General features: G+C 69.4%; 49 protein-coding genes (1 of these 49 cut by a window edge). 23 read left to right on the top strand and 26 right to left on the bottom strand.

Annotation, left to right across the window (positions count from 1 at the left end; genetic code table 11):
• Positions 1 to 91: 91 nt before the first annotated feature.
• From CBM2594_RS06355 to CBM2594_RS06370, 4 genes are all read right to left on the bottom strand, one after another.
• Positions 92 to 1168, bottom strand: a complete 1077-nt coding sequence (locus CBM2594_RS06355) for a phosphotransferase (RefSeq protein WP_116356090.1) — start codon at positions 1166 to 1168, stop codon at positions 92 to 94.
• 58 nt (positions 1169 to 1226) lie between these two features.
• Positions 1227 to 1955, bottom strand: a complete 729-nt coding sequence (locus CBM2594_RS06360; protein ID WP_116356091.1) for a histidine phosphatase family protein — start codon at positions 1953 to 1955, stop codon at positions 1227 to 1229.
• A gap of 97 nt (positions 1956 to 2052) precedes the next feature.
• Entirely contained in the window at positions 2053 to 2832 is a 780-nt protein-coding gene (locus CBM2594_RS06365; protein ID WP_116356092.1) for an oxepin-CoA hydrolase, alternative type, read from the bottom strand.
• Positions 2833 to 2868: 36 nt separating this feature from the next.
• Positions 2869 to 4392: a 3-hydroxyacyl-CoA dehydrogenase gene (locus CBM2594_RS06370; protein WP_116356093.1), complete on the bottom strand. Its 1524-nt coding sequence runs from the start codon at positions 4390 to 4392 to the stop codon at positions 2869 to 2871.
• A 187-nt stretch (positions 4393 to 4579) separates the two neighbouring features.
• Between CBM2594_RS06370 and CBM2594_RS06375 the strand changes: the two genes are divergently transcribed.
• Positions 4580 to 5221, top strand: a complete 642-nt coding sequence (locus CBM2594_RS06375) for a glutathione S-transferase (RefSeq protein ID WP_116356094.1) — start codon at positions 4580 to 4582, stop codon at positions 5219 to 5221.
• Positions 5222 to 5347: 126 nt separating this feature from the next.
• Here the strand turns inward: CBM2594_RS06375 and CBM2594_RS06380 are convergent, their stop codons facing one another.
• Both CBM2594_RS06380 and CBM2594_RS06385 read right to left on the bottom strand, forming a co-directional pair.
• Positions 5348 to 6520, bottom strand: a complete 1173-nt coding sequence (locus CBM2594_RS06380) for a pyridoxal phosphate-dependent aminotransferase (RefSeq protein WP_116356095.1) — start codon at positions 6518 to 6520, stop codon at positions 5348 to 5350.
• 93 nt (positions 6521 to 6613) lie between these two features.
• On the bottom strand, positions 6614 to 7147 hold the full coding sequence (locus CBM2594_RS06385; protein WP_116356096.1) for a PIN domain-containing protein: 534 nt from the start codon (positions 7145 to 7147) through the stop codon (positions 6614 to 6616).
• Positions 7148 to 7196: 49 nt separating this feature from the next.
• On the opposite strand from CBM2594_RS06385, the gene yaaA reads away from it, so the two are divergent.
• Both yaaA and CBM2594_RS06395 read left to right on the top strand, forming a co-directional pair.
• Positions 7197 to 7982: a peroxide stress protein YaaA gene (gene yaaA / locus CBM2594_RS06390; protein WP_116357715.1), complete on the top strand. Its 786-nt coding sequence runs from the start codon at positions 7197 to 7199 to the stop codon at positions 7980 to 7982.
• 37 nt (positions 7983 to 8019) lie between these two features.
• On the top strand, positions 8020 to 9153 hold the full coding sequence (locus CBM2594_RS06395; RefSeq protein ID WP_116356097.1) for a M14 family metallopeptidase: 1134 nt from the start codon (positions 8020 to 8022) through the stop codon (positions 9151 to 9153).
• A 77-nt stretch (positions 9154 to 9230) separates the two neighbouring features.
• Here CBM2594_RS06395 and CBM2594_RS06400 read toward each other — a convergent pair whose 3' ends face one another.
• From CBM2594_RS06400 to CBM2594_RS06410, 3 genes are all read right to left on the bottom strand, one after another.
• Positions 9231 to 10046, bottom strand: coding sequence for a BspC domain-containing protein (locus tag CBM2594_RS06400; protein ID WP_373457568.1), 816 nt, complete (start codon positions 10044 to 10046; stop codon positions 9231 to 9233).
• A gap of 242 nt (positions 10047 to 10288) precedes the next feature.
• Positions 10289 to 11176, bottom strand: coding sequence for an N-formylglutamate amidohydrolase (locus CBM2594_RS06405; protein WP_116356098.1), 888 nt, complete (start codon positions 11174 to 11176; stop codon positions 10289 to 10291).
• A 15-nt stretch (positions 11177 to 11191) separates the two neighbouring features.
• Entirely contained in the window at positions 11192 to 12178 is a 987-nt protein-coding gene (locus CBM2594_RS06410) for a tripartite tricarboxylate transporter substrate binding protein BugE (RefSeq protein WP_116356099.1), read from the bottom strand.
• Positions 12179 to 12302: 124 nt separating this feature from the next.
• Between CBM2594_RS06410 and CBM2594_RS06415 the strand changes: the two genes are divergently transcribed.
• On the top strand, positions 12303 to 13211 hold the full coding sequence (locus CBM2594_RS06415) for a LysR substrate-binding domain-containing protein (protein ID WP_116356100.1): 909 nt from the start codon (positions 12303 to 12305) through the stop codon (positions 13209 to 13211).
• 10 nt (positions 13212 to 13221) lie between these two features.
• Here the strand turns inward: CBM2594_RS06415 and CBM2594_RS06420 are convergent, their stop codons facing one another.
• Entirely contained in the window at positions 13222 to 14130 is a 909-nt protein-coding gene (locus tag CBM2594_RS06420; RefSeq protein WP_290367788.1) for a LysR family transcriptional regulator, read from the bottom strand.
• Positions 14131 to 14239: 109 nt separating this feature from the next.
• Here CBM2594_RS06420 and mdlC point away from each other — a divergent pair, with 109 nt between their 5' ends.
• From mdlC to CBM2594_RS06435, 3 genes are read left to right on the top strand one after another with little or no spacing between them, the layout of a single operon-like run.
• Positions 14240 to 15862, top strand: coding sequence for a benzoylformate decarboxylase (gene mdlC, locus CBM2594_RS06425; RefSeq protein ID WP_116356102.1), 1623 nt, complete (start codon positions 14240 to 14242; stop codon positions 15860 to 15862).
• Between the two features lie 49 nt (positions 15863 to 15911).
• On the top strand, positions 15912 to 17363 hold the full coding sequence (locus tag CBM2594_RS06430; RefSeq protein WP_116356103.1) for an aldehyde dehydrogenase: 1452 nt from the start codon (positions 15912 to 15914) through the stop codon (positions 17361 to 17363).
• Between the two features lie 59 nt (positions 17364 to 17422).
• Positions 17423 to 18412, top strand: coding sequence for a Bug family tripartite tricarboxylate transporter substrate binding protein (locus CBM2594_RS06435; protein ID WP_116356104.1), 990 nt, complete (start codon positions 17423 to 17425; stop codon positions 18410 to 18412).
• A 204-nt stretch (positions 18413 to 18616) separates the two neighbouring features.
• On the opposite strand, the gene CBM2594_RS06440 is transcribed toward CBM2594_RS06435, so the two are convergent.
• Genes CBM2594_RS06440 through CBM2594_RS06450 form a run of 3 tightly spaced genes read right to left on the bottom strand, consistent with a single transcriptional unit; the run spans position 18617 to position 21315 of the window.
• The gene (locus tag CBM2594_RS06440) at positions 18617 to 19792 is read right to left on the bottom strand and encodes a vWA domain-containing protein (RefSeq protein WP_116356106.1); all 1176 of its coding nucleotides are present in this window, start codon (positions 19790 to 19792) and stop codon (positions 18617 to 18619) included.
• 28 nt (positions 19793 to 19820) lie between these two features.
• The gene (locus CBM2594_RS06445) at positions 19821 to 20414 is read right to left on the bottom strand and encodes a GNAT family N-acetyltransferase (RefSeq protein ID WP_116356107.1); all 594 of its coding nucleotides are present in this window, start codon (positions 20412 to 20414) and stop codon (positions 19821 to 19823) included.
• A gap of 13 nt (positions 20415 to 20427) precedes the next feature.
• Positions 20428 to 21315, bottom strand: a complete 888-nt coding sequence (locus CBM2594_RS06450; RefSeq protein ID WP_116356108.1) for an AAA family ATPase — start codon at positions 21313 to 21315, stop codon at positions 20428 to 20430.
• 533 nt (positions 21316 to 21848) lie between these two features.
• Between CBM2594_RS06450 and CBM2594_RS06455 the strand changes: the two genes are divergently transcribed.
• Both CBM2594_RS06455 and CBM2594_RS06460 read left to right on the top strand, forming a co-directional pair.
• Positions 21849 to 22196, top strand: a complete 348-nt coding sequence (locus CBM2594_RS06455; RefSeq protein WP_012352394.1) for a c-type cytochrome — start codon at positions 21849 to 21851, stop codon at positions 22194 to 22196.
• A gap of 10 nt (positions 22197 to 22206) precedes the next feature.
• Positions 22207 to 22605 carry a c-type cytochrome gene (locus CBM2594_RS06460; RefSeq protein ID WP_116356109.1) on the top strand — a complete coding sequence of 133 codons (399 nt, stop codon included), beginning with the start codon at positions 22207 to 22209 and terminating at the stop codon, positions 22603 to 22605.
• A 78-nt stretch (positions 22606 to 22683) separates the two neighbouring features.
• Here CBM2594_RS06460 and CBM2594_RS06465 read toward each other — a convergent pair whose 3' ends face one another.
• The gene (locus CBM2594_RS06465; RefSeq protein WP_373457584.1) at positions 22684 to 23634 is read right to left on the bottom strand and encodes an FAD:protein FMN transferase; all 951 of its coding nucleotides are present in this window, start codon (positions 23632 to 23634) and stop codon (positions 22684 to 22686) included.
• A gap of 360 nt (positions 23635 to 23994) precedes the next feature.
• Here CBM2594_RS06465 and nosZ point away from each other — a divergent pair, with 360 nt between their 5' ends.
• Genes nosZ through CBM2594_RS06495 form a run of 6 tightly spaced genes read left to right on the top strand, consistent with a single transcriptional unit; the run spans position 23995 to position 32156 of the window.
• Entirely contained in the window at positions 23995 to 25929 is a 1935-nt protein-coding gene (nosZ, locus tag CBM2594_RS06470) for a TAT-dependent nitrous-oxide reductase (RefSeq protein WP_116356110.1), read from the top strand.
• A gap of 52 nt (positions 25930 to 25981) precedes the next feature.
• Entirely contained in the window at positions 25982 to 28588 is a 2607-nt protein-coding gene (locus tag CBM2594_RS06475) for a 4Fe-4S binding protein (protein WP_116357718.1), read from the top strand.
• The gene (locus tag CBM2594_RS06480; RefSeq protein WP_116356111.1) at positions 28585 to 29871 is read left to right on the top strand and encodes a nitrous oxide reductase family maturation protein NosD; all 1287 of its coding nucleotides are present in this window, start codon (positions 28585 to 28587) and stop codon (positions 29869 to 29871) included. Before CBM2594_RS06475 ends, CBM2594_RS06480 begins: the two co-directional genes overlap by 4 nt.
• Complete coding sequence (locus CBM2594_RS06485; protein ID WP_116356112.1) at positions 29846 to 30784, top strand: ABC transporter ATP-binding protein; 939 nt, start codon at positions 29846 to 29848, stop codon at positions 30782 to 30784. Before CBM2594_RS06480 ends, CBM2594_RS06485 begins: the two co-directional genes overlap by 26 nt.
• A gap of 2 nt (positions 30785 to 30786) precedes the next feature.
• Positions 30787 to 31623, top strand: a complete 837-nt coding sequence (locus CBM2594_RS06490; RefSeq protein WP_116356113.1) for an ABC transporter permease — start codon at positions 30787 to 30789, stop codon at positions 31621 to 31623.
• Positions 31623 to 32156 carry a nitrous oxide reductase accessory protein NosL gene (locus tag CBM2594_RS06495; protein ID WP_116356114.1) on the top strand — a complete coding sequence of 178 codons (534 nt, stop codon included), beginning with the start codon at positions 31623 to 31625 and terminating at the stop codon, positions 32154 to 32156. Before CBM2594_RS06490 ends, CBM2594_RS06495 begins: the two co-directional genes overlap by 1 nt.
• 54 nt (positions 32157 to 32210) lie before the next feature.
• On the opposite strand, the gene aroG is transcribed toward CBM2594_RS06495, so the two are convergent.
• Entirely contained in the window at positions 32211 to 33290 is a 1080-nt protein-coding gene (gene aroG / locus CBM2594_RS06500; protein ID WP_174078568.1) for a 3-deoxy-7-phosphoheptulonate synthase AroG, read from the bottom strand.
• 166 nt (positions 33291 to 33456) lie between these two features.
• Positions 33457 to 33681 carry a hypothetical protein gene (locus tag CBM2594_RS06505; protein ID WP_147310410.1) on the bottom strand — a complete coding sequence of 75 codons (225 nt, stop codon included), beginning with the start codon at positions 33679 to 33681 and terminating at the stop codon, positions 33457 to 33459.
• Positions 33682 to 33802: 121 nt separating this feature from the next.
• Between CBM2594_RS06505 and CBM2594_RS06510 the strand changes: the two genes are divergently transcribed.
• Positions 33803 to 34858: a class I SAM-dependent methyltransferase gene (locus tag CBM2594_RS06510; RefSeq protein ID WP_116356116.1), complete on the top strand. Its 1056-nt coding sequence runs from the start codon at positions 33803 to 33805 to the stop codon at positions 34856 to 34858.
• A gap of 94 nt (positions 34859 to 34952) precedes the next feature.
• On the opposite strand, the gene tldD is transcribed toward CBM2594_RS06510, so the two are convergent.
• The 3 genes from tldD to CBM2594_RS06525 all read right to left on the bottom strand — a co-directional run bounded on the left by tldD (position 34953) and on the right by CBM2594_RS06525 (position 41734).
• Positions 34953 to 36413, bottom strand: a complete 1461-nt coding sequence (gene tldD / locus CBM2594_RS06515; protein WP_116356117.1) for a metalloprotease TldD — start codon at positions 36411 to 36413, stop codon at positions 34953 to 34955.
• Between the two features lie 96 nt (positions 36414 to 36509).
• Entirely contained in the window at positions 36510 to 37346 is an 837-nt protein-coding gene (locus tag CBM2594_RS06520) for a carbon-nitrogen hydrolase family protein (protein ID WP_116356118.1), read from the bottom strand.
• Between the two features lie 17 nt (positions 37347 to 37363).
• Entirely contained in the window at positions 37364 to 41734 is a 4371-nt protein-coding gene (locus CBM2594_RS06525) for a YhdP family protein (RefSeq protein ID WP_198048103.1), read from the bottom strand.
• A gap of 173 nt (positions 41735 to 41907) precedes the next feature.
• On the opposite strand from CBM2594_RS06525, the gene glnE reads away from it, so the two are divergent.
• Both glnE and rrtA read left to right on the top strand, forming a co-directional pair.
• A complete protein-coding gene (gene glnE / locus CBM2594_RS06530) occupies positions 41908 to 44898 on the top strand; it encodes a bifunctional [glutamate--ammonia ligase]-adenylyl-L-tyrosine phosphorylase/[glutamate--ammonia-ligase] adenylyltransferase (protein WP_116356119.1) in 2991 nt (996 codons plus the stop codon).
• Positions 44888 to 45532 (top strand): rhombosortase, encoded by a 645-nt coding sequence (rrtA, locus tag CBM2594_RS06535; protein ID WP_116356120.1) that lies wholly within the window; start codon positions 44888 to 44890, stop codon positions 45530 to 45532. The genes glnE and rrtA overlap by 11 nt, the downstream gene beginning before the upstream one ends.
• A gap of 3 nt (positions 45533 to 45535) precedes the next feature.
• On the opposite strand, the gene mprA is transcribed toward rrtA, so the two are convergent.
• The 4 genes from mprA to CBM2594_RS06555 form a co-directional block, all read right to left on the bottom strand.
• Positions 45536 to 47194: an MprA protease, GlyGly-CTERM protein-sorting domain-containing form gene (gene mprA / locus CBM2594_RS06540; RefSeq protein ID WP_116356121.1), complete on the bottom strand. Its 1659-nt coding sequence runs from the start codon at positions 47192 to 47194 to the stop codon at positions 45536 to 45538.
• A 151-nt stretch (positions 47195 to 47345) separates the two neighbouring features.
• The gene (locus tag CBM2594_RS06545; RefSeq protein ID WP_116356122.1) at positions 47346 to 47795 is read right to left on the bottom strand and encodes a hypothetical protein; all 450 of its coding nucleotides are present in this window, start codon (positions 47793 to 47795) and stop codon (positions 47346 to 47348) included.
• A gap of 69 nt (positions 47796 to 47864) precedes the next feature.
• Positions 47865 to 49616: a DNA repair protein RecN gene (recN, locus tag CBM2594_RS06550; RefSeq protein WP_116356123.1), complete on the bottom strand. Its 1752-nt coding sequence runs from the start codon at positions 49614 to 49616 to the stop codon at positions 47865 to 47867.
• Between the two features lie 87 nt (positions 49617 to 49703).
• Entirely contained in the window at positions 49704 to 50621 is a 918-nt protein-coding gene (locus CBM2594_RS06555) for an NAD kinase (protein WP_116356124.1), read from the bottom strand.
• Between the two features lie 114 nt (positions 50622 to 50735).
• On the opposite strand from CBM2594_RS06555, the gene hrcA reads away from it, so the two are divergent.
• The 3 genes from hrcA (at position 50736) to CBM2594_RS06570 (ending at position 53384) form a co-directional block, all read left to right on the top strand.
• Positions 50736 to 51770: a heat-inducible transcriptional repressor HrcA gene (hrcA, locus tag CBM2594_RS06560; protein WP_116356125.1), complete on the top strand. Its 1035-nt coding sequence runs from the start codon at positions 50736 to 50738 to the stop codon at positions 51768 to 51770.
• Positions 51771 to 51876: 106 nt separating this feature from the next.
• Positions 51877 to 52992, top strand: coding sequence for a ferrochelatase (gene hemH, locus CBM2594_RS06565; RefSeq protein WP_116356126.1), 1116 nt, complete (start codon positions 51877 to 51879; stop codon positions 52990 to 52992).
• Positions 52989 to 53384 (top strand): RNA-binding S4 domain-containing protein, encoded by a 396-nt coding sequence (locus CBM2594_RS06570; RefSeq protein ID WP_116356127.1) that lies wholly within the window; start codon positions 52989 to 52991, stop codon positions 53382 to 53384. Before hemH ends, CBM2594_RS06570 begins: the two co-directional genes overlap by 4 nt.
• Positions 53385 to 53457: 73 nt before the next feature.
• Here CBM2594_RS06570 and CBM2594_RS06575 read toward each other — a convergent pair whose 3' ends face one another.
• Together CBM2594_RS06575 and CBM2594_RS06580 are read right to left on the bottom strand one after the other, a co-directional pair.
• On the bottom strand, positions 53458 to 53631 hold the full coding sequence (locus tag CBM2594_RS06575; protein ID WP_174078557.1) for a hypothetical protein: 174 nt from the start codon (positions 53629 to 53631) through the stop codon (positions 53458 to 53460).
• Positions 53624 to 53908 carry a hypothetical protein gene (locus CBM2594_RS06580; protein WP_147310411.1) on the bottom strand — a complete coding sequence of 95 codons (285 nt, stop codon included), beginning with the start codon at positions 53906 to 53908 and terminating at the stop codon, positions 53624 to 53626. Before CBM2594_RS06580 ends, CBM2594_RS06575 begins: the two co-directional genes overlap by 8 nt.
• Between CBM2594_RS06580 and grpE the strand changes: the two genes are divergently transcribed.
• A complete protein-coding gene (grpE, locus tag CBM2594_RS06585) occupies positions 53907 to 54476 on the top strand; it encodes a nucleotide exchange factor GrpE (protein ID WP_116356129.1) in 570 nt (189 codons plus the stop codon). The genes CBM2594_RS06580 and grpE overlap by 2 nt on opposite strands.
• A gap of 119 nt (positions 54477 to 54595) precedes the next feature.
• A complete protein-coding gene (locus CBM2594_RS06590) occupies positions 54596 to 55027 on the top strand; it encodes a thioredoxin family protein (protein WP_116356130.1) in 432 nt (143 codons plus the stop codon).
• Positions 55028 to 55033: 6 nt separating this feature from the next.
• On the opposite strand, the gene CBM2594_RS06595 is transcribed toward CBM2594_RS06590, so the two are convergent.
• Positions 55034 to 55605, bottom strand: partial view of a phospholipase A gene (locus CBM2594_RS06595; protein ID WP_116356131.1) — the final stretch only. It continues 721 nt past the right edge of the window; the window shows 572 of its 1293 coding nt (coding positions 722–1293); its start codon lies off the right edge, out of view; its stop codon occupies positions 55034 to 55036.

Genomic DNA, 55605 nt, shown 5'->3' on the forward strand with positions numbered 1-55605 from the left:
CGGCATACCACCGGCAGTACTTTGTGGAAGCTCCGGCCCTCACCCCGACCCTCTCCCGCAAGCGGGAGAGGGAGTACCCAGGCGGCAGGCCTCAGCCCTTCGCCTTCTTCGCATACTCCCACCCCATCTCAGCCATCGGCCGCGCGCGCTTGCCGGCGTCGGTGGCCTGCGCCGACGACGCGGTGCCGTCGACCACGCGCTTCATGATCCCCTGCAGGATGCCGGCGATGCGGAACATGCTGAAGGCCAGGTAGAAGTTCCAGTCGCCGGTGATGGGGCGGCCGGTGCGCTGCTCGTACTGGCGGCGGTAGCTGGCTTCGTCGGGGATGCCGAGCGCGGCGAAGTCGAGGCCGGCGATGCCGCGGAACTGGCCGGGGGCGATATGCCAGCTCATGCAGTGGTAGCTGAAGTCGGCCATCGGGTGGCCCAGCGTGGACAGCTCCCAGTCCAGCACCGCCAGCACGCGCGGCTCGGTCGGGTGGAACATCAGGTTGTCGAGCCGGTAGTCGCCATGCACGATCGAGGTCAGGTCGGCGTCTTGCTGCGGGATATGCTGCGGTAGCCAGTCCATCAGCGAGTCCATGGCCGGAATCGATTCGGTCTCAGACAGCTTGTACTGCTTGGTCCAGCGCTCGATCTGGCGCTGGAAGTAGTTGCCGGGCTTGCCGTAGTCGCCCAGGCCGATGGCGTTGTAGTCGACCGAGTGCAGCGCGGCGATGACGCGGTTCATCTCGTCGTAGATGGCGCTGCGCTCGGCGGTGGCCATGCCTGGCAGCGACTGGTCCCACAGCACGCGCCCGGCGACGAATTCCATGATGTAGAAGGCGCGCCCGATCACGGCTTCGTCCTCGCACAGCGCGTACATGCGCGCCACCGGCACGTCGGTGCCGGCCAGCGCGGCCATCACGCGGTATTCGCGCTCGATCGCATGCGCCGACGGCAGCAGCTTGCTCTTGGGGCCGGGCTTGGCGCGCATGACATAGGTCTGTCCCGGCGTGATCAGCTTGAAGGTGGGGTTCGACTGGCCGCCCTTGAACTGCTCCACGGTCAGCGGGCCGGCGAAGCCGTCCACGTGCTGGCGCATCCAGGCTTCCAGCGCGTCGGTGTCGAAACGCTGCTGGTCGGCCACCGGGCGCGTGCCCTCGAAGTGCGATACGTTGCTCGTCATGCTGTCTCCGTTGGTTTTCTGTTCGGGGTTCGATGAGGGGAATCCAGCGCCGGCAACGTCAGCCGGGTTGCTGGCGTCCCCGCAAATACTGGTGCAGCAGCACTTCCATGGTGGTGTGGCGCGTGCCGCTGTGCACGGGCGTGGGCGGCGAGAAGTTGGTCATGCGCACGACCCAGTCGAGCGGGCCGTCGCCCATGTCGAGCACGTTGATGCAGCCGGCGGTCTGCAGCAGCGAGCCGAAGAACACGCGCCGCCCGCAGGTGATGGCCTGCGACAGGATGGCACGGTTGGTGCCGCCGTGCAGCACCATCAGCACGGTATCCCAGTCGGGGTCGTCGCGCAGTCGCGCCAGCGCGGGCAGCACGCGGTCGAGGAAGGCGCCGATGGTCTCGCCGTTGAGAAAGCGCTTGTCTTCGGGCACCTCGCCTTCGAAGGCGCCGACGAAGGCGTCGCGCAGGTCTTCGCTGGCAATCGCGGCGAGGTCGCCGCCGCGGATTTCCTGCAGTGCCGGCCAGACTTCGGGGACCATGCCGTCCATCCCGGGCAGTTCGGCCAGCACGCGTTCCGCGGTCTCGACCGTGCGCGGCAGGCCGCTGACGATGACGCGGTCGAAGCGGATCTGCTCCGCGGCAAAGGCACGGCCGGCGGCGCTGGCCTGCATGCGGCCGGTCTCGTTCAGCGGCACCAGCTCGGGCAGGGCGGTGCGGCGCCCGTCGTCGTCGAAGTAGGACACGGCACCATGCCGCATCAGGTAGATGCGGCGACGCGAGGACGGCGGCAGTTCCATGCGTGGTCTCCTTGCTTTGTGGCGGCATGCCCGTCTGTCGCGGGCTGGCCGTGGGGGTGATCCGCGCGCGGATCCGTTGCCATGATCCGCGAGCGGATCAGCGGTATTGCGGCTTGCGCTTCTCCAGGAAGGCGCTGATGCCTTCGCCGCCGTCGGGGTGGTGCAATGCCGCCACGAAGCTGTCGCGCTCGGCCAGCAGATGCTCGGCGCGCGACGCGGTGGCGGCATGGTTGATCAGCGCCTTGATGCGGCCCACCGCGTGCGGCGACTGCCGCGCCAGGCCGGCCGCCAGGCGCAGCGCTTCATCCAGCGCCTGGCCCGGCTCGGTGACGCGGTTGACCAGCCCGAACTGCGCCAGCCGGCCGGCGTCGGCCGGCTTGCCTTCCATCATCAGTTCGCTGGCCAGCGGCCGCGGCAGTGCGCGCGCAATCTCGTACGAGCCGCCGCCGTCTGGCGTCAGGCCGACCGAGACGTAGGCCATCACGAACTTGGCATCGCGCGCCGCCACCACGAAATCGCAAGCCAGCACCACCGAGAAGCCCGCGCCCGCGGCCGCGCCTTCCACCGCCGCGATGATCGGCTTGGGGAAGGCGTGCAGCGACTCGATCCAGCCGTTCAGCAGCGCGATGCTGTCGGCCTGCACTTGCGGCGGCTGGCTGCGGTTGCCGAGCAGCCGGTTCAGGTTGCCGCCGGCGCAGAAGATGCCGTCGGCGCCGGTGATGACGACCGCGCGCAGCGAGTCATCGGCAGCGGCCTGGTCCAGCGCCGCTTTCGATGCCGCATAGATGTCCGGGTGCAGCGCATTGCGTGCCTCGGGGTTGGAGATGGTCAGCACCAGCGTCGAATCGACGCGTTCGGATAGCAGCTGTGCGGGCATGGGGGCGCTCTGGTTGGGTGCGGTGCTGTTGCGGGATTACTGCTCTTCGGCCAGCAGCGACAGGCCCAGGCCGGCACGGCGCCACAGCCACGGGCTGGGGCGGTAGCGCATGTCGCCGGTCAGCGCTTCCATGTTGCGCAGCGTCTCCAGCACCAGCTGCGGGCCGACCGCATCGCCGAGCGCCAGCGGGCCCTTCGGGTAGCCCAGGCCGAGGTTCACGGCCAAGTCGATGTCCGACGGCGTGGCGATGCGCTGCTGCGCGATGTCGCTGGCGATATTGATGATGCAGCAGAGCACGCGCTGCGCGACGAAGCCGGCCGAGTCGCGGATCACCGTGACCGGCACGCCGTCGCTGGCAAAGAGGCCGTGCGCGGCATCGCGCGCGGCGGCGCTGGTGGCCGGCGTGGTCATCAGCGTGCGGCGCTTGGTGGCCTCGAACGGCAGCAGCGTGTCGATGGCGACGGTGCGGGCCGGGTCCAGGCCCTGTTGCAGCGCGCTGGTGGTGGCGTCCAGGCCCAGCGGCGTGACGATGATCAGCGCGTCGGCCGACGGCTGGTTGCCGCCTTCCGGGGTCACGCCCAGCGCGCCCAGCAGCTTGGTGACCATGGCATGGCCGCGCTCGCTGGCGTGGCTGACCCAGACGCTCGACGGGCGCGCGGCCGGCGCCGCGGCGGCGGCCGGCACCTGCTTCTGGCCATCGGCGTACGAATAGAAACCAGCACCGGCCTTGCGCCCGATCAGCCCGCCGACCGCGCGGATCGCGGTGATCGGCGACGGCCGGTAGCGCGGCTCCTGGTAGAACTGGTTGTAGATCGATTCCATCACCGGATGCGACACGTCCAGCCCGGTCAGGTCCATCAGCTCGAACGGGCCCATGCGGAAGCCGGCCTGCTCGCGCATGATGTTGTCGATATCGGCAAACGCGGCCACGCCTTCCTGCGCCACCTTCAGCCCTTCGATATTCATGCCGCGGCCGGCGTGGTTGACGATAAAGCCCGGCATGTCCTTGCAGCGCACCGGCGTATGGCCCATGCGGCGCGACAGCGCCATTAGCGCATCGCCTACCGCAGGGTTGCCCGACAGGCCGTCGATCACCTCGACCACCTTCATCAGCGGCACCGGGTTGAAGAAGTGGTAGCCGGCGATGCGGCCCGGGTGCTTCGCGCCGACGGCGATCGCCGTGATCGACAGCGACGACGTGTTCGAGGCGATGATGGCGTCCTCGCGCAACACGGCTTCGAGCCTGGCGACCAGGTCGCGCTTGACCTCCAGCTTCTCGACGATGGCTTCGAGCACCATGTCGCAGCCGGCCAGGTCGTCGAGCGCGCCGCAGGGCTTGACGCGGGCCAGCGTGGCCTCGGCGTCGGCGCTGCTGATCTTGCCCTTGTCGGCCAGCCTGGCGAGCGTGTCCTGCAGGTACTTGCGCGCGGCTTCCACCGCCTGCGGGTTGGCGTCGTACAGGTTGACGGTCAGGCCTGCCTGCGCGGCGATCTGCGCGATGCCCCGGCCCATGGCGCCGGTGCCGACGATACCCAGCGTATCGATGGTGAAAGTGCTCATCATTGGTCCCAAAAGTTGTGGTTAAATTAGCACGATCGTACGTTTTTTGCACCTTCCGCGACAGACCGGCGGGGCAGGCGGCGTGCGCTGATCGGCCAGCCGGTTCACTGCAGACCCCGGATGGTCCACAATGCCCCGATCCACGCCACACGATGCGGGGACCCTTCCCATAACGGAGACAGACGACATGCTGAAGCTCTGCGGATTTGCCGCCAGCAACTACTACAACAAAGTGAAGCTGGCGCTGCTGGAAAAGAACGTGCCGTTCGAAGAAGTGCTGGCCTGGATCGGCGAGACCGACCCGGCGGCGACGCCAGCGGGCAAGGTGCCCTACATCATCACCGAATCCGGCCCGCTATGCGAGTCCGAGGCCATCGCCGAATACGTGGAAGCGGCCTATCCGCAGACGCCGCTGCTGCCGGCGGATCCGTACCAGGCCGCCAAGGTGCGCGAGCTCGTTGTGTTCCTGGAACTCTATCTGGAGCTGACCGCGCGCGAGCTGTACCCCGAGGCCTTCTTCGGCGGCAAGGTCAGCGACGGCGTCAAGGAGCGCCAGCACAAGCTGCTGAGCCGCTATATCCCCGCCTTCGCCAAGCTGGCGAAGTTCTCCCCGTTCATCGCCGGCGACCGCTTCACGCTGGCCGATTGCGCAGCCGCGGTGCACCTGCCGCTGGTGTCGTCGTGCACCAAGATCATCTACGGCACCGACATGCTGGCGGACCTGCCGGTCAAGGACTACCTGAAGACGCTGTCGCAGCGCGAGTCGGTGCAGAAGGTCAATGCCGACCGCAAGGCGAATACGGAGCTGATGATGAGCCGGAGGAAGTAAGCGGTTCGATTTGCCGCATGTGTGCTCCCTCTCCCGCTTGCGGGAGAGGGGAGCACACCGGCAGCTTGGGATAGTCCCCAGATAAAAAAACGCCCGCGAGTTCATCGCGGGCGTTTACGTTTCACTTCACAGCTTCCCCAACCGCTCCAGCGCCAGCGCCAGCGTCTCTTCCTTCTTCGCAAAGCAGAAGCGCACCACGCCCGCTTCACGCGGCTGCGAGTAGAAGGCCGAGACCGGGATCGCGGCCACGCCGATCTCGCGCGTCAGCCACATGGCGAAGTCGGCCTCGCTCAGGTCAGAGATGGCGGAATAATCGACGCACTGGAAATACGTGCCGTCCGACGGCAGCAGCTTGAAGCGCGAACCGGCCAGCCCCGCGCGGAAGAAATCGCGTTTGGCCTGGTAGAACGCCGGCAGCTGCAGGTAGGGCGCGGCATCGGCCATGTAGTCGGCCAGGCCGTGCTGCACCGGCGTGTTCACCGTGAATACGTTGAACTGGTGCACCTTGCGGAATTCCGCCATCAGCGCGGCGGGCGCGGCCACGTAGCCGACCTTCCAGCCGGTCACGTGGTAGGTCTTGCCGAAGCTGGAGATGACGAAGCTGCGCCGCGCCAGCTCCGGGTGGCGCGACACCGAGGCATGCGGCTGGCCGTCGTAGACCATATGCTCGTAGACCTCGTCCGACAGCAGCAGGATGTCGGTGCCGGCGACGATCTGCGCCAGCCGTTCCATGTCGGCCGCGCGCCAGATCGTGCCGGTGGGGTTGTGCGGCGTGTTGATCAGGATCATGCGCGTGCGCGGCGTGATCGCGGCGGCGAGCTTGTCGAAGGGCACGCGGAAGGCGGGCGCTTCCAGCGCGACCGGCACCGCGGTGGCGCCGGCCAGCTCGATCGCGGGCAGGTAGCTGTCGTAGCACGGCTCCAGCACGATCACCTCGTCGCCCGGATGCACCGCGCACAGGATCGCGGTCAGGATGCCCTGCGTTGCGCCCGCGGTGACCGTGATCTCGGTGTCCCAGCTGTACTGGTGGTCATACAGGCTGGCGATCTTGGCGGCGATGGCCTGGCGCAGGCGCGGCACGCCCGCCATCGGCGGGTACTGGTTATGGCCGGCGCGCATGGCGCCGGCCACCGCATCGACGATCCTGGCGTCGCAGTCGAAGTCCGGGAAGCCCTGGCCCAGGTTGACCGCGTTCTTCTCGGCGGCGAGCGCCGACATCACGGTGAAGATGGTGGTGCCGACGCCGGGCAGGCGCGAGGGCGGCGGCGTCAGGGGAGCGAGCGTGGTGTCTGCGGACATGGGGCAGGGTGTCGATGCGATGGGAACGGTTGGCGGTCAGCGTGCGGCCGCGCAGGGCAGCGCCGCGAGCCGCCATTCTAAGGCGGATCGGCCCTAAAGCGGATCGGCGGGCGCGTCCAGCGCGGCCAGCCAGGCGCCGAATGCCGGCGGCGTCATCACTTCCACGCCGCTGCTGCGGCGCAGCCGCGTGCGCAGCTTGAGCACGGCCTTGTCCTTCGAGACCAGGCAGGCGGCGCCGGCAAAGTGGGCCAGCTCGACGAACTTCTGGTCGTCGGTGTCCTTGCAGCGCGGCAGGCGGATCGCGTCGCAGTCGGCCTGCGGCGGCGCCGCTTCCAGGCTGGCGAGCCGGTCGACGGTGGCCAGCGCCGCGCCGATATCGACGTCGAAGCGCGCGAATTGCGGATAGGCCAGCACCCGGCGCAGTTCCTCGCGGCAGTCGGCGCGGATCACCGGGGCGATGGTGCCGGCTTCCAGCGCGGCGCGGATCGGCTCGACGTGCGGGTCGCGGAACACCAGCAGGTCGACCCAGATATTGGAGTCCAGCACCACGCGCGGCGCGGATGTGATGCCGGCGGGGCAGTCGGCCGTGCCGGCGGGCGGGTTGGTTGCGGTGGTGTCGAGGCGCATTCGCTACAATCTGGGCTTGTTTGTCCTTGGCTACTGCCGCGATTTTGCCATGCTCATCGTTTTGTCTCCCGCCAAGTCGCTGGACTACGAGACTCCCGCCCGCATCAAGACCCACACGCTGCCGCGCTTCATCGACCGTTCCGCCGCGCTGATCGAGCGCCTGCGCCGGCTGGCGCCGCAGGACGTGGGCGCGCTGATGGACATCTCGGACAAGCTCGCGGTGCTCAACGTGACGCGCTACGCCGACTGGTCGCCAACGTTTACCGCGGCCAACAGCAAGCAGGCGGTGCTGGCCTTCAACGGCGATGTCTACGACGGCCTCGACGCCAAATCGCTGTCGGCCGAAGACCTCGGCTTCGCGCAGAAGCATCTGCGCATCCTGTCCGGCCTGTACGGCGTGCTGCGCCCGCTGGACCGGATGCAGCCCTACCGGCTGGAAATGGGCACGCGGCTGGACAACGCCGCCGGCAAGGACCTGTACGCGTTCTGGGGCGACGATGTCACGCAGATGCTCAACGCCGACATGTCCGAGCTGAAGCAGGAAGGCGCGCCGGTGCTGGTCAACCTTGCTTCGGAAGAGTATTTCAAGGTGGTGCGGCCCAAGGTGCTGCAGGCGCGCATCGTCACGCCGGTATTCGAGGACTGGAAGGGCGGCCGCTACAAGATCATTTCGTTCCACGCCAAGCGGGCCCGCGGCACCATGGCGCGCTACGCGGTGACGCACCGCGTGACCGAGCCGGACAAGCTCAAGCGCTTCGCCGAGGACGGCTATGCCTTCGACAAGGCGGCGTCGGACGCGACCCGCTGGGTGTTCCGCCGCCGCCTGGAAGACTGAGAACGCGCCCCGCAACCATCGCACGAGCCCGCCACCCATGCTGCATATCTCTTCGCATTTCGATTCCGGCGCCATCGAGGTCGAGGCGCTCGACCGCGCCGACGATATCCGCCTGCGCATCCGCGCCGATTCGCACGCCGACTTCCGCCAGTGGTTCCATTTCCGCTTGCAGGGCGCGGCCGGGCAGGCGTGCCGCCTGCACTTCCTGAACGCGGGCGATTGCACCTATCCGGATGGCTGGCGCGACTACCGCGCGGTGGCGTCCTACGACCGCGCCAACTGGTTCCGCGTGCCGACGCGCTTCGACGGCCAGGTGATGACCGTCGAGGTCACGCCCGAGCACGACAGCATCTGGTTCGCGTATTTCGAGCCGTACCCGGATGAGCGCCACCTGTCGCTGCTGGCGAGCTGCCAGCGCTCGCCGCTGGCGCGGCTGTCGCACCTGGGCAGCACCGTCGACGGGCGCGACATGACGCGCGTCACCGTCGGCGAGCCCGGCCCGGGCAAGTCGACCATCTGGATGATCGCGCGCCAGCATCCGGGCGAGAGCATGGCCGAATGGTTTGTCGAGGGCGTGCTGCAGCGGCTGACCGGCACCGGCATGTGGGCAGGCGACCCGGTCGCGCGCAAGCTGCTCGAGCGCGCGGTGTTCCATATCGTGCCGAACATGAACCCCGACGGCTCGGCGCGCGGCAACCTGCGCACCAATGCCGCCGGCGCCAACCTGAACCGCGAGTGGATGGCGCCGAGCCCCGACACCAGCCCCGAGGTCTACCACGTGCGCCGCGCGATCGAGGCCAGCGGCTGCGACATGTTCTTCGATATCCATGGCGACGAGGGCCTGCCGTACAACTTCGTCGCCGGCAGCGAGATGCTGCCGGGCTTCACCGAAGCGCGCCGGCGCGAGCAGCAGCGCTTTATCGAGGCCTTCAAGCGGGCCTCGCCGGACTTCCAGGACGTGCATGGCTATGCCGCCAGCAAGTACAACGCCGATGCGCTCAAGCTGGCGTCGAAGTACATCGGCCATACCTTCGGCTGCCTGGCGCTGACGCTGGAGATGCCGTTCAAGGACAACGCCGACCTGCCGGATCCTGAGGTGGGATGGAATGGTGCGCGCAGTGCGCTGCTGGGGACGGCGATGCTGCAGGCGATACTGGATTACCTGGGCTGAGGCCGGCGAGGGTTTGCTCCCCTCTCCCGCTTGCGGGAGAGGGGAGAACCCAAGCGCTGGGCGCGAATGCCTCGGGCTTACTGCTTCTTCTTGCTGCTAGCCTTGGCCGAACCCGACGTCGATTTCGCCGACGTCGACCTGGCCGAACCCGACTTCACCGACTTCGATGCCGAAGCCTTGCCCGACTTCGCCGCCGTGCTCTTGCCCTTCGCGCTCTTGCGGCTCTTGCTGGCCGACGTGCGCGTGGCGGTGGGCACCGCCGGCGCGGCGGCGGGCTCGCTGATGGTGGCGCCGCCGCTGTCGAGCAGTTCGTACGCCAGCATCATGCCGTCGTCATAGCCGCAGCGCACCTTCACCGGCTGCCAGTCGTCGCTGCCGCGGCGCTTGTGCGCGGTGGCGGCGAAGGTGACCACCGAGCTGACCGGCACCGCCTGCTTGCCCGGCGAGAAACGCCCGCTCCAGGGCTCGGTGGTGGCCTGTCCCGCGGCGAGCGCGCCGGTGGGGATCTTCAACGCGTCGTAGGTGGCCGAGCGCGGCACCACCCAGCTGGCGTGGGCGGCGCAGTCGGCCACGTCGCTGGTGGCGTTCTCGGTCTTCATCAGCTGTTCGCGCATGCGCGCGCGGTACTCGGCCAGGCTGACGCGGCCGCGGTCGGGCAGGTTGATGGTCTTGGTGGGGGGCGATGCGGAGACTGCCGGGGCGGGTGCAGGGGCCGGGGCGGCGGCGGGGCGGGCTTGCGCCGCGGCGGGGGCCGGGGCCGTGCTGGTGGCGCCGGCGCTGCCGGCGGCCTCGTCCGGCAGGTTGGCGCAGCCTGCCAGCGCGATCGCACCGGCCACTGCGGCAGCCACCATGCGGAGCCGGCTGCCGAGCATTGCGGAGATTCGTCGGATCACGGTGTGAGCGGTGTGTGCTTGCCTGGGATTGCCTGCCGGCGCCATGGGCCGGCAGCCAGGATGGGTTCGCAAAGGATTGCCATGATAGAGGAAACCCACCTGCCAAAGTTCCTAAATCTTGTTACCCATTCTTCTAAAGCATGGCGAGCACGCCACCGCCCGCGCGAAGTGATTCCGGCGCGGACGGGAATTCTCCGAGCGCGGCCCCGGCGGCGAAGCCGCCCCCCGGGCCGCGGCGGATTTCAGGCCACGCGCGATGGCATCGCGCGCGTAAAGCGCAGCAGTTCGTCGAGCAGGCTGTTCAGGTCGTGCCGCAGCTTGGCAAAGCCGGCGCTGTGCGTCAGGCCCGCTTCGTCCATGTAGAGCTTGCGGTTGACTTCCAGCTGCAGGCTGTGGCGGCCGGCCTGCGGCTGGCCGACCACGCGCACGATCTCGACGCCCTTGTACGGGTGGTTGCGCCAGACCTCGTAGCCCATCTCCTTGAGCAGGCCCTCGACCCGGTCGGTAAAGCGCTTGTCGCAGGTGGTGCCGTCGCGGTCGCCGACGACGAAATCCGGATGCTCCAGGCCGGGGAACTCGGTCGCGAAGGGCGCGGCGTGGCTGGGCATCGAATGGCAGTTGATGTGCCACGCGCTGCCATGGCTGGCAACGGCATGCTCGGCCAGCTTCTGCAGCTGCGCGTAGTAGGGCAGGTAGCAGCGCTCGATGCGGGCCTGCACCTCGGCCACGCTCAGCTTGCGGTCGTAGATGGCTTCGCCGGTGTCCAGCACGCGCCAGACCAGGCCCTTGCCCAGCCGGGTCTTGGAAGTTTCCTGCTTCGCGCCGGGCCAGGGCGCGTCGAGCAGGGCTTCGTCGATTTCCTCGAGCGCGCGGTTGGCGTCGAGGTAGCTGCGCGGAAAGCCCGCGCACAGCAGCGGGATGCCGCGCGCCGGGGCGCCTGCGTAAAGCTCGTCGACAAAGGTGTCCTCGGCCTGGCGCAGCAGCGGCAGCGGCAGCGCGGGATCGGGGCGGAAGTCCGTCGGGTACGTGGTCGCGCTGTGCGGCGAGTCCAGGAACAGCGCCGCGGGCTCGCCCTCGGGCTGGTACAGGCAGAACGGACTATCCGCGGTGGTTCGGTCGGTGTCGGTCATGGTGATGCTGTGGGGTCAGTCGAGCGAGATCTTGGCGGCGGCGGCGACGCGCTTGTTCTTGGCCACTTCGGTCTTGATCTGGGCGGCAAAGTGCGCCGGGGTGTCGCCCACCGGGGTTGCGCCCAGCTTCTCCAGCTTGGCCTTGACCTCCGGCAGCGCCAGCACCTTGAGCGCGGCGGCATGCAGCTTGTTCTGCAAGTCGGCCGGCAGGTTGGCCGGCGCGATCAGGCCGAACCAGGCGGCGTCGTTGACTTCGCCCAGGCCGAGTTCGGCGAAGGTCGGCACATTGGGCAGCGCGGCCACGCGCTTGGGCGCCGCCACTGCGAGCGCGCGCAGCTTGCCGGCTTCGATGAACGGCAGCGACGACGGCAGGTTGTCGAACAGCACCTGCACCTGGCCGGCCAGCGCGTCGTTCAGCGCCGGGCCCACGCCCTTGTACGGCACGTGCAGCAGTTCGGTCTTGCTGCTCATCTTGAACAGTTCCCCCATCATGTGCGAGACGCTGCCGTTGCCGGCCGAGCCATAGGCCAGCTTGTTCGGCTGCGACTGCGCCAGCGCGATGAAGGACTTCATGTCGGTGGCCTTGACCGCCGGGTTGATGCTCATCACGTTCGGCACCGAGGCCAGGTTGGTGATGGTGGTGAAGTCCTTGGTGGCATCGTAGGACAGGCGCGGGTAGACCGCCGGGTTGATGCCATGGGTCGACGCCGTGGCGATGCCGAGCGTGTAGCCGTCCGGCGCGGCCTTGGACAGGAAGGTGGTGCCGATGCTGCCGCCGGCGCCGCCGCGGTTATCGACCACCACGGGCTGGCCCAGCTGCTGGCCGAGCTTGTCGGCGACGATGCGCGCGACGATGTCGGTGGTGCCGCCGGCCGGGAACGGCACGACCAGCGTGATCGGCTTGCTAGGGTAGCCGGGCTGCGCGGCGGCGCTGAAGGAAATGCCGGCGGCGACGGTGGCCGTCGCGGCGGCCAGGATTCGGAGAAGGTGGCGACGTTGCATGGGGGAATCCAGGGCAAGAGGAAGAATTAAGCGGACTTCACGATTCTGCGCGCCCGAGCAAGGGCGCCGCAAACGAAATAAAATCCCTAGCTCATTCCATCTGGTCGTGAAGTAGAGGTGATTTATGCGACGCCTATGTCCGTCGCTGACCGAGTTGCACGCCTTCGAGGCGGCGGCGCGCCATAACAGTTTTACCGTAGCCGCCCGCGAGCTGCATGTCACGCAGGGCGCGGTCAGCAAGCAGGTGCGCAGCCTGGAGGCCTACCTTGGGGTGGAGCTGTTCCAGCGGGTGCGCCAGCGGCTGGTGCTGACCCCGGCGGGCGAGCGCTACCTGGAGCGCATCGGCCCCAGCCTGAACGAACTCGAGGCCGCCACCGTTGAGCTGATGGCGGGGCAGGGGCGCGGCGGCGTGCTGCATATCGCCAGCATGCCGACGCTGGGCGCCAAGTGGCTGATCCCGCGCCTGCCGCAGTTCTTCGCGCGCCATCCGGAGGTCACGCTGGAGTTCGTGCCGCATGCCCAGGGCTACGATTTCTCCGAGCCAGACCTCGATGCCGCGATCCGTTTCGGCGACGGCGTCTGGCCCGGCAGCCTGGCCGACTACATGACCGGGCGCGAAGTCTTGCCGGTGTGCCGGCCGGGCCTGCTGGCGTCAGAGCCCGATGGCGTGGCGCCGACGCCGGCGGCGCTGCTGCGCTATCCGCTGCTGCACCACACGACGGTGCCCGAGGCCTGGCCCGACTGGTTCGCGACGCTGGGCCTGCCCACGCGCGACGCCTGGAGCGGCGCGCGCTTCGACCAGTTCTCGCTGCTGACGCAGGCGGCGCTGTCGGGGCTGGGCATCGCGCTGATCCCGCGCTGCCTGATCGAGCAAGAGCTGGCCACCGGCGCGCTGGTGGTGGCGCATCCCGCGCAGGTGCTGGCCAAGAAGGGCTATTACCTGTGCTATCCGGAGCAGAAGCAGCACCTGCCGGCGCTGCGCACGTTCCGGGCGTGGGTGATGGAGGGGGCGGACCTGGCGCGGCCCGCCTGATGGTTGATGGTCAGCCGTTGCCCGATGTCAGCTGGCGCAGTTGCTCCAGCAGCTTCGCTGCCGGCGCCGGCAGGATGCCCTGGCGGCGCCGGTACACCGACAGCCGGCGCGGCATCCGGGCGCCTTCAATGGGCAGCGGCAGGATCAAGCCGGCCTTTTGCTCGGCCTCGTACATCGGCGCCGCCATCCAGCTGAGGAAACCCGCGCGGGCCACCAGCGCCTTGAGCGCAATGATCGAGCGGGTTTCGGCGACGATGTCCGGCGGCGCCAGCCCGGCCCGCGCGAACAGCCGCTGCAGTTCGTCGAATGGCGCCGTGCCGCGCGGCGGCATGACCCAGCGGCAGCCGGCGGTATCCGCCAGCCGCAGCGCCGTCCGGCCCATCAGCGCATGCCCGGCCGCGGCGACCACGAAGCTGCTGTCGCTCCAGCCCACGTCCGCCACGGCGCAGATTTCCTCGTTCTCCGGCAGCGCGATGCCGATGGCCAAGTCGATCTCGCGGCGCAGCAGCGCATCGGCGAGGAAATCTCCCACCCCTTCGACGATGCGCACGCGCAGCCCGGGCCAGCGGGCCAGCACCGCCTCGATCGCCTCCGGCAGCACCACGCTGGCCACGCTGGCGACGGCGCCGACGCGGATGGTGCCGGCGGCCAGCCCGCGCAGCGCGCGCACGGCCTCGGTGGCGTGCTCGGCTTCGTGGCGCAACAGGTTGGCGTGCGGCAGCAGGGCCTCGCCGCAGGCGGTCAGCACCATGCCGGTGGCATAGCGTTCGAACAGCGGCGCGCCCAGCTGGGCTTCCAGCCGCTGGATGGTGCGGCTCAGGGCCGGCTGGGTGACATTCAGCTGGGCGGCGGCGCGGCCCAGGCTGCCGTGTTCGCACACCGCAAGGAAGGCAAGGAGCTGTCGCAGGTCGAGGGTCATGCCGAATCGTAATGACTTTGCCCCAAAACGGCAATTTCCGGGCAAGGGCTGGCTGTCCATACTGGTCGGCAAGCTTAGTCCCCGATTCCGCACCGGAGCCTCCACCACCATGGCCAGTTCTGCCTCGCCTGCCGCCTCCGCCACTCCCGCCTCCTCCACCACCGTGCGCAGCGCCGTGCTGGACCTGCTGCGCGCGTTCGGCATGACCACCATCTTCGGCAATCCCGGCTCGACCGAGCTGCCGCTGTTCCTCGATTTCCCCGACGACTTCCGCTACATCCTCGGCCTGCAGGAATCCGTGGTGGTGGGCATGGCCGATGGCTATGCGCAGGCCACCCGCAACGCGGCCTTCGTCAACCTGCACTCGGCGGCCGGAGTCGGCCATGCCATGGGCAGCATCTTCACCGCGCACAAGAACCGCACCCCGATGGTGATCACGGCCGGGCAGCAGGCGCGCTCGATCCTGCCGTTCGAGCCCTTCCTGTTCTCGGCCCAGGCCACCGAGCTGCCCAGGCCGTATGTGAAGTGGAGTTGCGAGCCGGCGCGCGCCGAAGACGTGCCGCTGGCGCTTGCGCGCGGCTACTACATCGCCATGCAGCCGCCGCGCGGGCCGGTGCTGATTTCGATTCCCGCCGATGACTGGGCCCGTCCGTGCGAGCCGGTGCTGCCGCGCACGGTCAGCACGGAAAGCCGCGTGCAGCCCGAGCTGCTGGCGCAGGTCGGCGCAGCCCTTGATGCCAGCCGCCGGCCGGCGTTCGTGGTGGGCGCGGCGGTGGACCGCGATGGCGCCTGGGACGATGTGGTGCGCCTGGCGGAACGGCACCAGGCGGCGGTGTGGGTAGCGCCGATGTCGGGGCGCTGCGGCTTTCCGGAAGACCATCCGCTGTTTGCCGGCTTCTTGCCGGCGATGCGCGAGAAGATCGTCGCGCTGCTGACGGGCCACGACCTCGTGTTCGCGCTGGGCGCGGCGGCCTTCACCTATCACGTCGAGGGGTTTGGCCCCCATGCGCCGCCCGGCGCGGAGGTGGTGCAGCTGATCGACGACCCGAATATCGCCGCATGGGCGCCGGTGGGCACGGCCGCGGTCGGCAGCATCCGCCAGGGGGTGGCCGACCTGCTGGCGCGCCCGGCGCCGCCGCGGCGCGAAGCCCCGCGCCCGCGCGTGCCGGCGCCGCGCGCCGAGCCCGGCGCGCCCGGTGCGCCGATCAGCGTCGCCTATGTCCTGCAGACGCTGGCGCAGCTGCGCGACCCCGATTCCATCGTGGTCGAGGAAGCGCCCAGCGCGCGCCCGGTGATGCATCGCTACCTGCCCATCCTGCGCAGCGAGACCTTCTATACGATGTGCAGCGGCGGGCTTGGCTACGGGCTGCCCGCGGCTGTCGGCGTCGCGCTGGGCAAGCCGGGGCGCAAGGTGATCGGCCTGGTCGGCGACGGCTCCAGCATGTATTCGATCCAGGCGCTGTGGAGCGCCGCGCAACTGGGCCTGCCGATCACGTTCATCGTGCTCAACAACCGGCGCTACGCCGCGCTGCAGGAGTTCGCGCCGACCTTCGGCTTCGGCAGCGCCGATGCGCTGGTCGGCACCGCCTTGCCCGACCTCGATTTCGTGTCGATCGCGCTCGGGCACGGCTGCGAGGCGGCGCGGGTGACCGACGCCTCTGCATTGCGCGAAACGCTGGCCGCGGCCCTGCGCATGCGCGTGCCGACCGTGGTGGAGATCGAGGTGGCCTGAGCCGCGCCGCCGCAAGACCGACGAAGTATCCCTTTCAGGAGACGCCAGGATGCAAAGCATCACCATGCTGATCAACGGCGAGCACACGCACGCCGCCAACGGTGCCACCTTCGAGCGCCGCAACCCGCTTGACCACAGCGTGGCCACGCGGGCGCCCGCGGCCACCGCCGCCGATGCGCTGGCCGCGGCCGACGCTGCCGCGCGCGCCTTCCCGGCCTGGCGCGACACCGGTCCGGGCGAACGGCGCGCCTTGCTGATGCGTGCGGCGCAGGCACTAGAAGGCAAGGCCGGGGCGCTCACCGCCGCGATGGCGGCAGAAACCGGTGCGTCGGCAATGTGGGCCGGCTTCAATGTGCACCTTGCCGTCGGCATGCTGCAGGAAGCGGCCGCGCTGACCACGCAGATCAACGGCGAGGTGATTCCCTCCGACGTGCCGGGCAGCCTGGCCATGGCGGTGCGGCAGGGCGCGGGCGTGGTGCTGGGCATCGCGCCTTGGAACGCACCGGTGATCCTGGGCGTGCGCGCCGTGGCCACGGCGCTGGCCTGCGGCAATACGGTCATCCTGAAGGGCTCGGAGATCTGCCCGGCCACGCATGGCCTGATCGTCGATGCGCTGGCGGAAGCGGGCTTCCCGGCGGGCGTGGTCAACTTTGTCACCAACGCCTCCGCCGATGCCGCCGCGGTGGTCGAGGCCATCATCGCTCACCCGGCCGTGCGCCGCATCAACTTCACCGGCTCCACGCGCGTGGGGAGGCTGATTGCGCAGACCTGCGCGCGCCACCTCAAGCCAGTGGTGCTGGAACTGGGCGGCAAGGCGCCGCTGGTGGTGCTCGACGATGCGGACCTGGACGCCGCGGTGGACGGTGCCATCTTCGGCGCCTTTGCCAACTCGGGCCAGATCTGCATGTCCACCGAGCGCATCGTGGTGGATGCCAGCATCGCGGACGCCTTCGTGGCGCGCTTTGCCGCGCGCGCCGGCGCCTTGCCGCTGGCGGATCCGCGCACCGGCCCGGCGGTGCTGGGTTCGGTGGTCGACATGAGCACCGTCGAGCGCTGCAACGCGATGATCGACGACGCGCTGGCCAAGGGCGCGCGGCTGGTCTGCGGCGGCAAGGCAACCGACACGCTGATGCGGGCCACGGTGCTGGATCACGTGACGCCGGACATGGAGATCTATCGCGAGGAATCGTTCGGGCCGGTCAAGGCGGTGGTGCGCGTGGATGGCGTGGAGGCGGCCATTGCCTGCGCCAATGATTCCGCCTATGGCTTGTCGGCGGCCGTGTTCGGCGGCGATGTGGCGCGCGCGATGCGGGTGGCCGGCCGCATCGAATCGGGCATCTGCCACGTCAATGGCCCGACCGTGCACGACGAGGCGCAGATGCCGTTCGGCGGCGTCAAGGCGAGTGGCTATGGCCGCTTCGGCGGCAAGGCCGGGATCGATGCCTTCACCGAACTGCGCTGGATCACGGTGCAGACCACGCCACGGCAATATCCGTTCTGAGTGGCGCCGCGCAGCGCTGCGGCAGGCATTGCCACAACGCAAGACAGGAGACAACCATCATGCGATTCCCCCACCGTATCGCGCGCGCCCGTTGCGCCGCACTGTGCGCACTGGGCCTGCTGGCTGGCGCGAGCGCGCCGGCTGCCGCGCAGCCGTGGCCGTCCAAGCCGATCCGGCTGGTCGTCAACTTCCCGGCCGGCGGGGCCGCGGATACGCTGGCGCGCGGCATCTCGCCCGGGCTGTCCGAGGCGCTGAAGCGTCCGGTGGTGATCGACAACCGCCCCGGCGCCAACGGCATCGTCGGCGGCGATGCCGTGGCCAAGGCGCCTGCCGATGGCTATACCTTCCTGCTGACCTCGGGCGGCGCGGTGGCCATCGATCCCTTCCTGTACAAGAAGATGCCGTACGACCCGCTCAGGGACCTGACCCCGGTCGCGTCGGTGGCGCTGGTGCGGGTCTACCTGCTGGTGCATCCGTCGGTGCCGGCGAAGACGCTGGACGAGTTCATCGGCTATGTGCGCGCGCATCCCGGCAAGCTCAGCTACGGCTCGGCCGGCAACGGCAGCACGCCGCATATCGCTGCCGAGATGTTCAAGCGTGCCGGCAAGCTGGACGCCATGCACGTGCCGTACAAGGGCGCGGCACCGGCCCTGAGCGACCTGCTGGCAGGGCAGGTGCAGTTCATGTTCGATCCCGGCCCCGGCCTGCAGCACGTGGCCAGCGGCAAGCTCAGGCTGCTGGCGGTGGCCAGCGCGAAGCGCGCGGCGCAATACCCGGACGTGCCGACGCTGGCCGAAGCCGGCCTGCAGGACGTCGACGGCGACTCGACCTTCGGCGTCTATGCGCCCGCCGGCACGCCGCCGGCCATCGTCGAGCGCATGAACCGCGAGATCAACCGCACGCTCGCCGGCGCGCAGCTGCAGGAAAACGTCAGCAAGCTGGGCGGCGCCGTGGCGCCGCTGAGCATCCAGGCGTTTGCCGAGCGGCAGAACGCGGATCGGGCGCGCTATGGTGGGTTTATCCGGCAGGCGGGGATTACGGTGGATTGAAGCATGAAAAAGGGCGGCATGTTGATGCCGCCCGAATTCGCTGAATGGCGTCGCCAGCGCCGGTTTGCTCCCCTCTCCCGCTTGCGGGAGAGGGGCAGGGGGTGAGGGCAGGCACTGGCATACCACTGGCCGGATTTCATGGATACGCCCGGCCCTCACCCCAGCCCTCTCCCGCAAGCGGGAGAGGGAGCAAACAAGCAGTCCTTACTTCGACAACACCTTCATCGCCTGTTCCAGCCCCGCCAGCGTCACCGGATACATCCGCCCCTTCATCAGCTGGTTGATCACCGTGATCGACTGCCGGTACTGCCACAGCCCTTCCGGCTCCGGGTTGAGCCAGACGAAGTGCGGGAACTGCTCGGTCATCCGGTTCAGCCACACCGCGCCGGGCTCGGCGTTGTTGTACTCGACCGAGCCCCCGGGCTGCAGGATCTCGTACGGGCTCATGGTGGCGTCGCCGACGAAGATGATCTTGTAGTCGGGCGTGTACTTGTGCAGCAGGTCCCACGTCGCCAGCTTCTCGGCGTGGCGGCGGCGGTTGTTCTTCCACACGTAGTCGTACAGGCAGTTGTGGAAGTAGTAGTACTCCAGGTGCTTGAATTCGGTCTTGGTGGCCGAGAACAGCTCTTCCACGCGCTTGATGTGGTCGTCCATCGAGCCGCCCACGTCCATCAGCATCAGCACCTTGACCTTGTTGTGGCGCTCGGGCCGCAGCTTGATGTCGAGCAGGCCGGCGTTGGCCGCGGTGGAATGGATGGTGTCGTCCAGGTCCAGCTCGGTGTCGGCGCCTTCGCGGGCGAAGCGGCGCAGCCGGCGCAGCGCGACCTTGATGTTGCGCGTGCCCAGTTCGACCTGATCGTCATAGTCCTTGTAGGCGCGCGCCTCCCACACCTTGATCGCGGTGCGGTTGCCCTTGGACGGGCCGCCGATGCGGATGCCCTCGGGGTTGTAGCCGCCATGGCCGAACGGCGAGGTGCCGCCGGTGCCGATCCACTTGTTGCCGCCCTCGTGCTTTTCCTTCTGCTCCTCGAGCAATTGCTTGAGGCGCTCCATCAGCTTGTCGAGGCCGCCCATGGCCTCGATCTTGGCTTTTTCCTCGGGCGACAGTTCGCGCTCCAGCGTCTTCTGCAGCCAGTCGAGCGGGATGTCGGACTTCCAGTCGACCAGGCTCTCAACGCCCTTGAAATAGGCGGCGAAGGTCTGGTCGAACTTGTCGAAGTGCTTCTCGTCCTTGACCAGCGTCATCCGCGACAGGTAGTAGAACTCGTCGATGGACGGCGAGATGACCTGCGCCTTGAGCGCTTCCAGCATGGTCAGGTATTCCTTGACCGAGACCGGCAGCTTGGCGTGGCGCAGCGAGAAGAAGAAATCGATCAGCATGGTGCCTCGCTTTCAGTCGGCGGCCGCTTCAGCGCGGACGGTCGAGCTGGAATTGCAGGTGTTGCCGCACCGCCGGCCATTCGCTGGCGATGATCGAAAACACCACGGTGTCGCGCAACGAGCCATCCGGCATGCGCATGTGGTTGCGCAGCACGCCGTCCTGCCTGGCGCCCAGGCGCGCGATCGCGGCGCGGCTCTGCTGGTTCATCCAGTGCGTGCGGAATTCCACGGCGATGCAGTCGAGATGGTCGAAGGCATGGCCCAGCAGCATCAGCTTGCATTCCGTGTTCAGCGGCGTGCGCTGGACCCGGCGCGCATACCAGGTCGAGCCGATCTCCACGCGCCGGTTGTTCGCGTCGATATTCATGTAGGTGGTCATGCCGGCCAGTTCGCCGGCAGCATCGCGCACCACGAACGGCAGCATCGAGCCCTGTTCCTGCAGCGCCAGGCGCCGCGCGATCTCGGCTTCCATGCGCTCGGGCGCGGGCACGCTGGTGTACCAGAGCTTCCACAGCTCGCCGTCGGCGCAGGCGGCGCGCAGGCCCTCGGCATGCTCGGCGCGCAGCGGCTCCAGCGTGACGTGCCGGCCCACCAGCGTGACGGGTTTGACGAACGCAGTCATGACGGGCGGTGCCTCAGCGGTTGGCGCGGTTCATGAACACCAGGCGCTCGAACAGGTGCACGTCCTGCTCGTTCTTCAGCAGCGCGCCATGCAGCGGCGGGATCGCGGCCTTCTTGTCCGGGCTCTTGAGGGCCTCGGGCGGGATGTCCTCGGCCATCAGCAGCTTGAGCCAGTCGATCAGCTCGGACGTGGACGGCTTCTTCTTCAGGCCCGGCAGGTTGCGCATCTCGTAGAACGATTCCAGCGCGGCGGCGACCAGCTCGCGCTTGATGCCGGGGTAGTGCACGTCGACGATCTGCTGCATCGTCTCGGCATCGGGGAACTTGATGTAGTGGAAGAAGCAGCGGCGCAGGAAGGCGTCGGGCAGCTCCTTTTCATTGTTCGAGGTGATGATCACCAGCGGGCGATGCTTCGCCTTGACCAGTTCGCGGGTCTCGTAGACATAGAACTCCATGCGGTCGAGTTCGCGCAGCAGGTCGTTGGGGAATTCGATATCGGCCTTGTCGATCTCGTCGATCAGCAGCACCACCTGCTCGTCGGCCTCGAAGGCCTGCCACAGCACGCCCTTGACGATGTAGTTGCGGATGTCGTGCACGCGGTCGTCGCCCAGCTGCGAGTCGCGCAGGCGCGAAACCGCGTCGTACTCGTACAGGCCCTGCTGCGCCTTGGTGGTCGACTTGATATGCCACTGCAGCAGCGGCATGCCCAGCGCGGCGGCGACTTCCTCGGCCAGCATGGTCTTGCCGGTACCGGGCTCGCCCTTGATCAGCAGCGGGCGCTGCAGCGTGCGCGCGGCATTGACGGCGAGCTTGAGGTCGTCGGTGGCAACGTACTGGTCGCTGCCTTCGAAGCGGACCGGCTGGGTGGAGGCTTGGGCGGAAGCGTTGGCGGTGTTTGACATGAGGCAACCTGAGGTGACGGCCTCGGATCGAGGGCCGGGTTGGCGTGCTTGGCGCGGTCTCTTCGCGCTGTCCTGCGCGCTTTCGTTATGGAAACAGGGTTCGGGGCAGGGTGCGCGCGCTGCCGGAGGCAGCATTCGCGAACGGTCGTGCGGATTCCCGGAATGGGCCAGTATAAAAGACCTTTGCGGTTCGTGTTGGCGCGCGCTGACAGGCCGCCGGCGGCCCGGGCCGTTTGCTGGACTGGCAGGTGCCGGCTGCGGTACAATGCGGCGGTTTGACGCGCCCCCACGTCCAGTTCTCCAGTATCCGGCAGTCCGCGTTCAGAAGTCCCAGCGGCCCTTCCGGGTCGCGGCGATTGCGCGAGGTGGTTCCAGAATGGTGTTCCACACCCCGGCAAACCGACCGGATGCGACATCTCTGGCGGGTTGCACCTCGGCCGGCTGGCTGCCCTGGTTGCCCCGCAGAAGCATTCTGAAACCGTCTCCGCCCGGCAGGGCAGGTCACACGGTTTAACTTCCAATCCGCAAAGACAATGAAAAAGCTCCTCACGATGGTGGTGCTGGGCGCGGCTGCAACGGCCGTGCAGGCACAGGAAGTCAAGGGCAATGGAGACGCTGCCAAGGACAAGGTTGCAATGTGCATCGGATGCCACGGCATTCCGGGCTACCGTGCGTCCTTCCCCGAGATCTATGAAGTGCCGCTGCTGGGCGGCCAGAGCGCCAAGTACATCGAGAACGCGCTGAAGGCCTACCAGAAGGGCGAGCGCAAGCACCCCACCATGCGCAGCATCGCCGCGACGCTGACCGAGCAGGACATCGCCAACGTGGCGGCGTACTACTCGCAGCAGAACGCCGGCACGCAGAACAATTCCCTCAAGTAAGAGACCCCACATGAAGACGCTCAAGACGCTTTCGTTCGCGCTCGGCGCACTCGTGCTGGGTGCTGCCGCCATGCCGGCCTTTGCCGCCGACCTTGCCAACGGCAAGACGCTGGTCGAAAAGGGCAACTGCGTGGCCTGCCACGGCGCCGGCATGAACAAGCCGATCTCGCCGGACTATCCCAAGCTGGCCGGCCAGCATGCCGACTACCTGTACCACGCGCTGATGTCCTACCAGGTGTCGGGCAATGCGCTGGTGGGCCGCTCCAACGCGATCATGGCCGGTCAGGTCAACGCCAACCCGGCGGTCACCGACAAGGAAGGCAAGCCGCGTCCGTTCACGCGCAAGGAGCTGAAGGACATGGCCGCCTACATCGAGTCGCTGCCGGGCGACCTGGTGCTGAAGAAGTAAGGGCCGGCGGCGCCGGCCGCCTGCGCGCAAGAAAACCGCTTCGCTGGAAGCGGTTTTTTTTCGCCCGCGGCCAGGTGTTCAGGCCAGCCGCAGCCTTTGCGCCATGCCTGCGGACATCCATCGGCCGCCATCGCCCACGATCAGCCCGTCGACGCCGGCGTTGCCGCCGGTCAGCCGCGCCCAGGCCGGCTGGCCGGCCACCATCAGCGCGGCGCCCAGCCCGTTGACCGCCGCCACGGTCGGTGCCACCAGCGTGACGCCGTGCGGGCCGGCCGACGGCAGCCCGGTGGCGGGATCGAGCACATGGTGATAGCGCCGGCCGCCGGCGACAAAGCAGCGCTCGTAGTCGCCCGACGACGCCACCACGGCGTCGCTCACCTGCAGCACGCCCAGCAGCCGGGCCGGCGCGAGCGGGTCGCGCACGCCGATGCGCCAGTCGCGCCCTTGCAGCTGGCCCATGGCCAGCACATCGCCGCCGCCGTTGATCATCGCATTGCGCAGGCCGTGGTGCCGCAGCACCCGCATGCCCGCGTCAAGGATCGGCAGCTTGGCAATGCCGCCGAGGTCCAGGCGCATGCCCGGGCGGGCCAGCATGGCCTCGCTACGGCGGGCGTCGAGCCGCACGTGCCGGTAGTCCACCAGCGGGCGCTCGCGCGCCAGTTCGGCGGCGTCGGGAACCCGGTTGCCATCCGCGCCGAAGCGCCAGCCGGCGAACGCGCCCACCGTGATATCGAACGCGCCGCCGCACCGTGTGGAAACCGCCGCGGCGGCCTGCAGCACCGCCATCAGTTCGGGCGCGACGCGCACCGGTTGTCGGCCCGCCGCGCGCTGCAAGGCGCTGACCTGGCTGTCGGGCCGGTAGCGGCTCATCAACTGCTCCAGCCGCGCCATCTCGGCAAAGGCTGCGGCGATGGCGGCCTGCACCGCGCCGCGGCCGTTGTCCTGCACGACGATGTCCACGCGCGTGCCCAGCAAGCGGCGCGATGCGTGCGTGACGGCGGCGTCGGCCAGCGCGGGCCGCACGAACATTCCGATGGCGAGCAGCGGCACGCTCGCGGCGCCGCGCACGATGGCGCGGCGCCGGCGGTCGATGTGCCGCAGGCGGGGAAGGGAAGACTGTGTGGGCAGTAGGGTCTTGAAGCGCATGACGAGGGTGGTGTCGATCGCGAAAGCGGCGGTAAGCCTTGCCGTGCCGCCATTCTGTCCGCGCCGCCGGCGAAAAACATGCATCGTTAATGAATATTCAAGAGAACCATGACGATCATCAACCTCGATTGCGTCAACTGCTTCGACCATCTGTAGCCGGCAGCAGCAAGCCACCACAACACCAACACGCAGCAAGCCGGCGGAGCGGACTCCGCCTTTGCCATGACGGTTCGAGGAACGAAGATGACCAGGCCCACGCAGCACCCACTGCCACCCCACGACGCACCGGCCGCGCCCGCGCGGCGGCGCTTCATCAACACCGCGGCGCTCGCCGGCCTTGCCGGCGTGGCGGCCTGCACCGACAAAGGCGGCGCGCCGGTTGCGGCCACGCCGGCCAGCGGCGCCCATGCCGCGCATGCGGACAACGCCGGCCCCGCAATACACCTGAAGCCGGGCGAACTGGATACCTACTACGGCCTGTGGAGCGGCGGCCATGCCGGCGACGTGCGCGTGCTGGGCCTGCCCTCCGGGCGCGAACTGCACAGGATCCCGTGCTTCGTGCCGGATGCGCTGACCGGGTGGGGCATCACCAATGAATCGAAGCGCGTGATGGGCACGCGCGCCGACGGCAGCCTGCAATACACCGTAGGCGATACCCACCACGTGCATGCCTCGTACAAGGACGGCAACTACGACGGCCGCTATGCCTGGATCAACGACAAGATCAACGCCCGGCTGGCGCGCATCCGGCTCGACTACTTCATCTGCGACAAGATCACCGAGCTGCCCAATGTGCAGGGCTTCCACGGCATCTTCCCCGACAAGCGCGATCCCGTCGACGCCAGCATCAACTACACCACGCGCGTGTTCTGCGGCGCCGAGTTCGGCGTGCCGCTGCCCAATACGCCGACCGAGGACGGCAGCAAGTACCGCTCGCTGTTCACCTGCGTCGACGCCGAATCGATGGCGGTGCGCTGGCAGGTGCTGATCGACGGCAACTGCGACCTGGTGGCGAGCTCGTACGACGGCAAGCTGGCCGCGACCAACCAGTACAACGTGGAAATGGGCGTGCGCTTCGAGGACATGATGTCGGCCGAGCGCGATGCCTGCCTGTTCTTCAACATCGCCCGCATCGAGGCCGCGGTCAAGGCCGGCAAGTTCAGGACCATCGGCGACTCGAAGGTGCCGGTGGTCGACGGCACGCATGCCGCCAACCAGGACCCGAAGACCGCGCTGACCGCGTATGTGTCGGTGCCCAAGAACCCGCACGGCGTCAATGCCAGCCCGGACCAGAAGTACTTCATCTGCGCCGGCAAGCTGTCGCCCACGGCCACGGTGATCGACCTGGCCAGGGTGCTCGACTGGTTCGACGGCAAGCTGGCGCGGCTCGACGACGCCATCGTCGCCGAGGTCGAGCTGGGGCTGGGGCCGCTGCATACCGCCTTCGACGGCCGCGGCAACGCCTACACCACGCTGTTTCTCGACAGCCAGGTGGTCAAGTGGAACATCGACGCGGCGATCCGCTTCCACCGTGGCGACAAGAGCGCCAAGTACGTGGTCGACCGGCTCGACGTGCAGTACCAGCCCGGCCACCTCAATGCCTCGCAATCCGAGACCGTGGCTGCGGACGGCAAGTTCCTGGCGGTGGGCTGCAAGTTCTCGAAAGACCGCTTCCTGCCGGTGGGCCCGCTGCACGCCGAGAACGAGCAGCTGATCGATATCTCCGGCGACAAGATGGTGCTGCTGGCGGACCACCCGGTGCACAGCGAACCGCACGACTTCATCATCTTCCGGCGCGAGCTGCTGCGGCCGAAGCAGGTCTACGCGCTCGACGATTTCCCGCTGGCGATCAAGGACTCGCAGCAGTCCGGCGTGTTCCGCAACGGGCGCAAGGTGACGGTGAAGCTCACCTCGCAGGCGCCGGTGTTCAGCCTGCGCGAGATCAGGCTGAAGCGGGGCGACGAGGTCACGCTGATCCTGACCAACCTGGACAAGATCGAGGACCTGACGCACGGCTTCGCCATCCCCAAGTACAACATCAACTTCATCGTCAATCCGCAGGAGACGGCGTCGGTGACCTTCGTCGCCGACAAGCCCGGCGTGTTCTGGTGCTATTGCACCCACTTCTGCCATGCGCTGCATCTCGAGATGCGCAGCCGCATGATCGTCGAGGCCTGAGACGGCTGGCGCGGAGCGTTGCGCGCGGCGCTCCGCCTGCCGCCTTTCCATGATGCACGCAATCTTCAAACGACTCGTGGCCGTGCTGGCCGCGTGGCTGCTGGCGCTCGGCCTGGTTTCGTGCGCGCATGCGGGCGCCTACGAGGCCGAGCTGCCGCCGCAACTGGCCACCGCGTCCGACCTGTGCGCGCTGGTGCCGTGCGCGCAGGTGCTGCCCGGCGCCACGCAGTTCTCGGCGCGCATGGGCCAGCCGCCCTATGTCGAGGGCTATCGCACCGGTCCTGACGGCAAGCGCGAGCTGCTTGGCTACGTCATGCTGTCCACCGACATCACCGATACGCCGGCGTATTCCGGCAAGCCGGTGGTGACGCTGATCGGCATGGACACGCAGGGGCGCTATGCCGGCGTCAAGGTGCTGAAGCATTCGGAGCCGATCCTGCTGCTCGGCATCCCGGAATCGGCGCTGCTCGATTTCAACCGGCAGTACGTCGGCAAGTCCGTTGCCGACAAGATCGAAGTGGGGCAGTCGCGACCCGACGAAGGCGTGGTCGGGATCGATGCCATTTCCGGGGCGACGGTGACGGTGATCGCGCAGAACCAGGTGCTGACTACGTCAGGCGCGGCGGTGGCGCGGCAGGTCGGCCTGCTGGCGCCGGCGCAGCGCGCGCCGGCGCGGTTCGCCGAACACGGCACGCACTACAGCTGGGCGCAGCTGGTGGCGCTGGGCGCGGTGCAGCGCCTGCTGGTGCAGCCGGCGCAGGTGGGGCTGGCGGGCGGCGGCGTGCCGTTCATCGAGTTGTGGTTCGGCGACCTCAACCATGCCGATATCGGGCGCAGCGTGCTGGGCGATGCCGGCTGGCAGGGGCTGCGCGCGCAGCTGCGGCCGGGCGAGCACGCCATCTTCGTGATCCGCACCGCGGGCACGGAATCGTTCAAGGGCTCGGGCTTCGTGCGGGGCGGCATCTATGACCGGGTGCAGGTGCGCCAGGACACGGACGCGTTCACCTTCCGCGACCTGGACTACCTGAACCTCTATGGCGTGGCCGCGCCGGGCGCGCCCGCGCCGACCGAGTCGGCGATCTTCGTGATCCGCTCGCCCGCGTTTTCCGCGGCGTATCCGTGGAAGCTGTCGTTCCTCGGCAACCGGGTCGACCGCGCCACCGGCACGCGCAGCTTTGCCAGCTTCGACGCGCCGTACTGGCTGCCGGCGGCGCTGCTGCAAGGTGGCCGCCCCCATATCGACGTGCCCGAGGCGCCGTGGCGCAAGGTCTGGCGCCGCCAGGCCGGCGCCATCGCGCTGTTCGCCGCGCTGCTGGGCGCCGTCACGCTGGTCTACGCGCTGCGCGACCGCCTGACGCGGCGTGCCACCCACCGGCGCAAGTGGCCGGTGAATGCGTTCAAGTACACGGCCTGGGCCATCAGCATCGTGTTCGTCGGCTTTGGCGCGATGGCGCAGCCTTCGGTGACGCAGGTGCTGACCTGGTTCCATGCGCTGCTGCTGCGCTGGGACTGGGCGCTGTTCCTGAGCGATCCCTTCATCTTCTGCTTCTGGATCTTCATCATCGCCACGGTGCTGCTGTTCGGGCGCGGGCTGTTCTGCGGCTGGCTGTGCCCGTTCGGCTCGCTGTCCGAGGCGCTCTACAAGCTGGGCCGCGTGGCGGGGCTGAAGCGATGGCAGCGGCAGTTGCCGCGGCGCTGGCATGACCGGCTCAAGTGGGTCAAGTATGGCGTGTTCTTCGCGCTGCTGGCGGTGTCGGTGTTCTCGATGGGGCTGGCCGAGCGGCTGGCCGAGATCGAGCCGTTCAAGACCACCTTCCTGGTCGGCATCGGCAACCGCGCGTGGCCTTACGGGCTGTTCGCGTGCGCGCTGCTGGCGCTGTCGCTGTTCATCGAACGGCCTTACTGCAAGTACCTGTGCCCGCTCGGTGCGGCGCTGGCGATGCCAAGCACGTTCCGCTGGTTCGGGCTGCGGCGCAAGCCCGACTGCAACCGTTGCAAGGCTTGCGCGGCGGGCTGCGGCGCGCAGGCGATCGATGCCGACGGCCGCATCGACCAGCGCGAATGCCTGCATTGCCTCGACTGCATGGTGCTCTATACCGATATGCACGGGTGCCCGCCGCTGGCGCGCGAGCGCAAGCGGCGCGAGCGCGACGGGCTGCCAATGACGCCGGTGGCGCGCAACGGGTACTTCATTCCGCTGGTGCCGGTGCAGACCGAAGCCGTGCCGCCATCGGGACCTGATCCGCGCATGCCGACCGATGCCGTGGCACCGCCTTACGCCGCCATGACCGGCGCGGCGCGCTGCTTCGCCGAGCTGTGGGACCACCTGTGGCCATGGAGCGGGCAGGGCTGGCGCTCCGCCGCCGCGTTGCAGCTGGCAGGGGCAGCGCTGGCGCTGGCGGCAACCGTGGCATGGGCGCTGGCGGCCGGCGGGCAGCTGCGCGCCGGCGCGGTGATCGGCTGGTGGCTGGGCTGGAGCCTCTACGAGGTGCTGATCCGGCTGTCGGCAAAGCGCTACGTCAAGGACGGCCCATGGTGGCGCGGGCGCTTCCGGCACGCCACCGTGATGGACATGCTCAGCTATGTCGGCTTCAAGAACCTGCTGGTCGGTGCCGCGCTGTTCCTGGCGCTGAAGGCGATGGGGATGCTGGTCGCATGAAGCTGGTGCCCGCTATCGCGCTGCTATGGCTGGCCTGCGGAACGGCAGTTGCGCACGCCGCCATCTGGCGCGTGCAGCCCGGCCAGTCGCTGCAGGCGGCGATCGATGCCGCAGGCGCGGGCGACACCATCGAGGTCGCGCGCGGCCACTATACCGGCAACTTTACCGTCGGCAAGCCGCTGGTGCTGCGCGGCATCGCGCGGCCGACGCTGTCCGGTGCGCTGCGCGGCGATACGCTGCGCATCGCCGCGCCCGACGTGGTGGTCGAGGGGCTGATCGTGCGCGACTCCGGCGACAGCCTGAAGGACCAGAACGCCGGCATCTACATCCAGCCCGGCGCGCACCGCGCCGTGGTGCGCCGCTGCGAGCTGACCTACAACCTGTTCGGCCTGTGGATCGAAAAGGCCGACGACGTGCGCGTCGAGGCCAACACCATCACCGGCAAGCGCGACTACAACTCGGCGCAGCGCGGCAACGGCGTGCAGCTCTACAACACGCGCGGCGCGCGCATCGTCGACAACCACATCAGCTTCGTGCGCGACGCGCTCTACGTCGACGTCTCGCACCATGCCGTCTTTCGCGGCAACCGGCTGCACCACAGCCGCTATGGCACCCATTACATGAACTCGTACCACAACCTGTGGGAAGGCAACGACAGCTACCGCAACCGCGGCGGGCTGGCGCTGATGGAAGTGCGCGACCAGGTCGTGCGCAACAACCGCACCTGGGCCAATGCCGACCACGGCATCATGCTGCGCACGCTGCAGGACTCGGTGATCGAAGGGAACGTGGTCGCCGATAACGCGCGCGGCTTTTTTATCTACGACGTCGAGTATGCGCAGCTGCGCGGCAACCTGGTGCTCGGCAACGACGTCGGCGTGCACCTGTCGGCGGGCTCGACCCGCAACGTGGTGCAGGGCAACGACTTCATCGGCAACCGCGAGCCGGTGCGCTATGTCGGCGCGCGCGACGAGACCTGGGGCGCGCGCGGTCCGTCCGAGCGCCGGCAGGGCAACTACTGGAGCAACTACCTGGGCTGGGACCGCGATGGCGACGGCGTGGGCGATCTCCCGTACCGGGCCAACGACCTGGTCGACCGGCTCAGCTGGCGCTATCCGGGCGTGGCGCTGCTGCTGGGCAGCCCGGCGCTGCAGGCGCTGCGGCTGGCCGGGAGGCAGTTTCCGGTGATCCGGGCGCCGGGCGTGGTCGACCCGTATCCGCGCATGCGCCCGGCGCGCGCCAACTGGAGGCAATGGCATGAAACGGCCGACGCCAGCCACTGATCCGGCCATGGGCACCATCGTGCTGTCCCACGTCAGCAAGCACTTCGGCGCGCTGCGCGCGGTCGACGATGTCAGCCTGAGAGTCGGGCAGGGCGAGCTGCTCGGGCTGATCGGCCATAACGGCGCGGGCAAGAGCACGCTGTTCCGGATGATGCTGGGCCTGCTGCCGCCCACGCGCGGCACGCTGGCCGTTGCCGGTGCCGCGGTGGGCACGCGTGCGTTCCGCGCCGCGCGCCGAAGCATCGGCTACCTGCCCGAGCACCTGGTGCTGTACGACAACCTGAGCGGACTCGAAACCCTGCGCTTCTTTGCACGGCTCAAGGGCGTGCCGGCGCAGGCGTGCCTGCCGATGCTGGCACAGGTGGGGCTGTCAGATGCCGCCGCGCGGCCGGTGCGCGAGTACTCGAAGGGCATGCGGCAACGGCTGGGGTTTGCGCAGGCGCTGCTGGGCGCGCCGCGCGTGCTGTTCCTGGACGAGCCGACCAACGGCCTGGACCCCGCCGCGATCCGCGACTTCTACGCCATGCTCAATGCGCTGCGCGCGCGTGGGGTGACCATCGTCATCACCTCGCACATCCTGGCCGAGCTGCAGCAGCGCATCGACCGCTTTGCCATCCTGTCCGCGGGCCGGTTGCAGGCCGCCGGCAGCCTGGAGGCGCTGCGCGCGCGGGCTGGGCTGCCGCTGACGCTGTTGCTGCGGGTCGAGGCGGGTGCGCGTGACGAGGCGTTGCGCAGGTTGCGCGCGTTGCCTGCGCTGGAGGTCGACAGTGCGCCGGGCGACCTGACCGTGCGCTGTGCGCCCGCCGCCAAGATGGCCGTGCTGGCCGCCGTGCAGCCGCTGGCAGGCCGGCTGCTGGACCTGCAGATCCGCGAGCCGTCGCTCGAGGACCTGTTTCTCGGGATGGGGGAATAAACATGGGCGCGTGGTTCGACGCCAGGCAGGTGGCCGCGCTGGCCGGCAAGGAGTTTCGCGACCGGCTGCGCAACCGCTGGGTGCTGGCGGTGGCGGTGGTGTTCACCGCGCTGTCGCTGGCGATCGGCTACTTCGGCGGCGCGGAGCAGGGCGTGCTGGGGCCGCGCTCGCTGGAGTTCGTCATCACCAGCCTGGCCAGCCTGGTGATCTACCTGGTGCCGATGATCGCGCTGCTGCTCGGCTTCGACGCCGTGGTGGGCGAGCGCGAGCGCGGCTCGCTGGACCTGCTGCTGTCCCTGCCGCTGACGCGTGGCGAGCTGCTGCTGGGCAAGTATCTCGGCCTGGCCGCCGCGCTGGTGCTGGCCACCGCCGGCGGCTTTGCGCTGATGGCGCTGCTGCTGACGCGGCAGTTCGGCTGGGCGGGGCTGTATCACTACCTGGGTTTCGTCGCGAGCGCGGTGCTGCTCGGGCTGGCGTTCCTGAGCCTGGCGCTGTGGCTGTCGGTGCTGAGCCGCGACCGCGCGCAGGCATCTGGGCTGGCGATCGGGCTGTGGTTCTTCTTCGTGCTGGTGTTCGACCTGGTGCTGCTCGGCATGCTGGTCGCCGGCAGCGGCAGCGGCGACCAGCACGCCGCCACCGACTGGATCGCGTGGCTGCTGTTGCTCAACCCCGCCGACCTGTTCCGCATCGTCAATGCCTTTTCACTGGACCAGCTGCGCAGCGCCGCAGGCGTTGCCAGCATCGTGCCGCCCGCGCTGGCCAGCCCCTGGCTGAGCGGCGCCGCGCTGCTGGCGTGGATCGCCGCGCCGCTGGGCCTTGCCGCCAGGAGTTTCCGCTGATGTGTGCTCATTTCTCATGCCATCGCCGCCGGCTGTTGCTGACGCTTGCCGGCAGCGCCGTGCTGATCGCCGGTTGCGGCCGCAAGCCGGAAGCCGCGGCACAGCCGCAAGAATTCGACGTTGCCACCGCCTGCTCGCTCGACGGCATGCTGCTGGCCGACTACGCCGGGCCCAAGGCACAGGTGTTCTATGCCGGCGAGGCGCGCCCGCACTGGTTTTGCGATACGGTGGAGATGTTCGACGCGCTGCTAAGCCCGGAGCAGCAGCGGCCGGTGCGCGCGGCCTTCGTGCAGGACATGGCGCGCGCCGACTGGGAGCAGCCGCGCGGCCACTGGTTCGATGCCACCACCGGCATCTACGTGGCTGGCAGCCGACGGCACGGCTCGATGGGGCCGACGCTGGCGAGCTTCCGGACGGAAAGCGACGCGGCCGCCTTTGCCGCCCGCCATGGCGGGAAAGTGCTGCGCTACGCGGAAGTCACGCCGGAACTGGCCGACCTCAGCGGCGGCGCGATGCATGACAGCCGGATGTAGGCGGCTGCCATGCCGGCGGGCTCAGCGCCCGCCGTCATTGCTTCGGTGTGCGCCTCAGTTGCCGCTGCCCGACACCAGCCGGCGCTGGCGCACCGACTCGGCCAGGCCTTCGAGCACCTTGACCGAATCGTCCCAGCCGATGCAGGCATCGGTCACGGACTGGCCGTAGGTCAGTTCCTCGACCGGCTGGCCCTGCACGTGGTCCTGGCGGCCCGCCACCAGGTGCGATTCGACCATCACGCCGATGATGCGCTGGTCGCCGCCGGCGATCTGGCGGCCGATCTCGGCGCACACCGGGATCTGGTTCTCATGCTTCTTGCTGCTGTTGGCGTGCGAGGCGTCGATCATCAGGCGCGACGCCAGCCCGGACTTGGCGATGGCATCGCACGCTTCCTGCACGCTGGCGGCGTCGTAGTTGGGCGCCTTGCCGCCGCGCAGGATCACGTGGCAGTCCTCGTTGCCCGAGGTCGACACGATCGCCGAATGCCCGCCCTTGGTCACCGACAGGAAATGGTGCGGCTGCGACGCGGCCTTGATCGCGTCGACCGCGATCTTGACGTTGCCGTCGGTGCCGTTCTTGAAGCCCACCGGGCACGACAGTCCCGACGCCAGCTCGCGGTGCACCTGCGACTCGGTCGTGCGCGCGCCGATCGCGCCCCAGCTGACCAGGTCGGCGATGTACTGCGGGCTGATCATGTCGAGGTACTCGGTGCCGGTCGGCACGCCCATTTCGCTGATGGTCAGCAGCAGCTCGCGCGCGGTGCGCAGGCCGTCGTTGATCTTGAAGCTGCCGTCCATGTGCGGGTCGTTGATCAGCCCCTTCCAGCCCACGGTGGTGCGCGGTTTTTCGAAGTACACCCGCATCACCACCTCCAGCTCGCCGGCGAAGCGCTCGCGCTGCACCTTGAGCAGCTTGGCGTATTCGAGCGCGGCGCGGGTATCGTGGATCGAGCACGGGCCGATGATGACGATCAGGCGGTCATCCATGCCGTGCAGGATGCGGTGCATGGCCTGGCGCGCGCCGTAGATCACGTCCGATGCCTGTTCGGAGCAGCCGAACTCGCGGATCAGGTGCGCGGGCGGCAGCAGCTCCTTGAGTTCGCGAATGCGCAGGTCGTCGGTGTTCTTCAGCATGATGGCTCCAGGGTTCTTGTGAGGTCGTGAGTGTGTGGGGAAAACAAACAGGTATAAAAAAACCGCCAGGGTCGCTGGCGGTCTTTTTTGTATTCGGGGCGCTGCTTACAGCCGTCCCTCCCTATCCGCCAGCGGTGTGAGATCGCTAAAAAAGTAAAAGTAAAACTTAGCGGACATGGCGGGAAAGGGCGTTGGCTTGGGTCAGCTTGAAACGATTTTCTTCGCGGGCGCCGGATTTATGCTGCACTGCGTGGCAGAAAGGCAGGAAATTGCGCGCCGCTTGGTTAATTTTCGTTGCGCATCGGCTGCTTGCCGCGCGACGAAGCATCTTTATAGCGCCTTTTATCAGGGTTGGCAAGTGTCGTCGTCGCCATGCCGTGCCCTGGAACATTGGCTCTCCTCGCTTTCCCGCGCCGCCCGGGAAGCCGGGTGCCGCTGTCGCTTCCAGCTTTGCGCTGCTTATGCGGCGCCTATATTGGAAGCGGGGAGCAGTGCGCACGGGGAGGTGCATCATGAGCGTCGATGAAGCGAGGCTGAATGCCTTTATGGAAAAATTCGTCGGCGATATCGGCGCGGTGATGCATGCCGCGACCGTGGTCGTCGGCGATGAACTCGGGCTGTACAAGGCGCTGGCGGAAAAACCGATGACCGTCGCCGTGCTGGCGGCCAAGACCCATACCGACGAGCGCTACCTGCGCGAATGGCTGTCGGCGCAGGCGGCCAGCGGCTACGTCGACTATGACGCGGATTCCGCGCAGTTCAGCCTGAACGAGGAACAGGCCTATGCGCTGGCGCAGGAAGGCAGCCCGGCCTTTATCCCGGGCGCGTTCCAGATCGCCGTGGCGCAGTTCCGCGCGATTCCGAAGATGATCGACATCTTCCGCAATGGCCGCGGGCTGGGCTGGCATGAGCATGATCCCGCGCTGTTCCATGGCACCGAGCGTTTCTTCCGGCCGGGCTATGCGGCGCATTTGGTCTCCGAATGGATTCCCGCGCTCGACGGCATGGCGGCGCGGCTCACGGCGGGGGCCACGGTCGCCGACGTCGGCTGCGGCCATGGCGCGTCGACCATCATCATGGCGCAGGCGTTTCCGGCGTCGCGCTTTGTCGGCTTCGACTACCACGAGCCTTCGGTGCGCCATGCCGCCGAGGCCGCGCGCCGCGCCGGCGTGGCCGAGCGCGTGCGCTTCGAGGTGGCCAGCGCCAAGGACTATGGCGGCAGGGACTATGACCTGGTGGCGGTGTTCGACTGCCTGCACGACATGGGCGACCCGGTCGGCGCGGCGCGCCACGTGCGCGAGACCCTGCGCGCCGACGGCGCGTGGATGATCGTCGAGCCCTTTGCCAACGATGCGCTGGAGCAGAACCTGAACCCGGTGGGCCGGGTGTTCTATTCCGCGTCGACCTTCATCTGCACGCCGGCGTCGCGCTCGCAGGAAGTGGGCCTGTGCCTGGGCGCGCAGGCGGGCGAGGCGCGCATGCACGCGGTGGCGGAGCAGGCGGGTTTTCGCAGCTTCCGGCGGGCGGCGCAGACGCCGTTCAATCTGGTGTATGAGGTGCGGCCCTGAGGTGCGGCCTTGGGGGGGCGTCCTGGATGCTGATTGAGCGCTCCTCTCCCAGCAAGCGGGAGAGGGGAGCAAACCGCCTGATTAGACAGCGGCCTCAGGCAGTCCCGCCCACCGTCATATTCTCGATGCGCAGCGTCGGCTGGCCCACGCCCACCGGCACGCTCTGGCCTTCCTTGCCGCACACGCCGACGCCGGAATCGAGCCGCATGTCGTTGCCGATCATGGTCACGTCCTTGAGCGATTCCGGGCCGTTGCCGACCAGCGTCGCGCCCTTGACCGGGTAGGTGATCTTGCCGTCCTCGATCATGTAGGCCTCGCTGGCCGAGAACACGAACTTGCCGTTGGTGATGTCGACCTGGCCGCCGCCGAAATTAACCGCATACAGGCCGCGCTTGACGCTGGCGATGATCTCCTGCGGGTCCTTGTCGCCGTTGAGCATGTAGGTGTTGGTCATGCGCGGCATCGGCAGCGCGGCATAGCTTTCGCGGCGCGCGTTGCCGGTGACCGGCATCTTCATCAGGCGCGCGTTGAGCGTGTCCTGGATATAGCCGCGCAGGATGCCGTCCTCGATCAGCGTGGTGCACTGGGTCGGGTTGCCTTCGTCGTCGAGGTTGAGCGAGCCGCGGCGGTTGGCCAGCGTGCCGTCGTCGACCACGGTCACGCCCCGGGCCGCGACGCGTTCGCCCATGCGGCCGGCAAACGCCGACGAGCCCTTGCGGTTGAAGTCGCCCTCCAGCCCGTGGCCGACGGCTTCATGCAGCAGCACGCCGGGCCAGCCCGGGCCCAGCACCACGGTCATCGCGCCGGCCGGGGCCGGGCGCGCGTCCAGGTTGACCAGCGCCGACGACACCGCTTCGTCCACGTACTGCTGCAGCAGGTCGTCGGTGAAATAGCCATAGGCATAGCGGCCGCCGCCGCCCGACGAGCCGATCTCGCGGCGCCCGCCCTGTTCGGCGATCACCGTGACCGAGACCCGCACCAGCGGGCGCACGTCGGCGGCGATCACGCCATCGCTGCGCGCCACCAGCACCACGTCGTACTCGCCGGCCAGGCCTGCCATGACCTGGACCACGCGCGGGTCCTTGGCGCGCGCCATGCGTTCGATGCGCTCCAGCAGCGCGACCTTTTCCGCCGCGCTCATGGAGTCGAGCGGGTCGTTGGGGGTGTACAGGTTGCGCCCGGCGTGCGTGGCCAGCTCGCCGGCCACCTTGACCCGGCCGCTGCCGGCGCGGCCGATGGTGCGCGTCGCCGCGGCGGCCTGCGACAGCGCCGCCAGGCTGATGTCGTCCGAATAGGCAAAGGCGGTGCGGTCGCCCGAGACCGCGCGCACGCCCACGCCCTGGTCGATGCTGAAGCTGCCCGACTTGACGATGCCTTCCTCGAGGCTCCAGGCCTCGTTGCGGGTGTACTGGAAGTACAGGTCGGCGTAGTCGACCTTGTGCGTGAAGATATCGGCCAGCACGCGCTGGAGCCTGGCTTCGTCCAGGCCGTATGGCGCCAGCAGTAGTTGCTGCGCGGTGGCCAGGTTGCGGATTCCGAGATCGCCGGCGTTCATGAGAGGTCCTTTTTTTCCTTGGGCCGCGCGGGCTGGCCGGCGCGGCAGACAATCCTGTGGGCGGGGGCGCCATGGGCCCCCGCGCTTGCGTACATGCTACAGCACCCGGTGCCGCAGTGCCGGCAGGTTCTGCCGGACTTCCTCCAGCCGCGCCGGGTCGATCACGCCGCCGACCACGCCTTCGCCTTCGGGCAGCATCGCCAGCACTTCGCCCCACGGGTCGACCAGCATCGAATGGCCCCAGGTGCGGCGGCCGTTCTCGTGCTTGCCGCCCTGCGCCGCCGCCAGCACATAGCACTGGTTCTCGATGGCGCGGGCGCGCAGCAGGATTTCCCAGTGGGCCTGCCCGGTGGTGTAGGTGAAGGCGGCCGGCATCAGAATCAGGCTGGTGCCGCCGTCGGCGGCGAGGCCGCGGTACAGCTCCGGGAAGCGCAGGTCGTAGCACACCGACATCGCCACCCGGCCGCACGGCGCATCGAAGCTGACCGGCGTGCGCCCGGCCAGGATGGTGCGCGACTCGTCATAGCTTTCGGTGCCGCGGGTAAAGCCGAACAGGTGGATCTTGTCGTAGCGCGCGATGCGCTCGCCGCGCGGGTTGAACGCGAGCGAGGTGTTGTACACGCGCTGCGGGTCGTCGCACCACATCGGCAGCGTGCCGCCGACCAGCCAGATGCCATGGCGGCGCGCGGTGTCGGCCAGGAACTGCTGCACCGGGCCGTCGCCGTCGTGCTCGCGCACCGCGACCTTGTCGGATTCGGCGCGGCCCATGATGCAGAAATACTCGGGCAGCAGCACCAGTTCGGCACCGCCGGCGGCGGCCTCGGCGATGCGCGCCTCGGCGCGCGCCAGGTTGGCATCGAGCGAGGTGCCGGTCACGGTCTGGACCGCGGCAACGCGGAACGGGGCAGGGCTGGCTGGCTTGGCTGGGCTCATGGGGGCGGCATCTTCTTCTAGCGCGGGAAGGCCGGGTCCGCGCGGTTCTGGAAGGTCGGGCCTTGCGCCTTATTGTCCTCCACTTTGCCGACCTGTGGGTTGGCCCAGCTGCCCGAGATCCGGTAGTGCTGGGTGAACATCTTGGAGAACTCGTCGGCGAACAGCAGCTGCGCGGCGAGCGTGCCGATGCCCAGCGCCGGGTTGATGAAGGCCGCCGCGATCGAGGTGGTGGTGGCGTTGATGCGCGGCACCACCGCCACGTGCAGGTCCTGGGTCTCGCGCAGCAGATTGGCGGTGCCGCTCATGCTGGCGATGATCTGCGGGCTGCGCAGCTGGAAGTCCTGGATCGTGCCGACGCCGTTCTCGATGGTGCCGCTGCCGGTGATGCGGTCGAACAGCAGCCCGCGGCCCGACAGCGTGCGGAAGTCCAGCGTGGCAAAGCGCAGCAGGCCCTGCAGGCTGAGCACGCCCAGCAGGCGCGCCGCGCCCGGCTCGACGCTGAGGATCTGGCCGTTTTCCAGGTCCAGCGCCAGCTTGCCGGTCAGCGTGGGATAGTCGATCGACAGCGGCGAGCCGCGCCACGCCACGCGGCCCTCGAGCTTGCCCTTGCCGTCGCTGAGCGTATGCGGCAGCCCGAGCCGGTCCAGCGTCGCGCCGGCATCGCGCATGTCGATGGCGAAGGACAGCAGCGTGCGGCGCTCGGCGCTGGCATCCGCGCGCAGGCGGCGCGGCACGCGCCAGCTGCCGTTGCCGGTCAGGGTCGCGCCGGGCTGTTCGATCTGCAGCTTGTCCAGGGTCCAGACCGGGTCGGCGCCGCCAGCGCCGGTGTCGGTATGCGCCTTGACCTCGAGCTTGCCGAAGTCGTGGCCGCGCAGCATGAACTGGTCGGCGACCAGGTCGATCGCGGGCAAGGTGTCGATGCTGCTGGCCAGCGCATCGACCACGTTGTGCTCGTCGTTGGCATCGGGCACGTTCAGGCGCGCCAGCCGCAGCCGCAGCGAGCCGGCTGCCGACGGCCCGGCCGGGCGCCATTGCACCGCGCCGGCGATCTGGCGCGAGTCGACCTTTGCGTTCCAGCCGTCGGCTTCGCGGCTGGCGTCGAGCGCGACCTCGTCGAGCGTGCGGCCCATGCCGTGCAGCGTGCGCGCGCGCAGCGCGATGCGGTTCGGCAGGAACGGCGAGGGCGGCTCGGCCGCGCCCGCGCTGCCGGCGTTGCTGCCGCTGCCACCGCTGCCACCCGCAAAGGCCGCGCGCCAGGCATCGATATCGAGCTGGTCGAAGGTGGCCGCGGCACTGACGCCGGCCGCCGGCAGCGGCGCCGCCTGCTGCACGCCGATGCCGCCCGCGAGCACGTCGAAGCCGTTGCTGCCGTTGCCGCCGCCATCGCGGCGCAGCAGGTAGCGGGCGTTGAGCACATTGCCCAGCTGCACGGTCAGTTCGTCGGTGCCGGGGCGCGCATTGGCGGTGGTGGCCGGCCGCAGTTCCACGCGCAGCGGCAGCGCGGGCGCGGCTGCCTTGGCCAGCGGCGCCGGCAGCTGCAGCGCCATGCCGTTGAGCTCGGTGTTCAGCTGGAGCTGCAACTGCCGTTCGCGCACGCCGATCACCGCGCTGTAGCCGGTGGCGCCTTCCAGCCGCGCCGCCAGCGGCGCCAGCGCCGTGCCAGCGGCGGCCTCGCGCAGCCCGGCGGCGGAAGCCTGGCCGCTGGCGCTGACGCGCGTGGCGCCGTCCGGCTGGGTGCCGCCGGCCAGGCGCAGCTCGCCGCCGAGGAAACGGGCGCGCAGGTTCTCCAGCCCGAAGCCGTGCTCGTTGAAGGTGATGGTGCCGCTGGCATTGCCCAGCGCCGGCAGTTGCGGGTGGAGCACGACATCGTTGCCGGGAAAGCGGAAGCGGCCGTCGACCCTGGCCGCGTCGGCGTGCTCCAGCGGCATCTCGAGCCTGAGCTTCAGTTCGCCGTTGCCGCTGGCCTTGGCGGCGTCGGCCACGTGCGCGGTCCATTCGCGCACCGGCGAGGCGTTGATGTAGCGCACGAAGCCTTGCACCGGCCCGGTGGCGCTGCCGTCGATGGCGAGCTTGCCGCGCGGGCTCAGGTCGTCGATGCGGCCGCTGACATCGTGCAGCGTGACGCCGGCAATGTCCTGCACCGTGGCCCGGCGCGCCAGGAAGGTCATGCTGCCGCGGTCGAACACTACGCGCCCGGCGATATCCGTGAACACCGGCCATGACGCTGCGACGGCGGGGGTGCCGTGCGCCGCCGCGTGCGTGGCTTGCGGGGAGTCATGCGGCGCGATCTGGTAGCTGACGTGTTCGATCGGCACCTCGACGCGGAACTCGCCGGCCTTTTCGTGCGGCGCCTGGAACGGGAAGTGCGCCAGGTCGCCGCGCAGCACGAAGCTGACTCCCGCGGCTTCGCCGCCCGCCAGCGCGCCGGCCAGGTAGTGGCGGGTGGCGGCGGGAATATCCAGCGGCAGGTAGCGCGGCACGCGCGCCACCGTGGCGCGCGTCATCTCGCCGGCCAGGTCGGCGATGCCCGACTTGCCATCGCCGCCTTCGCGCCAGGTGCCGCGCACCGAGCCGGCGGCGTCGGCATTGGCAAAGCGCAGGTTGTCCAGCGTCACGGCGAGCTTGCCGTCGCGATGCTGCCAGCGCACGTCGCCGCCGATCTGGTCGAACGCCAGGCGCGGGTCTTCGAACAGCCCCGGCAGCATCAGCGCCGCGTCGTTGCCCTCGAAGCGTGCGGTGCCCTGCTGGTCGTCGAAGGCGAAGGTGCCGGACAGGCGCGAGAAGCCCGGCGTGCCCAGGCGCGCATGGCCGGCGGCGTCCTGCGCCGGCACGGCGGGCTGGCCGTTGACCGAGACTTCGCGCAGCGTGCCCTGGATGCTGTAGTGCGGCTTGCCGCTGCCGCGCTCGAGCATGCCGGCGCGCGCGCGGGTCCAGCTGACATTGAGGTTGTCGAGGTGGCCGGCCGGCTGCAGCGCGCGCAGCTTGCGCAGCACCGCGGTGTCGATCGGCATCGACGCAGCCACCGCGCGCACCGTGTTCAGGTCCAGCGTCGGCGCTTTCAGCGAGAACTGGCTCAGGGTGCCGTCCTTGGCCCGGGCCCAGCCGATGGCGACCTTGCGCATGCCTTCGCGCCAGCTGCCGTCGGCCACCGCAGGCGCGTGGCTGTCGTCGGGCACGGCCGGCTGCTGGGCCTGCAGCGGCTGCCACAGCAGCGTGTCGACGGTCAGCAGGTTGCTGCCGTCGCGCTCGGTTCGGTGCAGCAGCAGCGCCTGCGCATTGGCCAGCCGCAGCGGCGCGGCCGCGCCGGCCAGCTGCAGGTCGACGCCGCTGGCGCGCAGCCGGGTCTGGCTGCGCACGATGCGCCCCTGGCGGAATTCGATGCTGCCGTCGGTGCTGAAGGTGCCGCTGGCGACCCGCTCGAATATCGCCAGGTAGCGCTGCAGCACCGGCAGCTGCAGCTGGCCGAGGTCCCAGGTGGCCTGGCCGGCCCAGTGGCGCCAGTTGCCGGCGCTGTGCAGGTAGTCGTCGCGGAAGGTGGAGCGCACCTCCAGCGGGCGCGGGCCCAGTGCCGGCGAGCGCGCTTCGAGGTGGAAGCTGTGGCGCGCGCCGTCGCGGCGCGTGTCGAGGCGGATCTCGCCGATGTCGAGCTGGGGCAGGCGCGCCTTTTCGTCGAGCCAGCGCAGCTTGCCGTCGGACAGCGCCACTCGCCCCTGCGACATCAGCCAGCCCAGGAAGCGGTCGTCGTCCTGCTGGCCGCCGGTGGCGTCGACCACCATGCCGGCGACCAGCAGCCGGCCCTCGGGGGTGCGGCGCACCAGGATGTCGGTGCCGGCGGCGCTGAGGCTGACAAACTGCAGGTTCATGCTGATGAGCGAACGCCACGCCAGCTTGCCGTCGAGCGTGGCGGTCGACAGCAGCGCGCGCTGCTGGGCGTCGATCGCGCTCAGGCCGCGGGCGCGGAAGGCGGGATGCCAGCCGTCCCAGTACGTCTCCAGCGAACCGATGCTGACCTGCGCCGACAGCGCCTGCGAGCCGCGCTGTTCCAGCCACTCGCGCGCGGCGGCGGCCTGCGGCCACAGCACGAAGCGGATCAGCAGACCCGCCGCCAGCGCCAGCACGGCCAGCACCAGCGCCAGCCGCACCAGCGCGCGGCCCAGGCCGCGCCAGAACGGATGGCGCACGCCCGCCGCGGCGGCGCGGGCACCGGCGCGGCCCCATGCCGCGGCACGCGCCCAGGCGGAGGGCCGGCGCGGGGCGTCAGCGGTTTCGGGGGTTTCGATGCCGAGGGAGCCGGTGGGCCGGGCCGGCAGCATGGTGGCGGCCTCGTGCCCGCCCGCGCCGCCATTGGGGGGAGAACCGTGAGCGGGTTGTGGGGCGCGGCTGGACATGCGCAGATTATCCGACAATACTAGCCGCTCTCCAATCTGGTGCCCGGCCGGCTGATACAAGTATGCGCAAGCTGCGCGCACCGCAGCGGCGATGGCGCGTCCGCGGCGCGAGCGGCAGGGCGCAGGCAGCGGGATGCCCCTGGCCGCACCTTTCTCGCATTTCAAATACTGGAATGACTGCCTCTGATCCGACGAGTTCCGCCGCCGGCGGCGCTGCAGACCAACATGGCGCGCGCGCCACGCCGGAAGCCGCCCACGCGGCGTCCGCCGCACCGGGGCAGGGCCCCGGCACCATGGCTGCCGGCGCCTTTGCCGTCACCGCGGCGCAGGCGCTGCCGCCGCACGGCGAAGGCGCCCGGGCAGGCGGCGACGTATTGTACTCGGCCGCGTACTCTCACTACGCACGGCGCGTGCTGCAGGCCCGCCCCGACCTGCCGGAGATACTGGCCGCCGCGGTGGCGCAGCCGCTCACGCGCGCCTGGATGGCGGCGCGGCTGCAGGCGCTGCACACACCGTCGGCCGACGCCGAAGACGCCGCCAAGCGCGCGCTGCGCCGACTGCGCGCCGAGGTCATGTGCGCGGTGATCGAGCGCGACCTGCGCGGCCTGGCGACGCTGGGCGAGGTCACCGGCGCCATGACCGACCTGGCCGAACTGGCGATCCAGCATGGCCTGGCGATGCTCGGCGACGATCTTGCCGCCACCTTCGGCCGCCCGGTCGGCGCGCACAGCGGCGAGGTGCAGGAACTGGTGGTGGTGGGCATGGGCAAGCTGGGCGGGCGCGAGCTCAATGTCTCGTCCGACATCGACCTGATCTTCCTCTACGACGAAGACGGCGAAACCCAGGGCGGGCCGCGCACCCTGTCCAACCACGAGTACTTCATCCGCCTGGGCCGCCGGCTGATCAACCTGCTGGCCGACGTGACCGCCGACGGCTACGTGTTCCGCGTCGACATGCGGCTGCGCCCCAATGGCGATGCCGGCCCGCTGGCGTGCAGCCTGGGCATGCTCGAGGAATACCTGGTAGTGCAGGGCCGCGAGTGGGAGCGCTATGCCTGGATCAAGGGCCGCGTGGTGTCGGCGCTGGACTCGCCCCATGCGCAGCGTACCGCCGGCCTGCTGGCGCGGCTGACCACGCCGTTCGTGTTCCGGCGCTACCTGGACTACGGCGTGATCGCGGCGATCCGCTCGCTGCACGCGCAGATCCGCAGCGAGGCCGCCAAGCGCAGCGGCGGGCTGGCGGGGCATGGAGTCAACCAGCGCTCGTTCAATATCAAGCTGGGCCGCGGCGGCATCCGCGAGATCGAATTCATGGCGCAGGTGTTCCAGCTGATCCGCGGCGGACAGGACCCCGCGCTGCGCATCCGGCCGACGCTTGAGGTGCTGGCGGTGGCGGTCGAGCGGGGCCTGCTGCCGGCCGGCCAGGCCGCGCAGCTGGGCGACGCCTATCGTTTCCTGCGCCAGCTCGAACACCGGCTGCAATACCGCGACGACGCCCAGACCCACCACCTGCCGACGTCACCGGACGAGCAGCAGGCGGTGGCGCAGATGATGGGTTGCGCCGACTGGCCGGCATTGCTGGCGCGGCTGGCCGAGTTGCAGGAGCCGGTCGCGCAGCAGTTCGAGGCCACCTTCTCCGACCCGGATGCCGGCCCCTGCGAGGCCCTGTGGCCGGACATCGTGATCCACGACAGCGCCGCGCGCGCGCAGGACAACCCGCGCCAGGACGCGCAGCAAGGCGAAGCCGACAGCGCGGTGCCGTGCCAGCGGCTGCAGGCCGCCGGCTTTACCGACTGCAATGCGCTGCTGGACCGCCTGCGCGCGATCGCGGCGTCGCTGCGCTACCGCGCGCTGTCCGAATCCAGCCGCGCGCGCTTCGACCAGCTGGTCAACCGCGCGCTCGACCTCGCCGCGCGCCAGGACGATCCCGACAGCACCATCGGCCGCTTTATCGATTTCCTCGAAGCGATCAGCCGCCGCGCCTCGTACCTGTCGCTGTTGTCGGAGTACCCGCAGGCGATGGACCGCGTTGCGCAGACGCTGCATGCCTCGCGCTGGGCCGCGGCCTACCTGACGCGCCATCCGCAACTGCTCGACGAGCTGCTCGACAGCGACGCGCTGGCCGGCGCGCCCGACTGGGCCGCGTTCCGCAAGCGCCTGCATGAGCGGCTGCTGGCTGCGGAAGGCCAGGTCGAGCAGCAGATGGACATCCTGCGCCGCGAGCACCATGCCGAGACCTTCCGCGTGCTGCTGCAGGACCTGCAGGGCATGCTGACGGTGGAGCAGGTGGCCGACCGCCTGTCGGACCTGGCCGATGCCATGCTCGACGCGACGCTGGAAACGGTCTGGCGCCAGCTGGCCACGCGCCACCGCGAGGTGCCGCGCTTCGCCGTGATCGCGTATGGGCGGCTGGGCGGCAAGGAGCTGGGCTATGCCTCGGACCTGGACATCATCTTCCTGTACGACGACGAGCACGAGCGCGCCCCCGAGGTCTATGCCGCGTATGCGCGCCGGCTGATCACCTGGCTGACCAGCCATACCGCGGCCGGCGCGCTGTTCGACGTCGACACGCGGCTGCGCCCCAATGGCGCGGCCGGCCTGCTGGTGACCAGCTTCGACGCGTTCCGCCGCTACCAGCTGCGCGAGGGCGACAACACCGCCTGGGTCTGGGAACACCAGGCGCTGACGCGCGCGCGCTTCTGCGCCGGCGATGCCGCCATCGGCGCGCGCTTCGAGGCGCTGCGCGGCGAGGTGCTGTGCCACGAGCGCGACGCCGCGGCACTGCGTGGCGAGATCGCGCAGATGCGCCGCAAGGTGGCCGAAGGCCATCCCAACCCGACCGACCTGTTCGACCTGAAGCACGACCGCGGCGGCATGGTCGATATCGAATTCACGGTGCAGTACCTGGTGCTGCTGCACAGCCGCGCCCATCCGCAGCTGACGCGCAACGCCGGCAATATCGCGCTGCTGCGCGAAGCCGGCGCGCTGGGCCTGATCGATGCCACGCTGGCGCTGGCAGTGGGCGACGCCTACCGGCTGTTCCGCGCGCGCCAGCACCAGCTGCGCCTCGACGGCCAGGCCCACGCGCGCGTGGCGCCGGCGTCGATGGCCGACCAGACCGCGGCGGTGCGCACGCTGTGGCGCGCCGTGTTCGGTGAGGACTGACGCCGCCGGCCTGCCGGCGCCGGCGGGCGCATCGTGGCCGGGGCTGCTGGCGGCGCTGGCGCTGGTGTGGGCGCTGTCGGCGGCCTTCACCTTCCTGCCCTGGTGGCACGCGCATGGCCTGTACCTGCGCGACGCGGTGCTGCACGACAGGCAGTGGTGGCGCCTGGCCACGGCGATGTGGGTGCACCTGGACGGGCATCACTGGCTGGCCGACATGCTTGCCGCCACCGGCGTGCTGGCGATCTGCGCGCGCGTGGCGCGGGCGCGCAGCCTGTTGCTGGTGCTGGTGGCGTGCGGCATCGCGGTGCAGCTGGTGCTGCTGCGGGTGCCGGCGATTGCCTGGTACGGCGGGCTCTCGGGCGCGCTGCACGGGCTGGCGCTGTGGGGCGCGCTGGGGCTGCTGCGCATGCCGGGACTGGCGCGTGCCACCGGCGTGCTGCTGTGCCTGGGCGTGCTGGCCAAGGTCTGGGTGGAACAGTCGTGGCTGGCGCCGGTGGTGTTCGACCCGGCGTGGGGCTTCGGCGTGGTGCGCGTGGCGCACGCGGCCGGCGCGGTGGCCGGCCTGCTGTGCTGGGTCCTGCAGGAGTGGTGGCTGGCGCGGCGGCCGGCGCGCAACGGCGCTGGCGCCGCCTGAGTGCTAGCCGCGGCGCCGCAGCGCGAAGCCGGACAGGCCCGCCACGGCGAGCAGCATCGCGCTCCACAGCGGCACCGCGCCGCCGCCACCGCCGTCGTCCGCAGCCGGCGCCGGCGCGGGCTGCGCCGGCGGCATGCCCACCGCGGTCAGCAGCGCGCCGTCGGCATCGAGCATGCCCGCGCCGCACACGCCCTGGTTGGTGGTGCAGAAGGTGCCGGACGGATGCGGACGCGCCGAACTCTTCAGCGCCGCGGTGACCTGCGCCGGCGTCAGCGAGCCGTTCAGCGTGAACATCATCGACACCACGCCCGAGACCATCGGCGCGGCGAAACTGGTGCCCGCGGACGATGCCACCACGTAGTTGCCGAGCGCGGTCTTGCCGTCGTTGCTGAGCGTGCGGATCACCGAGGGCGTGACCGTGCAGCGGCCGTCGACCACCTGCGAGTTGCCGCAGCCCCCGCCCGGCGCGCTGATCGCCACCTGCGGGCCGACGTTGGCATAGCTGGCGTTCTCGCCGCCGTTGGCATGGGCCGTGACCGCGATCACGCCGCTGCAGTCGCCCGGCGCTTCGACCGCGCCGCGGTTGTTGCCGGCCGCGGCCACCACCACCACGCCGCGCGCATTGAGGTCGTTGACGGCCTGCTGTTCGATGCTGCTGCAGGTGCCGCCGCCCAGGCTGATATTGACCACGCGCGCCGGCGTCGGATTGTCCGGCACGTTGGGGACCGGCAGCCCGCCGGCCCAGCGCATGCCGTCGACGGTGTCGGACAGCAGCGCGCCGCAGCGTCCCGAGACCCGCACCGGCAGGATGCGCGCATTCCAGTCCACCCCCGCGATGTCGCGCGCGTTGCCGGTCAGCGCCCCCAGCACGCCGGCCACGCGCGTGCCGTGCCAGCTGTTGTTGGTGGGCTCGGTGGTGGGCGTGCTGCTGCCCGGGCAGGTGAAGCCGGCCGGCAGGTTGTCGCCGGCATCGGTCGGGTCGCCGTCGCGGCCGTCGCCGTCGTTGGAGACCGTGGTGGTGCTGATGAAGTCAAAGCCGGACAGCAGCCGTCCCTGCAGGTCGGGGTGGGGCAGGATGCCGGTGTCGACCACCGCCACCACCATGCCTGTGCTGCCGCGGGTGCGGTCCCACGCGCGCGGCAGGTTGACGCCGCCGACGGCGGTGCCGGTGCCCTTCAGGTAGGGCTGGTTGACCTGGAACTCGGGATCGTCGGGCAGGGTGTCGTGCAGCCGCAGCCAGCGGTCGGGCACGGCATCGGCGACGCGCGGGTCCTGGCGCAGCCGTGCCGCCGCGGCTTCGGGGTCGGCGGCGAAGGCGTCGGCGACTTGCAGCAGTTGCAGGTTGCCGCCCATGGCGCGGCGTGCCGAGACCGCGATGCCGGTGCGTTCGCTCAGCTGCTTCAGGGCTTCGGCGGCGGCGGGCGACTTGGCGCTGCCGTTGCCGTCGACCGCGGTGGTGCCGTCGCGCCAGCGCACGATGATGTGGCCAGTATAGGCTGGCGCGGACTGCGCGCCCGCTGCGAGCGCCGCGCCGGTCGGGACCGCGCCGCACGCAGCGGCGGCGGCCAGGGCGAGGGCCCGCCAGCGGCGGCCCGCGAAGCTGCGGCAAGAAACGGACAGCGTGGAAAGCACGGGCAACGCGGACAGCGCGGATTGCGGCATGGATGTCTCCTCCCTGGGGCGTAGCGCGCTCGGGCCGGGCCGGCGCGTGGGCATCTTATGTAGCGAATACGATCCCGCCGGCTTGTGCAAGGGCGGCTTTGGGGTCGTTCGCGTGCGTTAATGCGGCATTCCGTACAGATGCAATCGCGTCCTAGCGCGCCGGCATGTCGCGGCTGGTGGGGATATTGCGGCTGGGCTTGAGCAGCCGGTCGGGTTCGGCGGTGTCGATGCGCGGCGTAGCGCGCAGCGTGTCGACGGCCTGGTCGAGGGTGGCATCGGCCGACGGCGAGATCGCCGTGACCAGCCAGACCCCGCCCGACATCGGCCGCTTGACCACGTAGCGGATCGGGCCCTTGATCTCGGCCAGCAGCTTGCCGGCGTCTTCGGACATGTCCACCGCGGGCGGCTTGAAGCGGACCATGATGTCGCCGAGCGCACGGTCGTCGGTGATGCTGCCCGGCGGCGGCGCCGAGGCCTTGGGCTGGGCCTGGCAGGCGGACAGTGCCAGCAGTGCGGCCGAGGCGGCGGTGGCGACGGCCAGCAGGGCGCGCAGCGAGGCGCGCTGGCGGGGCCGGTGGCCGGTGGGCGCTGGGCGGGTCATGGGGAAGCTCCTGTCAATGGATGGGATTGGCGCGCGATGCAACGCAATGCCGCGCAATGTGGCGCGACGTCAGCCGGCGGCGGCGCGGCGGCTGCGCTTGCCGTCCTTGCCCGCGCGCGCGGGCTGGCCGGCGCCGCTGTCGGCCATGCCCTGCGCCAGCATCTCCTGCGCATGCTGCAGCGTGGTGGCCGTGACGGTGGCGCCGCCCAGCATGCGCGCGGTCTCGACCACGCGGCCGGCCGGGTCCAGCACGCGGATACGCGAACGCGTCACCGACGCGTCGGCCTCGGCCGTGGTTTCCTTGCTGACCAGCAGGTGGGTGCCGGCCTGCGCCGCCACTTGCGGCAGGTGAGTCACGCACAGCACCTGGCGCGCGCGGCCCAGTTCCTGCAGGCGCCGGCCCACCACCTCGGCGACCGCGCCGCCGATGCCGGTATCGACTTCGTCGAAGATCAGCGTGGGCGTGGGCGAGGCCTCGCTGGTGATCACCGAGATCGCCAGGCTGATGCGCGCGAGCTCGCCGCCGGAAGCCACCCGGGCCAGCGGCCGCGCGCTCACGCCGGCGTGGCCGGCAACCAGGAATTCGACCTGCTCGAGGCCGTAGCTCTGACCTTCGTCGAGCGCATTGAGCGCCGCGACGAAGCTGCCGCCCGCCATCGACAGGCCCTGCATGGCCTCGGTGACGGCTGCGGACAGTGCCTGCGCGGCTTGCTTGCGCGCGTGGCTGAGGTGCTGCGCCAGCGTCAGGTAGGCGGCCTTGGCCGCGGCCTCGCGCGCCATCACCTTGTTCAGGTCCTGCGCGGCCTGCAGGTCATCGAGCTGCTGGCGGCGCGCGATCAGTTCGTCGGGCAGCTGCTCGGGCGGCAGGCGGTACTTGCGCGCGGTGGCGTGCAGCGCCTGCATGCGTTCTTCCACCGCCTGCAACCGCTCGGGGTCGAGTTCGAGCCGGTCGACATAGCGCGTCAGTGAATGCGCGGCTTCCTCGGCCTGCACCTGCGCCGGCTCGAGCGCGGCCAGCACGTCGCGCAGCGCGGGATCGACATCGGCCAGTTGCTGCAGCTTGTGCACGATGCCGTTGAGCGCCGACAGCACCGACCCGTCGGCCTCGGACAGCGCTTCGAGCGCGGCGCGGCTGCCGTCGATCAGGCCGGCGGCATGCGAGAGCCGGTTGTACTCCGACTGGATCTCTTCCCACTCGCCCGGCTGCGGGTTGAGCTTGTCGAGCTCGCCCACCTGCCATTCGAGCCGCTCGCGCTCCAGCTGCATCTCGCGCGATTGTTGCTCGACCGCTTCGCGCTGGCGCACGCAGGCACGCCAGGCGCGCCAGGCCTCGGCCACCGCAGCGGCCTGCTGCGTCAGGCCGGCGTGGGCGTCGAACAGCAGCCGCTGGGCATCGGGGCGCAGCAGTTGCTGGTGCGCATGCTGACCATGGATGTCGACCAGCTGGTCGCCCACTTCGCGCAGCTGCGCCAGCGTGGCGGCGGCGCCGTTGATAAAGGCCTTGCTGCGGCCGCCGGCATCGACGGTGCGGCGCAGCAGCACGGTCGGCACGCCGCCGTCGTCTTCGCTGTTGAGCTCGCGCTCGGCCAGCCAGGCATCGAGCGCGGGATGGGTCGAGAACGTAGCGCTGACGCTGGCGCGCGGCGCGCCTTCGCGCACCACGCCGGCATCGGCGCGCTCGCCCAGCACCAGCGCCAGGGCGTCGATCAGGATCGACTTGCCGGCGCCGGTCTCGCCGGTGAAGACGGTAAAGCCGGAGGCGAAGTCCAGGTCGAGGGTGTCGACGATGACGAAATCACGGATGGACAGGCTGCGCAGCATCGTGGCGGGAAGGGTGGTCGGTCCGATAACGGTCGGGCTCGGGCTGAGGGGCGGCTGGATGACGCTCGGAGGCGGCTCGGAGGCGGCTCAAAGGCGATTGTCTTCGGACGGGTATTCGTGCCAGTGCAGCTTCTTGCGCAGCGTGGCGTAGTAGTTGTAGCCCACCGGGTGCAGCAGGTTGATGGTCTTCTCCGAGCGCCGCACCACGATGCGGTCGCCCGGCAGGAGCGAGGTCAGCGACTGCATGTCGAAGTTGACGCTGGCATCGCGCGCGCTGGCCACCTCGATGGTGACCTCGGCGTCGTGCGGCAGCACGATCGGCCGGTTCGACAGCGCGTGCGGGGCGATCGGCACCAGCACCACGCCCGACAGCGTCGGATGCAGGATCGGGCCGCCGGCCGACAGCGCGTAGGCGGTCGAGCCGGTGGCGGTCGACACGATCAGGCCGTCGGAACGCTGGTTGTACATGAAGTGCCCGTCGACCGAAACCGCCAGCTCGACCATGCCGGAAATGCCGGAGCGGTTCACCACCACATCGTTGAGCGCCAGCGCGGCGAAGATGTCCATGTCGTCGCGCACCACGCGCGAGGCCAGCAGCAGCCGGGTCTCGGATTCGTAGCGGCCGTCGAGCATGTCGGGCAGCACGGTGTGCGCGTCTTCCAGCGCAATATCGGTCATGAAGCCGAGCCGCCCGTGGTTCACCCCGATCAAGGGCACGTCATAGCCGGCGAGCTGGCGCGCGATGCCCAGCAGCGTGCCGTCGCCGCCCAGCACCACGGCCACGTCGGCCTGCCTGCCGATCTCTTCGGCGGACAGCGCGGGGTAGGCGGTCAGCCCGGTGGCAAGCGCGGTCTCGCGCTCGAACACCACGTCCTGGCCGTTGCGCAGGATGTAGGAGGCGATCTCCTCCAGCGGCCCTTCGATGCCGGCGGTGGAGTACCGGCCCACCAGGGCGACGGTCTTGAATGGAGTGCGCACGGCGCTGGCTTTGGGTGGGGCGGACATGCCGGGATTAGACCATACCGCCGTGACGGTTGTCAGCAGGCGCCGGCGGCCCCTCCCCGGGCACATCGGGCCGGGCCGCCAGAAGGTCCAAAACTTGCGTAAAATCGGGGCATCATGGATGAACGTTCCAAAACGCTGCTCAAGACTCTGATCGAGCGCTACATCGCCGAAGGCCAGCCGGTCGGCTCCCGCACCCTGTCGAAGTACTCGGGGCTGGACCTGTCGCCGGCGACGATCCGCAATGTGATGTCCGATCTCGAGGAAATGGGTTTTATCTCCAGCCCGCACACGTCGGCCGGCCGGATCCCCACGCCGCGCGGCTACCGGCTGTTCGTCGACTCGATGCTGACCGCCAAGCCGCTCGAGCGCAACGCCGACCTGGCCGAGCTGACCGGGCAGATCCAGGACCAGCTGGGCGGCCAGCAGCTGGGGCCGCAGCGCATGATCACCGCGGCCGCGCGCACGCTGTCGAACCTGTCGCACTTTGCCGGCGTGGTGATGACGCCGCGCCGCGCGCAGGCGTTCCGGCAGATCGAGTTCATGCGGCTGTCGGACAAGCGCATCCTGCTGATCATCGTCAGCCCCGAGGGCGACGTGCAGAACCGTATCATCCAGACGGAACTCTCGTACACGCCGGCGCAGCTGATCGAGGCGGCCAATTTCTTCAACTCGCACTATGCCGGCATGAGCTTCGACACCGTGCGCAGCCACCTGCGGCTCGAGCTGCAGGACCTGCGCCGCGACATGTCGCAGCTGATGCAGGCCGCGGTCGAGGCGGGCAGCACCGCCGAAGACGAGGACGACGACCACGTCTATATCAGCGGCGAGCGCAAGCTGCTCGAAGTCGACGACCTGGCTTCCAGCATGGACAAGCTGCGGCGCCTGTTCGACGTGTTCGAGCACAAGACCAGCCTGCTGCAGCTGCTCGACGTGTCCAGCCATGCGCAGGGCGTGCAGATCTTTATCGGCGGCGAAAGCCGGCTGGTGCCGATCGAAGACATGGCGGTCATCACCGCCCCGTACGAGGTCGACGGCCAGATCGTCGGCACGCTGGGCGTGATCGGCCCGACGCGCATGGCTTACGAGCGCGTGATCCCGATCGTCGACATTACCGCGCGGCTGCTGTCCAGCGCGCTGAGCCAGAACTAGTGGTCCGGCGTTCCGGCCTGGCCAGCGGCTCCCTCCCTGGCCCGCGTGGCTGGCGCCGGCGCGCCGCGCCCGCCCCATCCCGGCATCGCGCCAACCCGGAAGCGACATGACGTTTTCTCCCGAACCGGCCTACCAGCACGGCCAGGCGCCGCGCACGGCGATCCTGCTGGTCAACCTGGGCACCCCCGACGCCCCCACGCCCAAGGCGGTGGGGCGCTACCTGAAGGAATTCCTGTCCGACCCGCGCGTGGTGGAGATCCCGCGCGCGGCGTGGCTGCCGCTGCTGTACGGGGTGATCCTGCCGCTGCGCTCGCGCGCGTCGGCGCTCAAGTACGAATCGATCTGGCTGCGCGAGGCCCATATGACGGGCTCGCCGCTGCTGGTCTACAGCGAGCGCCAGGCGCACGCGCTGCAGCGGCTGCTGCACCAGAACGGCCACGACGTGACGGTGGCGTGCGCGATGCGCTACGGCAATCCGTCGATCGCCTCGGTGATGGAAGCGCTGCGCCGCCAGGGCTGCGAGCAGGTGCTGGTGCTGCCGATGTATCCGCAGTACTCGGGCACCACCACGGCCACCGCCTTCGACGAGGTGTTCCGGGTGCTGGGGCAGTGGCGCAACCAGCCCGAGCTGCGGCTGGTCAGGCATTTCCATGACCACCCCGCGTATATCTCGGCGCTGCGGCAGCAGGTCGGCGCCTACTGGAGCCGGCACGGCATGCCGGATTTCGGCCAGGGCGACAAGCTGATCCTGTCGTTCCACGGCGTGCCGCGGCGCACCCTGGAACTGGGCGATCCCTACCACTGCGAGTGCGTGAAGACCGGCCGCCTGCTGGGCGAGGCGCTGGGCCTGCAGCCCGGGCAGTACCAGGTGACGTTCCAGTCCCGCTTCGGCAAGGCCGAGTGGCTGCAGCCCTATACCGCGCCGACGCTGGCCGAGCTGGGCAAGGTCGGCGCGGGGCGCGTCGACGTGTTCTGCCCGGGCTTTCCGGCGGACTGCATCGAAACGCTGGAAGAAATCGCGATGGAGGGCCAGACTGAGTTCAAGGTCGCGGGCGGCAAGGACTTCCACTTCATTCCATGCATGAACGATGCCGCGCCGTGGGTTGCGGCCATGGCGGAGATCGCGCTGCAGCACCTGCAAGGCTGGCCGCTCGCCACGCCGCATCCGCATGAACTGGAGGCGCGGCGCACGCGGGCGCAGGCGCGGGGAGCGGCGGCATGAACGTGGATTTCGACGCGGATGCGCGCCAGCGCATCGACAAGTGGCTGTGGTGCGCGCGCTTCTTCAAGACGCGCTCGCTGGCGGCCGAAGCGGTGGAGCGCGGCAAGGTCACGGTCAACGGCCAGCTGTGCAAGAACTCGCGCGAGGTCAAGCCTGGCGACAAGGTTGCGTTGGAAGCACACCAGCAGCGCTGGGAGCTTGAGGTGAAGGGCATCGCCGCGGCGCGCGGTCCCGCGCCGGTGGCGCAGACGCTGTATCAGGAAAGTGCCGAAAGCCAGTCGCGCCGGGCCGCCGACGCCGAGCGCCGGCGCCTGCAGCCGGAACCCTCCGCGCAGATCCAGGGGCGTCCGACCAAGCGCGACCGCCGCCGCATCGACGACTTCAAGGGCTGACATGCAGCGCGGCGGCACCGTTTCCGGTGCCGCCGCGCAATGGACAGCCAGGCGAACGGGACAGGCAGCAGGCTTATTCCTGCGAGACGTCCGGGCTGACGAAGGGAACGATGTAGTGCTTGAACACCGCCTTGCCGCTGCCATACTCCGTATCGCGCGGCGTGAAGGCGCCGGACAGGCAGATAAAGACGGTCATGACCGCCAGGGCGGCCACGAGGCACAGCGTGACGACTGGGAGCTTATGCATGGCCAACCTTTCGGAAGCGGAACAAAAATGAACCATCTCCTGGGCCCTCGACATTTTTGTCATTTTTCTTACTAAGAATCTTAGTGAGCGCGCTGACGCAAAGCAATAAGCCGTCGATGGCGGTGGGGCAGGCTTTGTAACCGTGTGTTTCGGCGTCGCGCCGGCGCCACTCTTGAAATGCGGCGAGCAGCCACCACCTGCATCGGACACACGCCGATTTACCACCCGCGGCCACGCCCATGGCGGGCCGCGACACTGCATTGATACGGATCGACATGGAAGAACAGAAGCAGACGCCATCCAACCAGACTGCGACGCCTGCGGGCGATGAGGCGGCCACCGCCGCCAGCGCCAGCCCGGAGACCGGCGCGCCGGAAACCGCGGCCGTGGACGACGTGGCGGCCCAGCTGGCCGCACTGGAAGCCAAGGCGAGCGAGCATTACGACCTGTATATGCGCGCCGTTGCCGAAGGCGAGAACATCCGCCGCCGGGCGCAGGAAGATGTCGCCAAGGCGCACAAGTTCGCCATCGAAAACTTTGCCGACAACCTGCTGCCGGTGATGGACAGCCTGCAGGCCGCGCTGGCCGACGGCTCCGGCGATATCGCCAAGCTGCGCGAAGGCGTGGAACTGACCGCGCGCCAGCTGGCCGCCGCCTTCGAGCGCGGCAAGATCGTCGAACTGAACCCGGTGGGCGAGAAGTTCGACCCGCATCGCCACCAGGCCATCTCCATGGTGCCGGCGGAGCAGGAGCCCAACACCGTGGTGAGCGTGCTCCAGCGCGGCTACACCATTGCCGACCGCGTGCTGCGGCCGGCGCTGGTCACGGTGGCGGCACCGAAGTAAGCTGCTGCCGGTTGCAGGGCCCGGACGCCCGGTGCCTGCCGGCCCGGGCGTTTGCCGTTGGCAGCGCGCCGCATCGGCGGTGGACCGCATCGCCGGGTGAACCGCTTCAGGAGCAAAGCATGAGCACCGAACCGCAAGCCGGCGCGCCGGACCCGTCCGCGGCCCCGCATCTCGACCACCGCGCCTTTGACGCATTTGCCATGCGCGAGGTCGACGACGCCACCATCGATGCCGCCATCGCCGCGGCCGGGGACGCCCTGGTGTGCGTGTTCTTCTGGGGCGTGGACTGCTTCAACTGCGAGATGGCCAAGAAGGCCATGCTGGCCAATCCCGAACCGGTGCGGGCGCTGGAACTGCACTGGCTGCACGCCAACGTCTATGCGCACCCGGAGCTGGGGCGGCGCTTCGGCCTGCACGGCATTCCGGTGTTCATGTTCTTCCAGAACGGCAAGAAACTGGGCCGGGCCACCGGCTGGCACGGCCACGGGCAGTTTGCCGCGGCCGTCGCCAACGCAAGGTTGAAGGCCAGCGGCAAGCCGCTGACAGGCTAATTCACTTCAGCGCGTCAGCGCGTAGCCGATGCGGAACTGCCACGGCAGCTTGTGGTTGTAGTCGAGCAGGCTCTCGCCATAGCCGACGAAATATCCCGCCATCAGGTACCCGGCCGTGCCGGGGATCAGCCGCGCCATCGGGTAGGTCAGCTGCGCGTCGACGCTGCCGTACCACTTGCGCGTGCCCTTGCGCAGCGTCGCCGAGAACTCCCAGGAATCCGGTCGCCCGTAGGCGATGCCCAGGTCCATGTAGCCGCGGTAATGGGCGATGTCCGGGTTGTCGGCCTTTTCCACATAGGCATAGAGCTTGGGCGCGACGCGCCAGTGCCAGTCGTTCTGGTCGCCGAAATAGAAGGTCGGCTTGATGAACGCGGTATTGATGCTGCGCGAGTCCAGGCCGCTGCGGCCGTTGGATTCATGCTCCAGGCCCGCGGCCAGCGACAACCGGCTGATCACGTTGTTGCGCACGCCGGTATCCGACAGGTAGTAGAACAGGCTGGGCCGGTAGTTGGTGTCGCGGAACGGCGCCGAGTCCTCGCTCAGGTCCCACAACGAGAACTGGGTGTAGCTGAAGTAGA

The sequence above is a fragment of the Cupriavidus taiwanensis genome (assembly GCF_900249755.1).
Lineage (GTDB): Bacteria > Pseudomonadota > Gammaproteobacteria > Burkholderiales > Burkholderiaceae > Cupriavidus > Cupriavidus taiwanensis_D.

Bases quoted from the DNA above. Each gene is read 5' to 3' on its own strand.
- CBM2594_RS06355 (WP_116356090.1), bottom strand. From the start codon at position 1,168: ATGACGAGCAACGTATCGCACTTCGAGGGCACGCGCCCGGTGGCCGAC.
- CBM2594_RS06360 (WP_116356091.1), bottom strand. From the start codon at position 1,955: ATGGAACTGCCGCCGTCCTCGCGTCGCCGCATCTACCTGATGCGGCAT.
- CBM2594_RS06365 (WP_116356092.1), bottom strand. From the start codon at position 2,832: ATGCCCGCACAGCTGCTATCCGAACGCGTCGATTCGACGCTGGTGCTG.
- CBM2594_RS06370 (WP_116356093.1), bottom strand. From the start codon at position 4,392: ATGAGCACTTTCACCATCGATACGCTGGGTATCGTCGGCACCGGCGCC.
- CBM2594_RS06375 (WP_116356094.1), top strand. From the start codon at position 4,580: ATGCTGAAGCTCTGCGGATTTGCCGCCAGCAACTACTACAACAAAGTG.
- CBM2594_RS06380 (WP_116356095.1), bottom strand. From the start codon at position 6,520: ATGTCCGCAGACACCACGCTCGCTCCCCTGACGCCGCCGCCCTCGCGC.
- CBM2594_RS06385 (WP_116356096.1), bottom strand. From the start codon at position 7,147: ATGCGCCTCGACACCACCGCAACCAACCCGCCCGCCGGCACGGCCGAC.
- yaaA (WP_116357715.1), top strand. From the start codon at position 7,197: ATGCTCATCGTTTTGTCTCCCGCCAAGTCGCTGGACTACGAGACTCCC.
- CBM2594_RS06395 (WP_116356097.1), top strand. From the start codon at position 8,020: ATGCTGCATATCTCTTCGCATTTCGATTCCGGCGCCATCGAGGTCGAG.
- CBM2594_RS06405 (WP_116356098.1), bottom strand. From the start codon at position 11,176: ATGACCGACACCGACCGAACCACCGCGGATAGTCCGTTCTGCCTGTAC.
- CBM2594_RS06410 (WP_116356099.1), bottom strand. From the start codon at position 12,178: ATGCAACGTCGCCACCTTCTCCGAATCCTGGCCGCCGCGACGGCCACC.
- CBM2594_RS06415 (WP_116356100.1), top strand. From the start codon at position 12,303: ATGCGACGCCTATGTCCGTCGCTGACCGAGTTGCACGCCTTCGAGGCG.
- CBM2594_RS06420 (WP_290367788.1), bottom strand. From the start codon at position 14,130: ATGACCCTCGACCTGCGACAGCTCCTTGCCTTCCTTGCGGTGTGCGAA.
- mdlC (WP_116356102.1), top strand. From the start codon at position 14,240: ATGGCCAGTTCTGCCTCGCCTGCCGCCTCCGCCACTCCCGCCTCCTCC.
- CBM2594_RS06430 (WP_116356103.1), top strand. From the start codon at position 15,912: ATGCAAAGCATCACCATGCTGATCAACGGCGAGCACACGCACGCCGCC.
- CBM2594_RS06435 (WP_116356104.1), top strand. From the start codon at position 17,423: ATGCGATTCCCCCACCGTATCGCGCGCGCCCGTTGCGCCGCACTGTGC.
- CBM2594_RS06440 (WP_116356106.1), bottom strand. From the start codon at position 19,792: ATGCTGATCGATTTCTTCTTCTCGCTGCGCCACGCCAAGCTGCCGGTC.
- CBM2594_RS06445 (WP_116356107.1), bottom strand. From the start codon at position 20,414: ATGACTGCGTTCGTCAAACCCGTCACGCTGGTGGGCCGGCACGTCACG.
- CBM2594_RS06450 (WP_116356108.1), bottom strand. From the start codon at position 21,315: ATGTCAAACACCGCCAACGCTTCCGCCCAAGCCTCCACCCAGCCGGTC.
- CBM2594_RS06455 (WP_012352394.1), top strand. From the start codon at position 21,849: ATGAAAAAGCTCCTCACGATGGTGGTGCTGGGCGCGGCTGCAACGGCC.
- CBM2594_RS06460 (WP_116356109.1), top strand. From the start codon at position 22,207: ATGAAGACGCTCAAGACGCTTTCGTTCGCGCTCGGCGCACTCGTGCTG.
- CBM2594_RS06465 (WP_373457584.1), bottom strand. From the start codon at position 23,634: ATGTTCGTGCGGCCCGCGCTGGCCGACGCCGCCGTCACGCACGCATCG.
- nosZ (WP_116356110.1), top strand. From the start codon at position 23,995: ATGACCAGGCCCACGCAGCACCCACTGCCACCCCACGACGCACCGGCC.
- CBM2594_RS06475 (WP_116357718.1), top strand. From the start codon at position 25,982: ATGCACGCAATCTTCAAACGACTCGTGGCCGTGCTGGCCGCGTGGCTG.
- CBM2594_RS06480 (WP_116356111.1), top strand. From the start codon at position 28,585: ATGAAGCTGGTGCCCGCTATCGCGCTGCTATGGCTGGCCTGCGGAACG.
- CBM2594_RS06485 (WP_116356112.1), top strand. From the start codon at position 29,846: ATGAAACGGCCGACGCCAGCCACTGATCCGGCCATGGGCACCATCGTG.
- CBM2594_RS06490 (WP_116356113.1), top strand. From the start codon at position 30,787: ATGGGCGCGTGGTTCGACGCCAGGCAGGTGGCCGCGCTGGCCGGCAAG.
- CBM2594_RS06495 (WP_116356114.1), top strand. From the start codon at position 31,623: ATGTGTGCTCATTTCTCATGCCATCGCCGCCGGCTGTTGCTGACGCTT.
- aroG (WP_174078568.1), bottom strand. From the start codon at position 33,290: ATGCTGAAGAACACCGACGACCTGCGCATTCGCGAACTCAAGGAGCTG.
- CBM2594_RS06505 (WP_147310410.1), bottom strand. From the start codon at position 33,681: ATGTTCCAGGGCACGGCATGGCGACGACGACACTTGCCAACCCTGATA.
- CBM2594_RS06510 (WP_116356116.1), top strand. From the start codon at position 33,803: ATGAGCGTCGATGAAGCGAGGCTGAATGCCTTTATGGAAAAATTCGTC.
- tldD (WP_116356117.1), bottom strand. From the start codon at position 36,413: ATGAACGCCGGCGATCTCGGAATCCGCAACCTGGCCACCGCGCAGCAA.
- CBM2594_RS06520 (WP_116356118.1), bottom strand. From the start codon at position 37,346: ATGAGCCCAGCCAAGCCAGCCAGCCCTGCCCCGTTCCGCGTTGCCGCG.
- CBM2594_RS06525 (WP_198048103.1), bottom strand. From the start codon at position 41,734: ATGTCCAGCCGCGCCCCACAACCCGCTCACGGTTCTCCCCCCAATGGC.
- glnE (WP_116356119.1), top strand. From the start codon at position 41,908: ATGACTGCCTCTGATCCGACGAGTTCCGCCGCCGGCGGCGCTGCAGAC.
- mprA (WP_116356121.1), bottom strand. From the start codon at position 47,194: ATGCCGCAATCCGCGCTGTCCGCGTTGCCCGTGCTTTCCACGCTGTCC.
- CBM2594_RS06545 (WP_116356122.1), bottom strand. From the start codon at position 47,795: ATGACCCGCCCAGCGCCCACCGGCCACCGGCCCCGCCAGCGCGCCTCG.
- recN (WP_116356123.1), bottom strand. From the start codon at position 49,616: ATGCTGCGCAGCCTGTCCATCCGTGATTTCGTCATCGTCGACACCCTC.
- CBM2594_RS06555 (WP_116356124.1), bottom strand. From the start codon at position 50,621: ATGTCCGCCCCACCCAAAGCCAGCGCCGTGCGCACTCCATTCAAGACC.
- hrcA (WP_116356125.1), top strand. From the start codon at position 50,736: ATGGATGAACGTTCCAAAACGCTGCTCAAGACTCTGATCGAGCGCTAC.
- hemH (WP_116356126.1), top strand. From the start codon at position 51,877: ATGACGTTTTCTCCCGAACCGGCCTACCAGCACGGCCAGGCGCCGCGC.
- CBM2594_RS06570 (WP_116356127.1), top strand. From the start codon at position 52,989: ATGAACGTGGATTTCGACGCGGATGCGCGCCAGCGCATCGACAAGTGG.
- CBM2594_RS06575 (WP_174078557.1), bottom strand. From the start codon at position 53,631: ATGCATAAGCTCCCAGTCGTCACGCTGTGCCTCGTGGCCGCCCTGGCG.
- grpE (WP_116356129.1), top strand. From the start codon at position 53,907: ATGGAAGAACAGAAGCAGACGCCATCCAACCAGACTGCGACGCCTGCG.
- CBM2594_RS06580 (WP_147310411.1), bottom strand. From the start codon at position 53,908: ATGTCGATCCGTATCAATGCAGTGTCGCGGCCCGCCATGGGCGTGGCC.
- CBM2594_RS06590 (WP_116356130.1), top strand. From the start codon at position 54,596: ATGAGCACCGAACCGCAAGCCGGCGCGCCGGACCCGTCCGCGGCCCCG.